This is a genomic window from Nonomuraea montanisoli (assembly GCF_013363975.1).
Lineage (GTDB): Bacteria > Actinomycetota > Actinomycetes > Streptosporangiales > Streptosporangiaceae > Nonomuraea > Nonomuraea montanisoli.
Map to the genome: position 1 here is coordinate 169515 of NZ_JABWGN010000001.1, position 54217 is coordinate 223731.

Annotated in this window: 56 protein-coding genes and 1 tRNA gene (1 of these 57 running past the window's edge); 28 read left to right on the forward strand and 29 right to left on the reverse strand. The window is 72.9% G+C overall.

The window, feature by feature from the left end; genetic code table 11:
* The 3 genes in view from HTZ77_RS00770 to HTZ77_RS00780 are tightly spaced (at most 33 nt apart) and all read left to right on the forward strand, a layout consistent with a single transcriptional unit that may run on beyond the window.
* Positions 1 to 590 carry the 3' portion of an alpha/beta hydrolase gene (locus HTZ77_RS00770; protein ID WP_175587459.1) on the forward strand. It extends 340 nt beyond the left edge of the window, so only the last 590 of its 930 coding nucleotides appear in the window; its start codon lies beyond the left edge, outside the window; it ends in the stop codon at positions 588 to 590.
* Positions 591 to 623: 33 nt separating this feature from the next.
* Complete coding sequence (locus tag HTZ77_RS00775) at positions 624 to 1079, forward strand: GbsR/MarR family transcriptional regulator (RefSeq protein ID WP_175587460.1); 456 nt, start codon at positions 624 to 626, stop codon at positions 1077 to 1079.
* 9 nt (positions 1080 to 1088) lie between these two features.
* On the forward strand, positions 1089 to 1901 hold the full coding sequence (locus HTZ77_RS00780; RefSeq protein ID WP_175587461.1) for a class I SAM-dependent methyltransferase: 813 nt from the start codon (positions 1089 to 1091) through the stop codon (positions 1899 to 1901).
* Positions 1902 to 2072: 171 nt separating this feature from the next.
* Here HTZ77_RS00780 and HTZ77_RS00785 read toward each other — a convergent pair whose 3' ends face one another.
* Positions 2073 to 2711, reverse strand: a complete 639-nt coding sequence (locus HTZ77_RS00785) for a TetR/AcrR family transcriptional regulator (protein ID WP_175587462.1) — start codon at positions 2709 to 2711, stop codon at positions 2073 to 2075.
* A 170-nt stretch (positions 2712 to 2881) separates the two neighbouring features.
* Here HTZ77_RS00785 and HTZ77_RS00790 point away from each other — a divergent pair, with 170 nt between their 5' ends.
* On the forward strand, positions 2882 to 3814 hold the full coding sequence (locus HTZ77_RS00790; RefSeq protein WP_175587463.1) for an NAD-dependent epimerase/dehydratase family protein: 933 nt from the start codon (positions 2882 to 2884) through the stop codon (positions 3812 to 3814).
* A gap of 504 nt (positions 3815 to 4318) precedes the next feature.
* On the forward strand, positions 4319 to 5083 hold the full coding sequence (locus tag HTZ77_RS00795; protein ID WP_205301944.1) for an SDR family oxidoreductase: 765 nt from the start codon (positions 4319 to 4321) through the stop codon (positions 5081 to 5083).
* A 544-nt stretch (positions 5084 to 5627) separates the two neighbouring features.
* On the opposite strand, the gene HTZ77_RS00800 is transcribed toward HTZ77_RS00795, so the two are convergent.
* Positions 5628 to 5699, reverse strand: a tRNA-Arg gene (locus tag HTZ77_RS00800).
* A 116-nt stretch (positions 5700 to 5815) separates the two neighbouring features.
* Here HTZ77_RS00800 and HTZ77_RS00805 point away from each other — a divergent pair.
* On the forward strand, positions 5816 to 6202 hold the full coding sequence (locus tag HTZ77_RS00805; protein WP_312888116.1) for a response regulator transcription factor: 387 nt from the start codon (positions 5816 to 5818) through the stop codon (positions 6200 to 6202).
* Positions 6203 to 6229: 27 nt separating this feature from the next.
* Here the strand turns inward: HTZ77_RS00805 and HTZ77_RS47975 are convergent, their stop codons facing one another.
* Positions 6230 to 8995, reverse strand: a complete 2766-nt coding sequence (locus HTZ77_RS47975; protein WP_175587464.1) for a helix-turn-helix transcriptional regulator — start codon at positions 8993 to 8995, stop codon at positions 6230 to 6232.
* Between the two features lie 103 nt (positions 8996 to 9098).
* On the opposite strand from HTZ77_RS47975, the gene HTZ77_RS00815 reads away from it, so the two are divergent.
* Together HTZ77_RS00815 and HTZ77_RS00820 are read left to right on the forward strand one after the other, a co-directional pair.
* The gene (locus HTZ77_RS00815; RefSeq protein WP_175587465.1) at positions 9099 to 9716 is read left to right on the forward strand and encodes a LysE family translocator; all 618 of its coding nucleotides are present in this window, start codon (positions 9099 to 9101) and stop codon (positions 9714 to 9716) included.
* 4 nt (positions 9717 to 9720) lie between these two features.
* A complete protein-coding gene (locus HTZ77_RS00820) occupies positions 9721 to 10284 on the forward strand; it encodes a TetR/AcrR family transcriptional regulator (protein WP_175587466.1) in 564 nt (187 codons plus the stop codon).
* A gap of 95 nt (positions 10285 to 10379) precedes the next feature.
* Here the strand turns inward: HTZ77_RS00820 and HTZ77_RS00825 are convergent, their stop codons facing one another.
* From HTZ77_RS00825 to HTZ77_RS00855, 7 genes are all read right to left on the reverse strand, one after another.
* Positions 10380 to 11576: a hypothetical protein gene (locus tag HTZ77_RS00825; protein WP_175587467.1), complete on the reverse strand. Its 1197-nt coding sequence runs from the start codon at positions 11574 to 11576 to the stop codon at positions 10380 to 10382.
* Positions 11577 to 11607: 31 nt separating this feature from the next.
* Entirely contained in the window at positions 11608 to 11988 is a 381-nt protein-coding gene (locus tag HTZ77_RS00830; RefSeq protein ID WP_175587468.1) for a RidA family protein, read from the reverse strand.
* Positions 11989 to 11997: 9 nt separating this feature from the next.
* Positions 11998 to 13074, reverse strand: coding sequence for an alanine racemase (locus HTZ77_RS00835; protein WP_328808352.1), 1077 nt, complete (start codon positions 13072 to 13074; stop codon positions 11998 to 12000).
* Between the two features lie 48 nt (positions 13075 to 13122).
* Positions 13123 to 14664 (reverse strand): N-acyl-D-amino-acid deacylase family protein, encoded by a 1542-nt coding sequence (locus tag HTZ77_RS00840; protein ID WP_175587470.1) that lies wholly within the window; start codon positions 14662 to 14664, stop codon positions 13123 to 13125.
* Between the two features lie 151 nt (positions 14665 to 14815).
* Positions 14816 to 15391 carry a DoxX family protein gene (locus HTZ77_RS00845; protein ID WP_175587471.1) on the reverse strand — a complete coding sequence of 192 codons (576 nt, stop codon included), beginning with the start codon at positions 15389 to 15391 and terminating at the stop codon, positions 14816 to 14818.
* A 172-nt stretch (positions 15392 to 15563) separates the two neighbouring features.
* Entirely contained in the window at positions 15564 to 18782 is a 3219-nt protein-coding gene (locus HTZ77_RS00850; RefSeq protein WP_175587472.1) for a DUF4153 domain-containing protein, read from the reverse strand.
* Complete coding sequence (locus HTZ77_RS00855) at positions 18779 to 19462, reverse strand: response regulator transcription factor (RefSeq protein WP_175587473.1); 684 nt, start codon at positions 19460 to 19462, stop codon at positions 18779 to 18781. The genes HTZ77_RS00850 and HTZ77_RS00855 overlap by 4 nt, the downstream gene beginning before the upstream one ends.
* A gap of 164 nt (positions 19463 to 19626) precedes the next feature.
* On the opposite strand from HTZ77_RS00855, the gene HTZ77_RS00860 reads away from it, so the two are divergent.
* Together HTZ77_RS00860 and HTZ77_RS00865 are read left to right on the forward strand one after the other, a co-directional pair.
* Positions 19627 to 20304 carry a serine/threonine-protein kinase gene (locus HTZ77_RS00860; RefSeq protein WP_175587474.1) on the forward strand — a complete coding sequence of 226 codons (678 nt, stop codon included), beginning with the start codon at positions 19627 to 19629 and terminating at the stop codon, positions 20302 to 20304.
* A 104-nt stretch (positions 20305 to 20408) separates the two neighbouring features.
* On the forward strand, positions 20409 to 20600 hold the full coding sequence (locus HTZ77_RS00865) for a hypothetical protein (RefSeq protein WP_175587475.1): 192 nt from the start codon (positions 20409 to 20411) through the stop codon (positions 20598 to 20600).
* A 30-nt stretch (positions 20601 to 20630) separates the two neighbouring features.
* Here the strand turns inward: HTZ77_RS00865 and HTZ77_RS00870 are convergent, their stop codons facing one another.
* Together HTZ77_RS00870 and HTZ77_RS00875 are read right to left on the reverse strand one after the other, a co-directional pair.
* Entirely contained in the window at positions 20631 to 20942 is a 312-nt protein-coding gene (locus HTZ77_RS00870; RefSeq protein WP_175587476.1) for a DUF3817 domain-containing protein, read from the reverse strand.
* 4 nt (positions 20943 to 20946) lie between these two features.
* Complete coding sequence (locus HTZ77_RS00875; protein WP_175587477.1) at positions 20947 to 21729, reverse strand: SURF1 family protein; 783 nt, start codon at positions 21727 to 21729, stop codon at positions 20947 to 20949.
* Between the two features lie 117 nt (positions 21730 to 21846).
* On the opposite strand from HTZ77_RS00875, the gene HTZ77_RS00880 reads away from it, so the two are divergent.
* Together HTZ77_RS00880 and HTZ77_RS00885 are read left to right on the forward strand one after the other, a co-directional pair.
* Positions 21847 to 22029, forward strand: coding sequence for a hypothetical protein (locus HTZ77_RS00880; protein WP_175587478.1), 183 nt, complete (start codon positions 21847 to 21849; stop codon positions 22027 to 22029).
* Between the two features lie 242 nt (positions 22030 to 22271).
* Entirely contained in the window at positions 22272 to 23249 is a 978-nt protein-coding gene (locus HTZ77_RS00885) for an RNA-guided endonuclease InsQ/TnpB family protein (protein WP_268959893.1), read from the forward strand.
* Between the two features lie 40 nt (positions 23250 to 23289).
* On the opposite strand, the gene HTZ77_RS00890 is transcribed toward HTZ77_RS00885, so the two are convergent.
* Positions 23290 to 25056 (reverse strand): gamma-glutamyltransferase family protein, encoded by a 1767-nt coding sequence (locus HTZ77_RS00890; RefSeq protein ID WP_175587479.1) that lies wholly within the window; start codon positions 25054 to 25056, stop codon positions 23290 to 23292.
* Between the two features lie 96 nt (positions 25057 to 25152).
* On the opposite strand from HTZ77_RS00890, the gene HTZ77_RS47980 reads away from it, so the two are divergent.
* From HTZ77_RS47980 to HTZ77_RS00905, 3 genes are read left to right on the forward strand one after another with little or no spacing between them, the layout of a single operon-like run.
* A complete protein-coding gene (locus tag HTZ77_RS47980) occupies positions 25153 to 26280 on the forward strand; it encodes a sensor histidine kinase (RefSeq protein ID WP_175587480.1) in 1128 nt (375 codons plus the stop codon).
* A complete protein-coding gene (locus HTZ77_RS00900; protein ID WP_175587481.1) occupies positions 26280 to 26927 on the forward strand; it encodes a response regulator in 648 nt (215 codons plus the stop codon). Before HTZ77_RS47980 ends, HTZ77_RS00900 begins: the two co-directional genes overlap by 1 nt.
* Before the next feature lie 55 nt (positions 26928 to 26982).
* Entirely contained in the window at positions 26983 to 27735 is a 753-nt protein-coding gene (locus HTZ77_RS00905) for a methyltransferase domain-containing protein (protein WP_175587482.1), read from the forward strand.
* On the opposite strand, the gene HTZ77_RS00910 is transcribed toward HTZ77_RS00905, so the two are convergent.
* Both HTZ77_RS00910 and HTZ77_RS00915 read right to left on the reverse strand, forming a co-directional pair.
* Entirely contained in the window at positions 27710 to 28948 is a 1239-nt protein-coding gene (locus HTZ77_RS00910) for a methyltransferase family protein (RefSeq protein WP_175587483.1), read from the reverse strand. The genes HTZ77_RS00905 and HTZ77_RS00910 overlap by 26 nt on opposite strands.
* Positions 28945 to 29856 (reverse strand): hypothetical protein, encoded by a 912-nt coding sequence (locus HTZ77_RS00915; RefSeq protein ID WP_175587484.1) that lies wholly within the window; start codon positions 29854 to 29856, stop codon positions 28945 to 28947. Before HTZ77_RS00915 ends, HTZ77_RS00910 begins: the two co-directional genes overlap by 4 nt.
* A gap of 81 nt (positions 29857 to 29937) precedes the next feature.
* Here HTZ77_RS00915 and HTZ77_RS00920 point away from each other — a divergent pair, with 81 nt between their 5' ends.
* Together HTZ77_RS00920 and HTZ77_RS00925 are read left to right on the forward strand one after the other, a co-directional pair.
* Positions 29938 to 30579, forward strand: a complete 642-nt coding sequence (locus tag HTZ77_RS00920) for a TetR/AcrR family transcriptional regulator (RefSeq protein ID WP_175587485.1) — start codon at positions 29938 to 29940, stop codon at positions 30577 to 30579.
* Between the two features lie 81 nt (positions 30580 to 30660).
* A complete protein-coding gene (locus HTZ77_RS00925; protein ID WP_175587486.1) occupies positions 30661 to 31695 on the forward strand; it encodes a sulfite exporter TauE/SafE family protein in 1035 nt (344 codons plus the stop codon).
* Here HTZ77_RS00925 and HTZ77_RS00930 read toward each other — a convergent pair.
* Entirely contained in the window at positions 31682 to 32575 is an 894-nt protein-coding gene (locus HTZ77_RS00930) for an alpha/beta fold hydrolase (protein ID WP_175587487.1), read from the reverse strand. The two genes, HTZ77_RS00925 and HTZ77_RS00930, sit on opposite strands and share 14 nt — an antisense overlap.
* A gap of 102 nt (positions 32576 to 32677) precedes the next feature.
* Between HTZ77_RS00930 and HTZ77_RS00935 the strand changes: the two genes are divergently transcribed.
* Both HTZ77_RS00935 and HTZ77_RS00940 read left to right on the forward strand, forming a co-directional pair.
* Positions 32678 to 33100 (forward strand): winged helix-turn-helix transcriptional regulator, encoded by a 423-nt coding sequence (locus tag HTZ77_RS00935; RefSeq protein ID WP_175587488.1) that lies wholly within the window; start codon positions 32678 to 32680, stop codon positions 33098 to 33100.
* 157 nt (positions 33101 to 33257) lie between these two features.
* Positions 33258 to 34646 carry an SEL1-like repeat protein gene (locus HTZ77_RS00940; protein WP_175587489.1) on the forward strand — a complete coding sequence of 463 codons (1389 nt, stop codon included), beginning with the start codon at positions 33258 to 33260 and terminating at the stop codon, positions 34644 to 34646.
* Between the two features lie 88 nt (positions 34647 to 34734).
* On the opposite strand, the gene ald is transcribed toward HTZ77_RS00940, so the two are convergent.
* Positions 34735 to 35850: an alanine dehydrogenase gene (gene ald, locus HTZ77_RS00945; protein WP_175587490.1), complete on the reverse strand. Its 1116-nt coding sequence runs from the start codon at positions 35848 to 35850 to the stop codon at positions 34735 to 34737.
* A gap of 58 nt (positions 35851 to 35908) precedes the next feature.
* A complete protein-coding gene (locus HTZ77_RS00950) occupies positions 35909 to 37291 on the reverse strand; it encodes an aspartate aminotransferase family protein (protein ID WP_175587491.1) in 1383 nt (460 codons plus the stop codon).
* Positions 37292 to 37522: 231 nt separating this feature from the next.
* Here HTZ77_RS00950 and HTZ77_RS00955 point away from each other — a divergent pair, with 231 nt between their 5' ends.
* Positions 37523 to 38878 carry a dipeptidase gene (locus tag HTZ77_RS00955; protein WP_175587492.1) on the forward strand — a complete coding sequence of 452 codons (1356 nt, stop codon included), beginning with the start codon at positions 37523 to 37525 and terminating at the stop codon, positions 38876 to 38878.
* Positions 38879 to 39183: 305 nt separating this feature from the next.
* Complete coding sequence (locus HTZ77_RS00960; protein WP_175587493.1) at positions 39184 to 39474, forward strand: hypothetical protein; 291 nt, start codon at positions 39184 to 39186, stop codon at positions 39472 to 39474.
* Between the two features lie 598 nt (positions 39475 to 40072).
* Here the strand turns inward: HTZ77_RS00960 and HTZ77_RS00965 are convergent.
* Positions 40073 to 40684 (reverse strand): TetR/AcrR family transcriptional regulator, encoded by a 612-nt coding sequence (locus HTZ77_RS00965; protein ID WP_175587494.1) that lies wholly within the window; start codon positions 40682 to 40684, stop codon positions 40073 to 40075.
* 145 nt (positions 40685 to 40829) lie between these two features.
* Here HTZ77_RS00965 and HTZ77_RS00970 point away from each other — a divergent pair, with 145 nt between their 5' ends.
* Positions 40830 to 42425, forward strand: coding sequence for a carboxylesterase/lipase family protein (locus tag HTZ77_RS00970; RefSeq protein WP_175587495.1), 1596 nt, complete (start codon positions 40830 to 40832; stop codon positions 42423 to 42425).
* A 744-nt stretch (positions 42426 to 43169) separates the two neighbouring features.
* Here the strand turns inward: HTZ77_RS00970 and HTZ77_RS00975 are convergent.
* Together HTZ77_RS00975 and HTZ77_RS00980 are read right to left on the reverse strand one after the other, a co-directional pair.
* On the reverse strand, positions 43170 to 43592 hold the full coding sequence (locus tag HTZ77_RS00975) for a PIN domain-containing protein (protein WP_175587496.1): 423 nt from the start codon (positions 43590 to 43592) through the stop codon (positions 43170 to 43172).
* Positions 43589 to 43867 carry a CopG family transcriptional regulator gene (locus tag HTZ77_RS00980; RefSeq protein WP_175587497.1) on the reverse strand — a complete coding sequence of 93 codons (279 nt, stop codon included), beginning with the start codon at positions 43865 to 43867 and terminating at the stop codon, positions 43589 to 43591. Before HTZ77_RS00980 ends, HTZ77_RS00975 begins: the two co-directional genes overlap by 4 nt.
* A 475-nt stretch (positions 43868 to 44342) precedes the next feature.
* Here HTZ77_RS00980 and HTZ77_RS00985 point away from each other — a divergent pair, with 475 nt between their 5' ends.
* Positions 44343 to 45587 (forward strand): FAD-dependent monooxygenase, encoded by a 1245-nt coding sequence (locus HTZ77_RS00985; protein WP_175587498.1) that lies wholly within the window; start codon positions 44343 to 44345, stop codon positions 45585 to 45587.
* Positions 45588 to 45590: 3 nt separating this feature from the next.
* Here the strand turns inward: HTZ77_RS00985 and HTZ77_RS00990 are convergent, their stop codons facing one another.
* From HTZ77_RS00990 to HTZ77_RS01000, 3 genes are all read right to left on the reverse strand, one after another.
* Complete coding sequence (locus tag HTZ77_RS00990; RefSeq protein ID WP_175587499.1) at positions 45591 to 45950, reverse strand: hypothetical protein; 360 nt, start codon at positions 45948 to 45950, stop codon at positions 45591 to 45593.
* An 11-nt stretch (positions 45951 to 45961) separates the two neighbouring features.
* Positions 45962 to 46564, reverse strand: a complete 603-nt coding sequence (locus HTZ77_RS00995) for a TetR/AcrR family transcriptional regulator (protein ID WP_175587500.1) — start codon at positions 46562 to 46564, stop codon at positions 45962 to 45964.
* A 63-nt stretch (positions 46565 to 46627) separates the two neighbouring features.
* Entirely contained in the window at positions 46628 to 47533 is a 906-nt protein-coding gene (locus HTZ77_RS01000; RefSeq protein WP_175587501.1) for a hypothetical protein, read from the reverse strand.
* A gap of 118 nt (positions 47534 to 47651) precedes the next feature.
* Here HTZ77_RS01000 and HTZ77_RS01005 point away from each other — a divergent pair, with 118 nt between their 5' ends.
* Positions 47652 to 48419 (forward strand): ankyrin repeat domain-containing protein, encoded by a 768-nt coding sequence (locus tag HTZ77_RS01005; protein ID WP_175587502.1) that lies wholly within the window; start codon positions 47652 to 47654, stop codon positions 48417 to 48419.
* A gap of 6 nt (positions 48420 to 48425) precedes the next feature.
* On the opposite strand, the gene HTZ77_RS48640 is transcribed toward HTZ77_RS01005, so the two are convergent.
* The 3 genes from HTZ77_RS48640 to HTZ77_RS01020 form a co-directional block, all read right to left on the reverse strand.
* Positions 48426 to 48611, reverse strand: coding sequence for a hypothetical protein (locus HTZ77_RS48640; RefSeq protein WP_175587503.1), 186 nt, complete (start codon positions 48609 to 48611; stop codon positions 48426 to 48428).
* A complete protein-coding gene (locus tag HTZ77_RS48645) occupies positions 48602 to 49090 on the reverse strand; it encodes a phosphotransferase (RefSeq protein ID WP_407940472.1) in 489 nt (162 codons plus the stop codon). The genes HTZ77_RS48640 and HTZ77_RS48645 overlap by 10 nt, the downstream gene beginning before the upstream one ends.
* A 148-nt stretch (positions 49091 to 49238) precedes the next feature.
* Positions 49239 to 50318 carry a tetratricopeptide repeat protein gene (locus HTZ77_RS01020; protein ID WP_175587505.1) on the reverse strand — a complete coding sequence of 360 codons (1080 nt, stop codon included), beginning with the start codon at positions 50316 to 50318 and terminating at the stop codon, positions 49239 to 49241.
* A 105-nt stretch (positions 50319 to 50423) separates the two neighbouring features.
* Here HTZ77_RS01020 and HTZ77_RS01025 point away from each other — a divergent pair, with 105 nt between their 5' ends.
* On the forward strand, positions 50424 to 50930 hold the full coding sequence (locus tag HTZ77_RS01025; RefSeq protein ID WP_175587506.1) for a DinB family protein: 507 nt from the start codon (positions 50424 to 50426) through the stop codon (positions 50928 to 50930).
* 73 nt (positions 50931 to 51003) lie between these two features.
* Complete coding sequence (locus HTZ77_RS01030) at positions 51004 to 51654, forward strand: alpha/beta fold hydrolase (protein ID WP_175587507.1); 651 nt, start codon at positions 51004 to 51006, stop codon at positions 51652 to 51654.
* 50 nt (positions 51655 to 51704) lie between these two features.
* Here the strand turns inward: HTZ77_RS01030 and HTZ77_RS01035 are convergent, their stop codons facing one another.
* Positions 51705 to 52247, reverse strand: a complete 543-nt coding sequence (locus HTZ77_RS01035; RefSeq protein ID WP_175587508.1) for a cysteine dioxygenase family protein — start codon at positions 52245 to 52247, stop codon at positions 51705 to 51707.
* Positions 52248 to 52357: 110 nt separating this feature from the next.
* Here HTZ77_RS01035 and HTZ77_RS01040 point away from each other — a divergent pair, with 110 nt between their 5' ends.
* Positions 52358 to 53218 carry a LysR family transcriptional regulator gene (locus HTZ77_RS01040; RefSeq protein WP_175587509.1) on the forward strand — a complete coding sequence of 287 codons (861 nt, stop codon included), beginning with the start codon at positions 52358 to 52360 and terminating at the stop codon, positions 53216 to 53218.
* Positions 53219 to 53220: 2 nt separating this feature from the next.
* On the opposite strand, the gene HTZ77_RS01045 is transcribed toward HTZ77_RS01040, so the two are convergent.
* A complete protein-coding gene (locus tag HTZ77_RS01045; RefSeq protein ID WP_175587510.1) occupies positions 53221 to 53502 on the reverse strand; it encodes a hypothetical protein in 282 nt (93 codons plus the stop codon).
* 62 nt (positions 53503 to 53564) lie between these two features.
* Here HTZ77_RS01045 and HTZ77_RS01050 point away from each other — a divergent pair, with 62 nt between their 5' ends.
* The gene (locus HTZ77_RS01050; protein ID WP_175587511.1) at positions 53565 to 54200 is read left to right on the forward strand and encodes a LysE family translocator; all 636 of its coding nucleotides are present in this window, start codon (positions 53565 to 53567) and stop codon (positions 54198 to 54200) included.
* The last annotated feature ends 17 nt before the right edge of the window (positions 54201 to 54217 follow it).

Here is a 54217-nt window from a genome sequence, read left to right on the forward strand (position 1 = left end):
CGGCCCAGGCCGCCGTGCTCGATCGGCGCATCAAGTGCGTCGTCGTGCAGAGCCCCAGCGTGTGGAACGGATGGCGATACCTGGAACGCCTCCTGGGCCGTGCCGGTGTCCACGCGCTGCGCGACCGGCTGCAGCAGGACTGGCAGCGGCGCAACGAAGGCGGGCAGAGCGCTCGCGTGCCGCACCTGACGCTGGAGGGCGACAGCGTGAAGGACACCCCGGACATGTCGACCCGCCTGTTCCCCACCTACCGCAACGAGAAGACCCTCGACTCGGCCGAGCACCTGCTCACCTTCGCGCCGGAGAACCTCATCCACCGGCTCGCGCCGACGCCCCTGCTGATGATCGCCAACGGCGGCTGGGACCCGTACCACATGCTTGAGGAGGCGCAAAGCGCCTTCGCCAAGGCGGGCGAGCCCAAGCGGCTCGCGGTGCTGCCCTACGACGTGCTCGGCCTCTACACCGGCTCCGGCCTGGAGGAGGCGACGGCGCTCGCGATCGACTGGTTCGACCTCCACCTGCGCAGGACCCGGCTCGCGGACATCACCCCGACACCCACCTACGAGTCGGTGGCCGCCATGACACAGTGAACCGGCACACGATCGACAAGGGAGGATGCGACGATGAGCACTGAGGAACAGCAGGACCGGCTGCTGCGCTGGGTGGAGCGGGTGGCCGCCTTCTGCGTCGAGGAGTGGGGGCTGCCGCCCATCACCGGACGCATCCTCGGCTGGCTCATGATCTGCGATCCGGCCGAGCAGTCCGCCGGCCAGATCGCGGACGTCATCCAGGCCAGCCGGGCCTCGCTCACCTCCAACATGCGCTTCCTCACGGTCATCGGCCTGGTCAAGAAGATCAGAAGGCCCGGCGATCGCGTCTCCTACTACCGCATCGAAGACGATGCCTGGCAGAAGGTCATCCAGCGCAAGCTCGAAAGCCTGAGCGCGTTCGGCGAGATCGCCGACGAAGGGTTCGACATCGCGGGCGGCGAGGGGCATCGCACCGAGCGCATCAGAGCCGCCCACGACTCCCTGACGTGGCTGCAGAACCTCGCGGCCCGCCATCCGCTACACCGTTAAGGAATCCCCATGCACCGCTGGCGACCCGAACTCGGGCTGATCCAGGAAACGCTGCTGCTCACTCTCCACGCCAGGGCCCTGGACGCCGGGCAGCCCAGCCCGATCCTCGGCGACACGCTCTCCGCCGACCTGGCCGGCACCGTCGACTACGACTTCGGCAAGCTGAAGGTCAAGCCCAGCCTCGTCCTCACCACGGCACTGCGCGCCAAGAAGCTCGACGACGTCGTCCGCGCCTACATCGCCGCTCACCCCGGATGCGTGGTGCTCGACCTGGGCTGTGGCCTGGACACCAGGGTGTTCCGCTGTGATCCCCCGCCCGGCGTCGACTGGTACGACATCGACTTCCCGGAAGTGGTGCAGCTGCGCGCCGAACGTCTGCCCGGCCGTTCCCGCCTGGTCGGAGCCGACCTCACCAGTTCCGACTGGCTCACCGCCATCCCCGGCGACCGGCCGGCGATGATCGTCGCCGAGGGGCTGCTCCCCTTCATGCCCGGCGACTCCTTCCAGGCGATGACCCGCGCGCTGACCGGCCATTTCCCCTCGGGCGAGCTCGCGCTCAACGGCTACACCCGCTTCGCCGCCTGGGCCATGAAGTACCACCCGACCATCAAGGCGCTCGGCATCACAGCCGCCCAGGGCTTCGACGACCCACGCGAACCGGAGTCCTGGGACGCCGGCCTCGAACTGATCGAGGAGCAGATCCTCACCCGCGCACCGGAGACAGCCCGGTTCCCGCAACCCCTGCGCGCGCTGACCCGTCTCACCGCCCGCAGCACGGCCTTGTCCCGGCAAGGGGCACGTATTCTCCGCTACCGTTTCTGAGCCCGTGCGGGCGGCGGTGGCGACGGCCGGGACGAGCGGGGTTGAGGTCGAGCCGGTCACCGGGTCCGCTCGGGTGGCGTCAGATCGAGGGCCCGGCTACCGCCACCGCCCGTCACCGGGGCGGCCGGATTCGGCCAGGCCGGGTGCGCGCCGCGGTGACGGTGAGCCCGGTCACTGTCGACGATCGTGCTCCCTGATCGCCGTCTCCACCAGGGCGCGGGCGGCCCAGGTCATGGCGTCCTGCTCGGCCTGGGGGTCGAGTCCGCGGACGTCACGCAGGGCTATCTGCGCCTCCCAGCCGATCACCATGGTCAACGCGGAGATGAGGCGCTGGTAGGACTGCTCGCTGAGAATGTCGCGCAGTGGTTCGCAGGCTTTGTCCAGCCATTCGATGCGGCGCTGGCTGCGGCGTGGGCCGACCGGCTCCGGGGCGCCGTTCGGGGGCGGGTCGACGGTCAATCGGATCATGCGGCGTCCCAGGGGTAGCGATTGCGGCGAGTGCTCCAGCAGCGTCCGGATGAGGGCGTCGACTCGGCCTGCCGGGTCGTCGGCGAGCGCGGGATCGGACAGCGCCGCCTCGACGGGTGGCTCGTTGAGCGCGCCGGCGGTCGCGTCGATGAGCAGTTGGTCCAGGGCCGGGAAGTACATGTAGATCGTGCGCCGCGACACGTCGGCGGCGGCCGCGATCTCGTCGACGGATGGCGTCGCCCCGCCGGCGCTGAGGCGTACCGCCGCATCCACGATCGCCTTGCGGGTGCGGCGCCGCTGCGCCTCCCGGCCGCCGCTGCGCGCTGGTGAGTCAGTCGTCATCAGGCTGCTGCCCCTCCTCGGGTCCGCTGGTCACCGCCGCGTTGACGGCGTTTCCTACACAAGTATATCGTTGTGCATCAGTTGCACAGCAGTGCAATAAATGCACATGGCGGCATTCATTGCACTGCTGTGGCGATGAAGGCATGAACACACCGGAAACAGGAGCTGACATGAGAGTGCTGGTGGCAGGAGCGACCGGAGCGATGGGCAAGCAGCTGGTGCCTCGCCTGGCCGGCGCGGGGCACGAGGTCTTTGCCATGACGCGGAACGAGTCGAACCAGGCGAGGCTGTCCGAGCAGGGCGCGGTGCCGATCGTCGCCGACGCGCTCGATCGCGGCCAGGTCGAGGCGGCCGTGCGCGAGGCGAAGCCGGATGCGATCGTTCATCAGCTGACCGCCATCGGACACATCGACACCCGCCACTTCGATCGCAGTTTCGCCGCCACCGACCGGCTGCGGATCGAGGGCACCGACAATCTCCTCGCGGCAGGGCGCGCGGCAGGGGTGCGGCGCTTCGTGGCGGCGAGCAACGGGGCGTTCACCTATGCCCGGGCAGGCGGGCCGGTCAAGACCGAACAGGACCGACTGGACCCGTCGCCGATCAGGCAGATGGCCCCGATGATCGCCGCGATCGGGCATCTGGAGAAGGCCGTGCTGGGTGCCGACTGGACCGAGGGGATCGTGCTGCGCTACGGCGCGTTCTACGGGCCGGGCACCTCCATGGAGCCGGGTTCCCAACAGCTCGAGGCGATCCGCAAGGGCAAGTTTCCGATCGTCGGCGAGGGCGGCGGGGTGTGGTCGTTCATCCACATCGCCGACGCGGCCGAGGCGACGGTCGCGGCGATCGAGAAGGGCGCCCGCGGTGTCTACAACATCGTCGACGACGACCCCGCCACGGTCGCCGAGTGGCTGCCGGAGCTGGCCCGCAAGCTGGGCGCCAAGAAGCCGATGCGCGTGCCGCGGTTCGTCGGGCGGCTGGCCGCCGGGGAGGCCGGCGTCGTGCTGATGACCGAGCTCCGCGGCGCGTCGAACGCCAAGGCCAAGCGCGAGCTGGGCTGGCGCCCGGCGCACCCGTCCTGGCGTCAGGGCCTCCAGGTGTCATGACTCCAGCCCGATCCCGACAGCGTTTCGTCCTCGAGGCCTGATGCCGAGGGTCCGTCGCTCGGGCTCGATCACGACCACGACGCGCTCCAGTCCTCCGGAGAATCGACCGGCCGATGGAACACCTGCAACGTGCCGTGGGTCTCGGTCGCGGGAACGACCCCTGCCGGCTCCACGTCCTCGGCCGCGTCGGGCGTGGTCGGCAACGGCTCGGTCAGTCCTGGCCGACGCAGGACTCCTCGCGTCGGCCAGTGCACGCAGCGAGGCGACGACCGGCGGGCCATGATCCGGACCCCTGGGCCCGCCATCCCGCACCGCGCGCCCAGATCGACGTCCGCTCACCGCGGCCACATCTTCCGCTGGACGTCATCGATGTCAGCGGCGAGCATCCCACGAGCGATGGTCACCAGCGGGTTGCCGGCATCTCCTGTGCGTCAGAACGACGCGTGAGCGACCCGTACAGCACACATTTCCACGACACCGACCCTCGCGTAGAGGAGCTTGATCATGAACGAATCCACACCCCAGAAGGTGGCGATGATCACCGGGGCGAACAAGGGCATCGGCCGCGCGACCGCCGAGCAGTTCGCCACTCTCGGCATGACGGTCCTGGTCGGTGCCAGGGACATGCGGCGCGGGGAGGAGACCGCTGCGGCGCTGCGCGCGGCGGGCGGCGACGCCCACGCGGTCACCCTGGACGTCACCGACCCGGCCACCGTCCGGGAAGCCGCGAGGTGGATCGAGGAGCGCTTCGGCCACCTCGACGTGCTGGTCAACAACGCCGGCATCACCGGCTCCGGGCAGGTCTCACCGGAAGACGCCTATGACCAGGTCCCGAGCGCGATCGACCTGGACCTGGTGCGGGGGGTGTTCGAGACCAACGTCTTCGGAGTGATCGTGGTGATCAACGCCATGCTGCCGCTGCTGCGGCGGTCACCGGCGCCACGCATCGTCAACGTCAGCAGTCACGCCGGATCGCTGACCCTCACCAGCGACCCGAACGGCCCCTTCGCAGCACTGCTGCCCTCGGCCGCGTACACGCCGTCCAAGACCGCCCTGAACGCGCTGACCGTGCAGTACGCCAACGAGCTGCGCAAGGACGGAATCCTCGTCAACGCCGCCGCTCCCGGCTACGTCGACACCGACAGCAACAACCACACCGGCCACCTCACCCCCGCGCAGGGCGCCGCGGTCGTGGTGCGCCTGGCGACGCTGGGCGTGGACGGCCCGACCGCCGGGTTCCTCAGCGAGGACGGCCCGCTGCCCTGGTAGCGGGCCGAGGGCGTGAACGGGCCCCGGTAGTGATGGCGCAGGATCCCACGCATATGCCGCTACTTGCGTCGCGAGTCGATGAGCAACTGTGCGATGAAGAGGACCACCGAAAGAGCGAACCCGCCGAGGAGACCGGCCCATCGACACGAGCAGGGCCGTCATGGGCTGCTCGCAGGTCAGCCAGCGAAGCCCTGGACCATCGGGTGGCGGGGCCGCGGCTTCCAGTCGATCCACCGGCCCCGGCGGCCCCAGGTCGACCAGGCAGCCGGCACCACTGACGCCGACTACCGACCCGGGGCTATGAGGCGAACCGCTGTCGAAGTCCTGGAGGGCGTCGGCGAAATGGTTTCAGGCATGGTGTCGCCGCCGGGCGGTACAGGGTCATCAGGCAGGGCGCTGTCGTGGAGGACGCCGACGAACTCCGCAAGCCGCTGCCTTGAGCGGCGGTGAGCCGCTGCGTCCGGTCGAAGCTGCCGAGCCCGTGCAGCCCGGTCCGTAACGCAGAAGAGCGGGGCCCTGACGGCCCCGCTCCCCCTGTTCTCTGTGCCCCCTGTAGGATTCGAACCTACGCACCCGGCTCCGGAGGCCGGTGCTCTATCCCCTGAGCTAAGGGGGCCGAACGTGTGACAAGGCTACCAGTATTCAGGCACCACTCCGCACCACGATAAACCTCCGATCACACATCGCTGGAAAACCGCACGTGACGGCGCCACTACGAGTAGCTTTGCCGCCGTGGGTGAGGTTCTTGGGAGAGTGCTGGTCGTCGACGATGACGAGGTCATCCGTCAGCTCATCGCGGTCAACTTGAGCCTGGAGGGGTTCGAGGTGTCGACCGCCACCGATGGGCAGGACTGCCTGGAGCGGGTGCACGACGTCATGCCCGACGTGATCACGCTGGACGTGATGATGCCGTATCTCGACGGGTGGGTGACGGCGGAGCGGTTGCGGGCGGACGAGGCGACCAGTCACATCAAGGTGGTGCTCATCACCGCGCGGGCGCAGGACGACGACAAGCGGCGTGGCATGAACATCGGGGTGGACGCCTACCTCACCAAGCCGTTCGACCCCGCCGAGCTGATCCAGGTGGTGCGCGACCTGGCAGCCCTGGCCCGGAGCTGAGCCGAACAGGCCGAGCAGCTGGGCCGGTCAGTCGAGCAGGCCGTGGGCGCGGGCCGTGGCGGCGGCCTGGGTGCGGGTCGAGACGTCGAGCTTGCCCAGGATGTTGGAGACGTGGACGCTCACCGTCTTCTGGGCGATGAACAGCCGCTCGGCGATCTCCCTGTTCGTGAGGCCCTCGGCGACGAGGGCGAGCACTTCCAGCTCGCGGGCCGTCAGCCCGCCGTTGGATGACTCCGGGGCCGCCGCACGGGCCCCGGTGACGGCGGTGAAGCGGGCTCTCTTGCCGAAGTCGGCCAGCGCCTGTTCGAGGGGGGCGGCGCGGAGCGTGGTGGCGGCCTCCTGGGCCAGCGCCCACTCCGTCTGCGCGGTGTCCCGGTCTCCGGCGGCGAGCAGCGCCTCGGCCAGGCGCCAGCGGGCGCGGGCCGTCTCGTACACGAAGCCGTAGTCGAACGCCTCGACCACCTGCCGCCACAGCTCCGGGTCGAGCCGGCCGTGCACGCGATGCCACTCGGCCTCGACGCGCAGCGCCCACGCGCGCCCCTCCAGGCCCATGGGGCCGCGCTGACCGACCGGGCCGGTGGTGACCGCGAAGCGCGCCTGCTCGACCATCTCGTCGGCGTCCTCGACGACGCCGAGGTCGCCGAGCGCCCACAGGCCGATGGCGGCGATGCGCAGGACGGCGGGGTCGCCGGGCTGCAGCATGTCGAGGAGGGCGCGTACGTGGGCGAGGGCGAGCTCGGGGTCGCCCTGCCAGAGCGCGTGCTCGGCGGCGAGCCCGCGCGCGATGTACGCGACGAGCCCGTCGGACCAGAACGGCCGCAGCCACCCGAGCCTGCTCTCCACGGCCGGCAGCCCGCGCGCCACCTCCAGGAACAGCGCGAACGACGACAGAGTCGCCTCCGGCGCGGTGCCCACCCGGGAGCCGAAGGAGGCGGCCACGGTCTCGGCCTGGTCCCACTCCCCCGCGACGTAGTGGATGAGGAAGCGCAGGAACCGCATGTCGGTGCCGTAGGTGCTCCAGGTGAGGCCCGTCTCGGACGCCACCCGGATGCCCTCGTCGGCGGCCGTGGCCGCGAAGGCGAGGTAGCCGGTCTCATAGTGGATGCGGGCGTGGTGGAAGCGGGCGCGCAGGTCCATGGCGAGGTCGCCGGTGCCCTCGGAGGAGGCGACGGAGACCAGGTCGTGGGCCTTGTCGGTGTCGCCGTGGAGCTCGGCGTGCAGGGCGAGCGTGAGCAGCGCGCTGACCTCGGCGTCGCGCGCCCCCGCAGCGCGGGCGACCTCCTGGGCGCGCAGCGCGAGCTCCTGGCTCTCGGCGTGGCGGGAGCTCCAGGTCAGCGTGCGGGCGTGGGTGGCCAGGGCGCGGGCCAGGCACGCGTCGTCGGTGGCCATGGCGACGGCCTGCTCGGCGGCGGCGATGGCGCCGTCCTGGTCGTCCATCTCGAACAAGTAGTAGGCCAGCCGCTCGCAGACCCCGGAGGTGGGCGGCAGGGCGCGGAGCTGGGTGACGGCCCGGTGGTTGTCGCCGCTGTCGGCGGCCATGAGGGCGCTGCGGAAGGCCAGCGAGACCCGGCTCTCGCCGGTCAGCGCCTCGGCGTCGGGCACCCGCTCCCAGAGGGACAGGGCCTGGTCGTAGTGCTGGTGCGCCTCGGCCGGCGCGCCGACCCGCTCGGCCAGCCGGCCGGCCTCGGCGGAGGCGGCCAGGGCTCCGGCCAGGTCGTGGCCGGCCAGGTGGTGGTGGGCCAGCTCGGCGGGCGAGGTGAGCAGCCGCGCGAACGCGGCGTGCAGCCGGGTGCGCTCGCCCGGCAGCAGGTCGGTGTAGACGGCCTCCTGGAGGAGGGCGTGGCGGAAGGCGTAGCCGTAGCCGTCGACGCGGAGCAGCCCGCGCGAGACGATCTCGCGCACGGCCTCCTCGAAGTCGGCGAGCGGCAGCCCGGAGACCTCGCGCAGCAGCTCGTCCTCGACCCGCCGCCCGGCCACGGCGGCGGCGCGCAGCACGCTCTGCCCCGGCTCGGACAGCACCTCGACCCGCGACATCAGCAGGCTGGCCAGGCCGTCGGGCAGGCTGTCGCCCTCGGACATGGCGGCGAAGAGCTCCTCGGCGTAGAACGGGTTGCCGTCGGCGCGGGTGACGATCACGCCGAGCTCCTGCGCGTCGACCTCGCCCATGGTGGCGACGTAGTCGGACATCGCGCCCGTGTCGAGCGGCCCCAGCTCGACCCCCGTCACCGTCGGCAGCCGCTTCAGCTCGGCCAGCACGGACCGCAGCGGGTGGCGCCGGTGGAGGTCGTCGGTGCGGTAGGTGCCGACCACGCAGACCTGCTCGGTCTGCACCATGCGGCTGAGGAACACCAGCAGGTCGCGGGTGGAGCGGTCGGCCCAGTGCAGGTCCTCGATGACGAACAGGACGGGCTGGATGCCCGCCAGCAGCCCCAGCAGCGACCCGAACAGCCGCTGCTGCGTCAGGCCGGCCGACGGGGCGCTCTCGACGCCGGGCAGCAACTGGCCGAGCAGGGGGTGGCCCGCGGCGGCCTCGCGCACCGCGGGCTCGGCGCCGCGCAGGGCGTCGGCGAGCGGGAGGTACGGCAGGGCGTCGCCGAGCTCGGCGCACTGCCCGGACAGCACGTGGAAGCCGCGCTCGCGCGCCTCGGCCACCAGCTCGGTCACCAGGCGCGTCTTGCCGATGCCCGCGTCACCGCCGACCAGCGCGACACCGGCGGTGCCGGTCGCGGCGGACTGCAGCACGCCGACGAGCCGCGCCAGCTCGGCGCCGCGACCCACCAGGAGACCCTTCACGTTGAGCAACTATGCCACGACCCGCCGACAATCCATTGGCCCATTCCTACCGCCCGCCATTGGCCTTCATAGCGGTAAAGACCCATCTCTACGCTGATATTTCGTGATCAGTTGGTCGACATATGTGTTCTTCGCCGGCGCCTGCCTGGCTCTCGTGGTCATCCCGGGCCCCAATCATCTCTACATCGCCGCCCGCGGCCTCGCGCAGGGCAGGGGCGCCGCCCTGGCCAGCGCGTTCGGCGTGGAGACGGGCACGCTCGTGCACATCGCCGCCGCGGCGGCCGGCCTGTCGTACCTGATCACCAGGTCGGCGGCCCTGTTCGGCATCGTCAAGTGGGCCGGCGTCGCCTACCTCCTCTACCTGGGCGTCCGCGCGCTCACCTCGAAGGAGGAGGCGGCCGGCCGGGCGCTGCGGCCGCAGCCGCTGCCCAAGGTGTTCCTCGAAGGGGTGGTGGTCAACGTGCTCAACCCCAAGGTCACACTGTTCTTCCTGGCGCTGCTGCCGCAGTTCGTGGACCAGCGCGCGGGCTCGCCGGCCCTGCAGATCGTGGTGCTCGGGGTGACGCTGCTCGTGTTCGGCCTGCTGTCGGACATCGTGTACGCGCTCACGGCCGGCGCGCTCGGCACCCGGCTGGCCCGCCGGGCCCGCACCCTGCGGTACGTCAGCGGCGTGGTCTACCTGGGGATGGGCGTGGTCACGGCGTTCACCGGGAGAAAATGACGGCATGGCGCCCAGGAAGCAGCAGGAGATCTTCGACGCGACGCTGCGGCTGGTCGCCGAGCGGGGCTACGACGGGCTGACGGTCGAGGGCGTGGCCGAGCGGTCCGGCGTGAACAAGACGACGATCTACCGCTGGTGGCCGTCGAAGGCGGCGCTCCTCGGGGCGGCGCTGGTGGAGGCGGACGTGCTGGGGTTCGAGCCGCCCGACACGGGCAGCCTGCGCGGCGACCTGGTGGCCCTGGTCGAGGCCATGGCCGGGCTGCTGACGCGGCCTCCGGCACGCGACATCGCGCTCGCCGCGCTGGGCGCCGCCGTACGGCATCCGGAGCTGGACGGGCGGCGCTTCTTCGCCGACCGGTTCGCGCGGGAGCGGCCGGTGTTCGAGCGGGCGGTACGGCGGGGCGAGCTCGGCGGGACGGCCGACCCGATGCTGATCGTGGACCTGCTGGCCGGGGCGGTGTGGGTGCGGGCGGTGTTCCGGGGGCAGCCGGTGACCGGCGGGTTCGCGGAGGAGGCGGTGTCGGCGGTCCTGGACGGCCTCGCGACCGCCCCGCGCAAGGCGGGATGACTCGCCCCGCGCAAGGCGGAATGACTCGCCCCGCGCAAGGCGGAATGACTCGCCCCGCGCAGAGCGGGCTACTCGCCCCGCGGAGAGCGGGATGACTACTGCGCCTCCGCCAGGGCGGCCGGGATGCGGTCGAGGACCGGGTGGGGCGCCAGCCCGTACGCGTAGAAGTCGACCGCCGCCGCCCCCGCCGCCTTGGCCCCGCGGGCCTTGGCCACCAGCCGGTCGGCCGAGTCGCTGTCGGGGTGGCCGGGCCGCAGCACCGCCCGCACCTCGCGGTCCTTGCCGACCGAGCGCAGGTAGGCGCCCACGTCGTCGGCCACCCGGGCCGCGTCGCGGGCGTAGGCGAGCACCCCGAAGGCCGGCACGAGGTCGCCGAGCGCGACCAGGTCGACGCCGAGCTGCCAGGCGTCGTGCGCGGCGAGGCCCGGGGTGGGCAGCCCGTCGGTGTACCCCTTGACCGCGCCGGTGGAGTCGATGAAGACGAGCCGCGCCCCCTCGGCGGCGACGGCCGAGGCGACCTCGGACACCAGCGTCGTCACGGTCTCGGACCGGGCCCGGGCGTAGGCCACGACCTCGGGGCCGGCGTAGGCGGTGAGCGCGGCCCTGGTGACCTCGCCCTGCGCGGGCGGCTCGCCGTCGAGGACGCGCCCCACGATGCCGGCGCACTCCTCGCGCGCCGCCTCGGCGTTGACGCCGAGGTCGGTGGCGCGGCGCATGCAGTAGTCGCAGAAGCAGAGCCCGAACAGGTACGTGTCCATCGGCCCGAGCGGCACGAACGAGCGTTCGGCCTGCTGCGGGTTGAAGTGCAGCGCCTCGGCCACCACGCTCTCCACGCCGAGCCGGGCGACGGAGCGGGCCAGCGCGACGGCGTAGTCGCGCACGTCGGGATGCGCCGGGCACAGGTCCGTGGGCGAGCCGCGGTCGCCGAAGCAGTCGCGCACGGTCACGTCCGGGTGGCGGACGCCGAGTGTCGCGTTGCGCAGGAACACCGTCCAGCCGTGCAGCTTCAGGCCGCGCCGCGCGCACGCCTCCGCCAGCCCGTCCAGGGCGCCGGCGTGGCCGGCGGGCGGCTTGAGCCGCAGCCCGGCGAACAGCTCGGGCGGCGGCGTGAAGTGGGCGGCGTCGTGGCGGACGGTCAGCCGGGACAGCCCGTGCGGGGTGACGTCGCGGCAGGCGTGGTGCACCGCGCCGACGGTGACGCCGGTGACGCCGTAGCCGCCGATCCTGTCGAGCACCCGCTCGACGCCTTCACCACGCAGATCCTCGACGAAGACGAACACCGAACTGTCCACGAGCCGACCTTACAGTTTCCGGCAGTTCCGCCTAGGCGCTCTTGTGCGCGACGAAGTCGATCTCCACGAGGATGTTCATCAGGTCGGAGCCGACGGTGGTCCGCACGGGGTACGGCTGGGTGAAGTAGGACTTGTAGACCTCGTTGAAGGCGGCGAAGTCGCGCTTGAGGTGCTGCAGGTGCACCGTCGCCTTGATCACGTCGTCGAACCCGAGCCCGTGGGCGGCCAGGATCGCGCCGAGGTTGCGCATCGTCTGGTGGGTCTGGGCCGCCACGTCGTCGCCGACGATCTCGCCGGTGTCCGGGTGCAGCGGGCCCGCGCCGGAGGTGTAGACGAAGTCACCGACGACCAGGCCCTGGGAGTAGGCGCCGACGGGCGCGGCACCCTCGGTGCTGCGCAGCTCCTTCTTCATGCGTGCTCCTCAGAAGAGAGTGGTGATCTCGCCGACGATACGGTAGTCGCGGTCGACGACCGGCAGCGCCCGCCACTTGTCGAACGCGGTGCACGGGTGCGAGATGCCGAACGCGAGCAGATCGCCGGGACGCAGCCCCTCGGCCTGGACCATGGTGTGCTGGTCCTGCATCCGCATCACCGTGACGCCGCCGCGCTTCGGTACGGGCAGGCCCTCGTCGTACGGGGCGTCGCGCTTGCCCATGCCCACGACGGCCAGGCCGGGCTCGGGGGTGGACAGCACGTGCGCCCACACCTCCAGCGCGGGCCGCAGCTCGCCCTCCACGCGGTTGAACGGCGTGCGCTCGCGGTAGTAGCCGTCGTCGTGGGTGACGTACGCGCCGCTGCGCAGCACCACGGTGGCCTTGGTGGCGGCGAGCTCGCGGCCGATCACGTCGAACCACTGGCTGCCGCCGACCGTCAGGATCGGCTGCCGGAGGCGCAGGTGCTCGCCGGCGTCCTGGAGGCGCCGCAGGTAGGCGCGGACCTCGTCGGCGCCGGACAGCCCGCCCTCGTAGCCGGCGATGCCGGCCAGTTCCACCCCCGGGCTCTCCTGGACGTACCGGACGACCTCCAGCAGCTCCTCCAGCGACCGGCAGCCGGCCCGCCCGCCGTGGTGGCCCAGCTCCACCAGCACCCGGAACGGCCGGGGACCGGCGTGCTTGGCCAGGATGTCCACGCCGGCGGCGGAGTCGGCGAAGCTCAGCAGGTCGAAGCCGGGGTCGCGGGCCAGCTCGGCGGCGGCCCAGGTCAGGCCAGCCGGGTCGACGAACTGGTTGGCCACGACGATCCGCGCGGCGCCGAACGAGCGCGCCGCCATGGCCTGCCGCGTCGTCGCCACGGTCAGCCCCCAGGCGCCCGCCTCCCGTTGCAGGGCGGCGATCTCGGGCGACATGTGGGTCTTGGCGTGCGGGGCGAGCTCCAGACCGTGGTCGCGGGCGAACGCGGCCATGGTGGCGATGTTGTGCTCCAGCGCCTCGCGGTGCACGACCATCATGGGGAACGGCAGGCCGCCGTCGAAGATCGAACGGCCGATGGCTTCCCGCACGACGTCTCCTCCTTCTTCCCGGTTCCTCATGCTCGTGTGGGGTGGGTGTCAGCGCGAGCGCAGCGCCCGGCCGGGGGTGGCCCCGGTCGGCTCGCCGCCCGCCAGGACCGGCACGCCGGACACCAGCACGTCGTCCACCCCTGTCGCGAGCGTACGGGGCGAGTCGTAGGTGGCGCGGTCGGCCACCGTGGCCGGGTCGAACACCACCACGTCCGCCGCGAACCCCGCCCGCAGCAGCCCCCGGTCGGCCAGCCCGAAGCGGCGCGCCGGATGCGCGGCCAGGTGGACGACGGCCTGCTCCCACGTCCAGTCGCGGAGCTCGCGCACGTGCGTGCCGAGGAAGCGGGCGAACGCCCCGAACCCGCGCGGGTGCGGATGGCCGCCCACGTGGATGCCGTCGGAGCCGCCGGTCTGCGCGGGGTGGCGCAGCATCCGCCGGACCGACTCCTCGCCCTCGGGGCCCTCGTCCGGCCGGGCCAGCACGCAGCCGGCCTCCAGCCGGGTCTCGACCAGCAGCCTGCGGCAGAACTCGGCCGGCTCCACGCCCTCCCGCTCGGCGGCCTCGACCATGCTGAGCCCTTCGGCCCATTCCAGGCCGGGCGCGTGCGAGACGGTCAGCCGCGGCCAGGTCTGCGCGAGCCCCGGCCACCAGGCGTCGAGCTCTCCGGAGGAGAGCGTCTCCAGGGCCCGGCCGGGCTCGGCGGCGGGCACGTCGGGGGGCAGCACCACCATGGCGAGGATCGTGCTGCCGCGCAGGTAGGGGTAGGTGTCGAAGGTCAGGTCGACGTCCGCGCCCAGCGCCTCCTCCACGAGCGGCAGCAGGACGTCGGCGGGCCCGTGCAGGTGGGAGACGTGGACGGCCGCGCCGGAGCGCTGGGCGATCTCCCTCACCTCGGACATCCCGACCCCGGCCCCGGCGCCGTAGGCGCGCATGTGAGTGACGTACGGCAGGCCGCCGAGCGGCGCGCACAGGGCGGCCAGTTCCTCGGCGGCGGCGTAGCGGCCGGGCAGGTATTCGAGGCCGGTGGACAGGCCGACGGCGCCCTCCGACAGGCCGCGCTCGACGCGGTCGAGCATCGCGGCCAGCTCCTCCCGCGACGGGGCCTGCGGCGAGGGGCCCATGACGTCGTAGCGGATGGTGCCGTGGGGCAGCAGGTACGCGGAGTTGAGCGCGGTGGCCCGGTCGTAGGCGCCGAGCAGCCTGTCGACGCTCAGCGGCCCGTCCCCCAGGACGGCGGGGAGGGGGCCGTTGACGGCGGCGAAGTAGCGGGTGGCGTAGGCGACGGTCGCGGCGGAGCCGGGGGCGTAGGAGAGGCCGTCCTGGCCGAGCACGAACGTGGTCACGCCCTGCCGCAGCGCCGCGAGCTGCACGGCCGGGTCGAGGACGGTGGCGTCGCCGTGGACGTGGCAGTCGACGAAGCCGGGCGAGACGAGCCGGCCGGTCGCGTCGATCACAGTGGCGGCGTCCGCGCCGTCCAGCCGTCCCAGGGCCGCGACCTTGTCGCCGGTGACGGCCACGTCGGCCCGGTACGGCGGGGCGCCGGTGCCGTCGAGCACCCGGCCGCCCGTGATGATCACATCGAATGCCACCCAAGGATTAAACCCGATCTCCCGTCCCCCCTGCTCGACCGACTTCCCGCCGGACCTGGTGGCGCACTTCTGGGGAAGGCGTGGGGGGATCCGGGAGGGCGGCGGGTCCGACTTCCCGCCGGACCTCTGCGGATGGGACCGGGCTGGGTGGTCAGAAGTGGACGTTGGTCATCGTGTACCACGTCGGAGCGAAGACCAGCAGGGCCAGCGCGCCGAGGACCGCGCACGACCTGAGCACGCCCGAGGTGGTGATGGTCGCGGGCGCGACGGGCCTGAGCCTCCACCGGCCGACCGCGACGACCGCCGAGACGCCTCCCAGCAGGACAGTCGCGGGCACCAGCTCGTATTCGCCGCGCACCACGTGGAAGCCGGCCGCGAGGATCATCGTCAGCGTCAGGCCGGCGGCGGCGAGCGGCGTCAGCCTCGGCTTGACGCCCGTCATCGCCGGCAGGACCAGGCCGACGCCGCCGAGGACCTCGACGACCCCGATGAAGACGATCAGGGGCTGCGGCACCGCGGCGTACCAGGCCACGGCCCGGGGCGCCGCCGCGTACAGAGCCCCGTCGTACAGCAGCACCTTGCCGAAGCCGCTGCCGGCGAAGAAGAAGCCGAACAGCACCTGGAGCGCCCAGAGGACGCCGTTGAGCGTGATCCGCATTCCGCGTCGCCCGGGCCGCCGCTCGATGTCCTCGACGCCGACCGGGTTCTCGCTGACGTGCTGGTTCATGTCCCGTCACTGCCTTTCTCATCGGGGTGGCCGTGCGGGACTCATACGACCACCGCGGCGAGGTCGCGCGCATCGTCCGTGGGACAGGGTGGGACACGCGAGAGACCGTCCACCTGCGGGAACAGGAATGTGTGCCGTGGCCGCGGGCTGGGACAGCTCTGCGGAGCGGGCGTCAGTCGAGCGTGCGGGACGCGGCCCGGGGACAGGAGGCGCCGGGACGGATCGGGTGCTCGGCGAGGACGGCGCGGGCCTGGGCGCGGGCGAGGTTCCAGCCGTTCCACGGGTCCGCGTCGCCGAGGTCGTTGGCCGCCACCACGTCCGCCAGCACGCAACTGCGCTGCGGCTCGGGCAGCCGGTCGAGCGCCGGCACCGCCTCGGCCCCCAGGTCGCCCAGGTAGTCGGAGTCCATCTTGGCGACCCCGCGCACCGCCACCTGCGTCTGCGCCACGCGCAGGTCCGGGTTGACGACGGCGAAGCCGACCAGGGCCACCCCGGTGACCAGCACGACCGTACGCGGCAGCCAGGCGGCGCCGCGCCCCGCCAGCCGTACCGCCCCGGCCAGCAGCACCAGCGCGAACACCGCGGCCAGCCACCACAACGTCGCCTGCACCGACAGCCGCAGCCGCGACAGCCCGTACGCGTCCGTGTAGAGGGAGAGCCGGTGCAGCGCGGAGGCGAGCACCACGAGGGTCAGCGCGCACAGCACCCCGAGCTGGCCGGCCAGCAGCCAGCGCTCGCGCCGCCCCACGCGCAGCACCCCGGCGGCCACCGCGACGATCCCGAGCACGAACACGCTCACCACGACGAGCTGGAAGAACCCCTCCCTGGCGTACTCCGCGTACGTGAGCCCGGCCGTCCGCAGCACCCAGGCGTTCCCGCCGAACAGCGCGGTGATCTGGACGGCGACGAACGCGGCGAACAGCAGGTTCACGGCCGTCAGCGGCAGCAGCCACACGCTGCGGCTCACGGTCAGCTTGACCTCGGGCCCGGCCGGGTCGTTGACGGGACGCAGCGCCACCAGCACCACGGCCGCCAGCAGCACGGCCACGACCGCGAACACGAAGACGCGCAGCGGAAGCGTCTCGGCCCATTCCGGGGTGGCGGTCAGGCGTCGCACGTACGAGGCGAACACGCGGTCGGCCGAGGCGAACAGCACCCCGAACACCGCCACCAGCACGGCCGTGATGCCGAGCCCGGCCAGCACCGGCAGGATCCGCCGCCGGGCGGTGAGCCGCTTCAGCGGCTCGGCCAGGAACCACGGCACGGGAGGCAGCGCCAGCAGCACCGACAGCACGCCCCTGATCGCGCCGATCCAGCCGAGCCCCGCCCCGGACACGGCGAGCGCCGCCAGCGCGGCGCCCGCCACGAGCAGCACGCCGACCAGCCAGTCGGCGTCGCGCAGGACCGCCATGGAGATCAGGACATACGCGACGAGGGCGTACGCGCACGTCCACGGCGTCAGGCGCCGCAGCACCGCGGGCAGGGCCGCCGCCCCGAGCACCAGCGCCACCAGCACCACGCCGAGGCCGGCCTGCGCGCCGGGCAGGGCGACCGCGCCGAACACGCCCGTCCCCGCGGCGGCGGGCAGCAGCCAGCGCGGCGTCCCCGGCAGCTCCGGGCGGGGGAAGAGGGGCGGGGGCACGTAGACGGGGGGCGGCACCTGGCCGCCCTCCTGGCCGCCTCCCTGGCCGGGCCCGGCGGGCCCGAAGGGCCGGGCGGGCGCGCGGCGCGGGGACGCGCCCTTGATCGCGCCCAGCGCCCCGGCCAGCAGCGTGCACAGCACCAGCGCGATCAGCCCGAATCCGTCCCCCAGGGCGAAGCTGACGAACACCGCCGCGACGACGCCGACCGCGAACCCGGCGACCAGGCCGAGGCCGGTGCCCACGATCAGCCGGAGCAACACGTCCCCCGGCCCGGGGACGGGCGGGGCCGCGTACGCGGCGGCGATGGCGGGCCTCGCGACGGAACCGGGCCCGGACGCGCCGGGGCCGGACGCGCCGGGCCCGGATACGCCCGAGTACGGGGCGTCGTGTCCGGACACGCCCGAATACGGGGCGCCGTGTCCGGACACGCCCGAGTACGGTGCGGCGGGCCCGGGCGCGGCCGCGTACGCGGGCGCGGGCACGGGCGCCTCTCCCGAAGGCCGCCCGGCGTGGACGGGCTCCGGCGCGCCGGTCCCGGCCCCCGCGGGCGGCACCGGCAGCGCCCCCTCTGACGCCGGACCCGGCTTCCCCTCCGGCACCGGCTCGACGGCCGTCTCCTCCGCCGGACCCGGGAGCGCGGCGGCCGGGCGCACACCGTCCCCCAGGGCCGGGCCCGTGGCCTCCGGCGCGATCGCGTCTCCCGAGGCCGGGCGCTCCTCCCGGTCCGGCGGCGGTGCGGCGCCCCGTCTGTCCCCCATGGCTGTCCTCCCTGGCAGGTCGATGATCATGCGGCAACCCGTGCCGTCCCCGATGCGGATGCCGCCCCCGTGCAGCTCGACGATCTCCTTGACGATGGCCAGCCCCAGCCCCGCGCCGCCGGCGTCGGCGGCGCGCGCCGCGTCCAGGCGCGAGAACCGCTCGAACACCCGCGAGCGGGCCGACGCCGGGATGCCCGGCCCCTGGTCGGCGACCGTGAGCCGCGCCCCGTCCCCCTCGGCGGCCCCCGCGACGGTCACCACGCCGCCGGGCGGGCTGTGCCGTACGGCGTTGTCGAGCAGGTTGGCCAGCACCTGGGCCAGCAGGTCGGGGTCGGCGCGCACCACGAGCCCACCGGGGGCCCGCGCGACGATCCGGACGTCCTCGCGGGCCAGCTCCGCCTCGCGCACGGCCTGTTCCAGCAGCGGCGCGAGCTCGACCGGCTCGGCCTCGATGAGGCGGACGCCGGAGTCCAGCCGCGACAGGTCGAGGAGCTGGGCCACGAGCCGCCCGAGCCGCTCGGTCTGCGCCAGCGCGGTGCTCATGGTGCCCGGGTCGGCCGCCGAGACGCCGTCCACGACGTTCTCCAGGACGGCGCGCAGGGCGGTGATGGGCGTGCGCAGCTCGTGGCTGACGTTGGCGACCAGCTCGCGGCGCTGCCGGTCCACCTCGCCGAGGTCGGCGGCCATGGCGTTGAAGGCCCTGGCCAGCTCGCCCACCTCGTCGCGGGAGGTCGCGCGCACGCGCAGGTCGTAGCGGCCCTTGGCGACGGTCTGGGCGGCGCGGGCCATCTCGCGCAGCGGCCTGGTCATGCCCATGGCCAGCACCTGCACCATGATGAGCGCGAGCGCCACGGCCACGGCGATGCGCAGCTCGCGCGACAGGCCGGAGTTGATGCCGACCTCGTTCACCACGAACGCGGTGCCGACGGCCAGCACGATCACGATGCCGAGCTTGACCTTGATCCGGCCGAGGGAGTCGAGCGGCCTCATCGGCGCACCAGCGCGTACCCGACGCCGTGGACGGTGCGCACCACGTCGGAGCCGAGCTTGCGGCGCAGCGCCCGCACGTGGCTGTCCACGGTCCGGGTGGCGGCGGCCTCGGAGAAGCCCCATACGTCCGACAGCAGCCGGTCGCGCTCGAAGACCTGCCCCGGCCGCTCGGCCAGCCGGCGCAACAGGTCGAACTCGGTCCTGGTGAGCTGCGCCTCGGTGCCGCGCACGAAGACCCGGCGCGCCGCCGTGTCGATCTCGACCTCGCCGACGCGGATGACCGTGTCCTCGGCCGCGAGCTGTCCGGCGCGCTCGACCCGGCGCAGCAGCGCGTGGATCCGGGCCACCAGCTCGCGCATGCTGAACGGCTTGGTGAGGTAGTCGTCGGCCCCCACGCCCAGCCCGACCAGCACGTCGGTCTCCTCGCCGAGCGCGGTCAGCATGAGCACCGGCACGGGGCGGGCCGCCTGCATCCGGCGGCACACCTCCAGCCCGTCGAGCCCCGGCAGCAGCCGGTCGAGGATCACCAGCTCGGGCTCGGCCCGGCCGTACTCGACCAGGGCCGCCTCGCCGTCCCCCGCCACGCGCACCTCGAAGCCCTCTGCCGCCAGGCGGTCGCGGACCGCCCGCGCGATCGTCTCGTCGTCCTCGACCAGGAGGACCCGTCGCCGCTCTGCCACGGACGAAAGCCTAGAAGTGCCCGGTGCAGACGGCACTCACCGAATCGTGCACATCCAGTGCAGACCGAACGGCCGTCGCACGGTGGTCATGCCCGGCTCACCGGGATGATGGCCGGGGCCGCCGCCGGGGAGCTATCGTCCACCTGGATGGGGGAGATCAGGGCATGGGAGAGACCACGAAGCTCGCGGGGCGCTACCGGCTGCTGAACCCCCTCGGAGGGGGCGCCGTCCGGCTGGCCTTCGACGAGCCGGCGCACCGCGACGTCGTCGTCCGGGAGCTGCGCCCGCCGGCGGAGCTGCTGGAGCGGGCCGCCGGTGACGCGCGCCGTCTCGCCGACCTGCGGCACGGCTCGCTGGTGCCGGTCGCCGACGTGGTGGCCGAGGACGGCGTCGTCTGGGTGGTCATGGAGTTCGTGTCGGGGGCGTCGCTGGAGCGCACCGTGGGGTTACGCGGTCCCCTGCCCGCGCCCCAGGCCGCCAGGGCCGGGGTGTGCGTGCTGGAGGCGCTGTCGGCGGCGCACGCGCTGGGGATCGTGCACGGCCGGGTCGATCCGGGCAACGTGCTGCTCACGCCGACGGGCCGGGCGCTGCTGACGGGGTTCGGGCTGCCGCAGCCGGAGCTGCGGCCCTCGGCCGACCTGTGGTCGCTGGCGGCCACGCTGCACTTCGCCGTCGAGGGCAGGCCGCCGGGCGCGTCCCCGGCTCCGGGCGCCGAGCCGCTGCGGTCGCTGATCCGCGCGATGCTCGACCCGGCCGGGCCGCCGCCGGTCGAGCTGGTGTCCGGGACGCTGCGGCGCCTGGCCCTGGACCGGTCCGCCGGGCCGGACGCGCCCGGCTTTTGAGATACATCGCGATTCGGAACCCCGGCGCGCCCCCACTCGTTGGACCGGCGACGCAGAATGTGGAAGAGGCGGGGCGCGCGCTCCGCGTTCGGAGGATGTTGAGGATGTCGCCAGTCCAGAAGTACGCCGTCGGCGCCGGCGCCGCCGTCCTGCTTTCGCTGATCTTCCTGCCCGGGTGGCTCACGTTGCTGGTCGTCCTCGGCGTCGTGGCCGCACCGGTGGTCGGCTACCTGATGCTCGACCCGTCGCAGCGGGAGCGGCTCAAGCGCGCCCGCAGGCGCGGCATCGGCCACTGATCCCGAGCGGGGCGCGCACGGCGGCGGGGGTCAGGCCCCTGCCGCCGCCGTCTGCGCGTGCACCCGCTGGGTGACGCGCCGCTCCACGAGGAACGACAGGAACGGCACGGTGCCGCCCAGCATGATCCCCAGCATGTACGGCCAGCTCCACCGGGCCTTCATGCCCAGGTTCATGACCGCCACCAGGTAGACCATGTAGAGGAAGCCGTGGACGGGCGCCACGAACTTCGAGATGCCCTCGATGCCGAAGCCGTACCTCAGCACCATGGCCGTGCACAGCACGAGCAGCATCACGCCGACGCAGTAGGCGAGCACCCGGAAGGGCTTCAGAGCCGATTCCACCGTTTCAACCTTCCAGAACCATCTCAGGGGACTGCTTGTGGTGTTCCCGGTCCGTGCGCACGGCGTCGCGGACGAAGTGGAACCACATGAACACGGCGAACCCGGCGAAGATCCACCAGTTGGCGGCGTAGGCGAGGTTGCGCCAGGTGAGGGTGCCGCCGACGACCGGCGGCGCGACCTTGACCTGGGTCAGCGCGCCCGACGGCGGCTGGGCGACGACGTAGCCGTCACGGATCCTGCCGCCGTTCCACAGGTTGACGAGCTGGCCGGTGGACACGGTCTGCACCTGGCCCTGGGGCAGCTCCTCGGGCCGGCGCTGGACGCTGTCGGTGCCCTGCTGCGGTCGCAGCCGGCCCGAGAGGGTGACCTCGCCGGACGGGACGGCCAGCGCGGAGGCGTCGGCCGTGGCCGTCCAGCCGCGGACGACCGGGAGCAGCGTGCCGTCGCCGAGGCGGAGCGGGGTGAGCACCCAGAAGCCCCGGTCGCGGTCGACCTTGCCGCCCGGCGCGTCCACGTCGGGCTGCCGGTCGACGACGAGGAGCTGGCGGGAGGCGTCGTAGACGCCGCTCGCGGTGACGCGCCGCCCGACCGACCTGCCGTCCATCTGGGCGCCCACCGGGGCGAGCGCGGTGACGGCGACGGGCGCGGGATCGGCGGCCGCGCGCGGCTTGCCGGAGTCCTGGAACACCCCGAGCTGCCAGCGGCCGAGCAGGATGAACGCCACGAGGACCACCACCGTCAAGAGGTGGAGCCCCAGCATGCGGGGCGAGAGCACGGTCCTCAGCATGCTTCAACGCTATCCGGCGACGGGACCGGTCCCGCACCCAGCCTGCCCGCCGATCGCATGAAGCCGATCGCGAAAAAGGCACAAAATGCCACAGGTGATCCCGCTAGGCTGCTGCCCATGTCTGAGCAGCACCAGCAGCCCATCGATCCGGCGGGCACCACGCAGCAGTTCCGCGCCTTCGCGCAGCGCTCCGACCAGGAGGCCGCCGCGGAGCCCAAGAAGTCTCCCCTCGTCCCGATCATCGCGGTGGTCGCGGCCGTCCTCGTCATCGGCATCGCCGCCTTCCTCGTCCTGCGCTAGGCCGGGCGGCCTCCCGCACGGCGCCGACGGCCGGCCGACGACGACGGCCATCGGCGCTTTTCGTGCGCCCGCGTGAATATTGTCCGGCCCATGCCATACCGACCAGTCGGTTTCGCTCGATTCACCGATGTTTCCTCCTTCGGCCTTCAGGCAGAACAGGAACTCGGACTCCCGCGCAGCATGGCCAGGAAAGCCGAATCGCCGCCGTGGCGATTCGGCGTCCGATTCGCAGTGACCGCATGATGCGGGAACACGGAGAAATCTGTCGGGGCTGCTGTGTAGGTGACTTCGCCCGCTCCCGGGCCAAGGCATTGAAGGACATCAAGGCGCGGCTGCCACTCAGGCGGCGGGCAGGGATGCCGCGGTTCAAGAAGAAGGACCTGGCCCGCCCGAGCTTGAACTACAGCCGACGTGGTTTTCGGCTCAAGGACGGCCGACTCCATCTGGCGTGCGGAATCGTGCTCACGGTGGTGTGGTCTCGGCAGTTGCCCGCCGCCCCGTCGTCGGTGCGCCTCTACCGCGACGCTCTCGGGCATTGGTACGCCTCGTTCGTCGTGCCGGCGCGGGTCGAGCCGTTACCCGCGACCGGCCGGGTGATCGGGATCGACTGGGGCGTGGCCCAGATCGCGACCACCACCAGCGACGAGCATGACCTCGCGCACGCCGGGTACGGCCGCAAGGCGGCCGAACGGCTCGCCCGATACCAGCGGATGATGGCCCGCCGCAAACCTCAGCCCGGTCAGTCGGCGTCCAAGGGCTACCGCGAGGCCAGACGGCAGGCCGCCAAGGCGCACCGGAAGGTGGCCCGGCAGCGGCAGGACGCGGCGCGTAAGTGGGCGAAGAAGGTCGTGCGCGACCATGACGTGCTGGCGGTGGAGGACTTCCGGCCGAAGTGCCTGGCCAAGACCACCATGGCGCGCAAGTCCGCCGACGCCGCCATCGGCACGATCAAGGCCGAGCTGATCGCCATGGCGCGCAAGCACCGCCGCGACCTGCGCCTGGTGCATCCGGCGCACACCACGATGGACTGCGCGCGGTGCGGAGCAAGAGCCAAGCACGCACTGCCGCTGTCCGAACGCACCTACACCTGCACCACGTGCGGAGCCGTGTCCCCCAGGGACAAGAACTCCGCCCGCGTGATGCTCATCCGGGCTGGTCTGGCCCCGGCTGGTGCTGACCGCGTAAGACCCGACCGTCCGCCGGACAGTCAGGCAGCGTGAGCCAGGAATCCTCCACCCTCAACTACAGGCGGAGGAGCAGTCAACCGGCGGGCTTGACGACCAGGGCGCTGCCGCCGCCCCGCCTGACCGGCTCGGCCACCGCCCGGACCCTGCCCGGGCCGGTGAACTCCAGCGCCGTGGCCGCGCCGATCTCCGCCACACTGGCGAAGCTGTGCCCGCGCGCCTCCAGCTCGGCCCGGTGGGCCTCCAGGAAGGCCGGCTCGGCCTGCGTCTGCGTGGCGTTGCGCTGCGAGGCGCGCGGAGCGGCCACGGCCTCCGGCAGGCCCATGCCCCACACGTACCGGTTGAGCAGGATCTGCAGCACCGTCGTGATGATCGTCGCGCCGCCGGGCGAGCCGACCGCCAGCACCGGCCTGCCGTTCTGGAAGACGATCGTGGGCGCCATGGACGAGCGCGGGCGCTTGCCCGGGCCCGGCAGGTTGGGGTCGCCCGGCGCGGGGCCGAAGGTGAAGTCGGTCAGCTCGTTGTTGAGCAGCACGCCGCGGCCCGGCACGACGATGCCGTTGCCGCCGGTGGACTCGATCGTCAGGTTGTAGGCGACGACGTTGCCCCAGCGGTCCGCCACGACCAGGTGCGTGGTCTCCGGCCCCTCGGCTGCGGTCGGCGTGGACGAGCCGCCCGGGTCGGCGCAGCCGCGGTAGTCGCCGTCCGGCTCGCCGGGCTTGGCCGGCTCGGTCATCGCGAGCGGGCCGACGAGGCAGGCGCGTTCCTTGGCGAAGCCGTCGGACAGCAGCTCCTTCAGCGGCACGCCGGGGATGTCGCCGACGTACGCGTTGCGGTCGGCGAAGGCCAGCCGGGACGCCTCCAGGTACTCGTGCAGGCCGGCCTGCGGCAGCGCCTCGACGATGTTGAGCGCCTCGCCCACGGTCGAGCCGCCGGAGGACGGGGGCGCCATGCCGTACACGCGCAGGCCCTTGAAGTCGACGCGCGTCGGCTCGCGCGTCAGCGCCCGGTAGGCGCGCAGGTCGGACAGCTCCATGAGGCCGGGCCGGACGTTGCGGGTGGCGCCCGGGGCGACGGGCGGCTGCTTGACGGTGGCGACGATCTCCTTGCCGAGCTGCCCGCCGTACAGCCAGCCGGGGCCCCGTCTGCCCAGCTCGCGGTAGGTGTCGGCGAGTTGCGGGTTCCGGAAGACGGAGCCGACGGGCGGCGGCGCGCCGTTCGGCAGGTAGAGGGCGGCGGTGGAGGTGATGTCCTTGAACCTGGCCACGTTCGCCTGGGTCTGGTCGAAGAACGTCTGGTCGACCACGAAGCCCTGCGACGCGACCTCGATCGCGGGCTGGAGCGCCTGCTTGAGCGAGATCGTGCCGAACCGGCGCAGCGCCAGGTCCCACTGGGCGACCGCCCCGGGCACGCCCGCCGACAGGCCGCTGGTGACGCCCTCCTCGAACGGGATGCCCTCGAACGTCGTGGAGGTCATGGCCCGGGGCGCGGTCTCGCGGCCGTCGATGGTGTGGACCCTGCGGTGCCTGGCGTCGTAGAAGACGATGAAGCCGCCTCCGGCCAGGCCGGCGGAGTACGGCTCGGTGACGCCCAGCACGGCGCCGGCCGCCACGGCGGCGTCGACGGCGTTGCCGCCCTGCCGGAGCACGGCGATGGCGGCGCGGCTCGCGTCGTGGTCGACGGTGGCCACGGCGCCGCCGTACCCCTCGGCGACGGGCACCTTGCGGGCGGCGGTGGACGTGACGGGGACGGGAGCGGTCGAGGGAGCGGCTGCGGCCGTCGCGGGCGAGGCGGTGGCCAGCGTGGCGAGGATTGCCGCTGCGGGAGCGATCACACGGCGCATGGCCTCCACGATGGCCCAGGTACGCCCGTCGTGGTAGGGCCCCCTCCCACATGGGACGGACGCGGCGTGCCGTCCGGTTGCCTTAGCGTGGGGGACGTGCGAAAGAAGTCCCGATACGCCCCCGTCCTCGGGCTCATCGTCGCCGTGGCCCAGGTGGTGACGTCGCAGGGAGCCGCGTACGGGCAGCTGCACATCAGGAAGCCGCTGGACGCGCTGTCCTACACGCTGCTGCTCGTGGGGCCGGCGGCGCTGGTGGTGCACCGCAGGTTCCCGGTCGGCTCGGCGGCCGTCGCGCTGCTCGTCACCTACGCGTACACGTGGCTCAACTACCCGCTCGGCCCCGTCTACATCGCCCCGACGATCACGCTGATCACCCTGGTCCTGGTCGGGCGGCGGGCGGTGGCCTGGAGCTTCGCCGGGGTCACGCTCGTGGTGTTCCTCGCCTACGGGCACTTCGGGACCGTCGGGCCGCCCGGGCTCTTCCACGACCTGGCGATCACCGCGTTCATCATGCTCGTGATGGTGGGCTCCGAGCTGTGGGCGATCGCCCGCGAGCGCCGGGCGCAGCAGCAGCGCACGGCCGAGGAGGAGGCCAGGCGGCAGGCCAGCGAGGAGCGGCTGACCATGGCGCAGGAGCTGCACGACGTGCTCGCGCACAACATCTCGCTCATCCACGTGCAGGCCGCGACCGCGCTGCACCTCATCGACGACAACCCCGACCAGGCCCGCACCGCGCTGGCCACCATCAAGACCGCCTCCAAGGAGGTGCTCGGCGAGATGCGCTCCGTGCTCAACGTGCTGCGCGAGGGCGCGCCGCGCTTCCCCACCGCCGGGCTCGACCGGCTCGACGACCTGATCGGGCGCTCCGGCCTGGACGTCACCCTGCGCCGCGAGGGGACGCGTCCGCTGCCGCCGCAGGTGGAGCGCGCCGCGTACCGGATCGTGCAGGAGTCGCTCACCAACGTCGCCCGGCACGCGCCCGGCGCGCGTGTGACGGTCCGGCTCGCGTACGGCGAGCGGGAGCTGGCCGTCACCGTCACCGACACCGGAGCGACCTCCTCCCCGGAACTGTCGGCGCACGGCACCGGCAACGGCATCCCGGGCATGCGCGAGCGCGCCTCCGCCCTGGGCGGCACCCTGGTGGCCGGCCCGTCGGGCACCGGCTTCCAGGTCTCCGCCCGCCTCCCCCTCCCCTCCGACCCGCTCTCCCCCGAGGACACGTGATGATCAGGCTGCTGCTGGCCGACGACCAGGCGCTGGTGCGCGCCGGCTTCCGCGCGCTGCTGGACGCCCAGCCCGACATGACCGTGGTGGCCGAGGCCGCCGACGGCGCGGAGGCCGTCCGGCTGTCGGCCGAGCACCGGCCCGACGTGGTGCTCATGGACATCCGCATGCCCGGCACCGACGGCCTGACGGCGACCCGCCGCATGCCGGAGGGGCCGCGCGTCATCATCCTGACGACGTTCGAGCTCGACGAGTACGTCTTCGAGGCGCTGCGCGGCGGCGCCAGCGGCTTCCTCGTCAAGGACACCGAACCGGCGGAGCTCATCCAGGCGGTCCGCGTGGTGGCTGCCGGCGAGGCCCTGCTCTCGCCCAGCGTGACGCGCCGCCTCATCGCGGAGTACGCCTCGCGCGCCAAGGAGCCGCTGGCGACCGAGACGCTGCGCCAGCTCACGGAGCGGGAGCGCGAGGTGCTGACGCTGGTGGGTGCGGGCATGACGAACGACGAGATCGCGGCCAAGCTGTTCATGTCGCCGGCCACGGCCAAGACCCACGTGAGCCGCGCCATGATGAAGCTCGGCGCCCGCGACCGCGCCCAGCTCGTCGTCATCGCGTACGAGTCCGGCCTGGTCAGACCTGGCTGGGTGTGACCGGCGGGGACAAATCCGGTTGAGGCGGGCGGCCGGGAGTTGGAAGTCTGGCCGAATGCGACGGACGTTCGAGGACCTGGTGGCGGAGGCCGCGGCGGCGCCGGTCGAGGGCTGGGACTTCTCCTGGCTCGACGGCCGCGCCGGCGAGGAGCGGCCCTCCTGGGGCTACGCGCGGCTGCTCGCCGAGCGCATGGCCGGGGCATCGGCGGCGCTCGACATCCAGACGGGCGGCGGTGAGGTGCTGGCCGGGCTGCCCGTGCTGCCGCCCGTGACCGTGGCCACCGAGTCGTGGCCGCCGAACATCCCGCTGGCCGCCGCCCGGCTGCGCGCGCGGGGCGCGGCGCTGGTGGCCGACGACGAGGAGCCGCGCCTGCCGTTCCGCTCGGGCGTCTTCGACCTGGTGACCAGCCGGCATCCGGTGCGGACGTGGTGGGCGGAGATCGCCCGGGTGCTGCGGCCCGGCGGCGCGTACCTGTCGCAGAAGGTGGGCCCGCGCAGCGTGTTCGAGCTGGCCGAGTTCTTCCTCGGCCCGCTGGAGGGCTCCGCCCGCGCCCCGGAGGCGGCCCGGGCCGAGGCCGAGGCGGCCGGGCTCACCGTGGTGGACCTGCGGACCGAGCGGCTGCGGATGGAGTTCCACGACGTCGGCGCGGTGATCTATTTCCTGCGCAAGGTGATCTGGATCGTGCCCGGCTTCACCGTCGAGCGCCACCTCGCGCGGCTGCGCGACCTGCACGACCGCATCGAGGCCGAGGGGCCGTTCGTGGCGCACTCCAGCCGGGTCCTCATCGAGGCGCGCCGTCCGGAGTGAGCGTGCGGGGGCCGCCGCCCAGGGCGTCCACGCAGAGCTGGGCGAACCAGGCGACCCCCGGCAGCATGACCAGCCAGCCGATCAGCGCCCAGCCGAGGTGGACGTGGGTGAGCGCCGCGGCCAGCGCCCGCACTCCCTCCGACGTGACGCCGTCGGCCCGCTCGTAGGTGATCCGGCGCAGCCCGCGCGGGTGATCCTCCGCGGCGGCCACCTCCAGCGCGACCGGGTCCCGGCGGGCGAGCCAGCGGCCGACCGGGGCGCACTGCCCGCACGTCCGGGACACGTGGATCACCGCCGGGGGCGGCGCGACCGGCCGCAGGCGGGGCAGCCAGGGCCGCACGGCCTTCCGGTACGCCTCCCACTGCGCGCCGTACCGGGTGGCGAGCTGCTCCCCCTCGTGCCAGGCGGCCAGGCCCGCGCCGTAGGCGAACGCGACCGCCGCCGCGCCGAGGAACACCACGTCGAGGGTGGACAGCAGGAGGTAGCCGCCGGTCATGGCGGCCTGCATGGGGTTGCGCACGTACGCGTACGGCCCGCCGGTCACCAGCCGCCGCGGCGGGTCGTACGGCAGCGGCGTCCCCCCGCCGGACACCGCGAACTCGCGCACCGCGGCCAGCCCGAGCAGCCCCGGCACCGCCATGGCCTGGGCCAGCAGGCCGAGCGCCCAGGCGGGCTGCCGCCACGCCCCCGTCACCAGCAGCGGCAGCCCCACCCCCAGCCCGGCCGCGAGCGCCACCTGGGCCGCGGCCCGCGCCCGCAACCGGCGGCCGGTCCACGTCCAGCGGGCGACCAGCAGCCCGGGCACCAGCGCGCAGGCGACGGCGACCGACTCGCCCAGCAGCCAGTCGGGCCCGAGCACCAGCACCGGCCGTCCCAGGGGCATCAGCGCCAGGTCCAGCCAGGCCAGCGCGGCGGCCGTGAGCGGCACGGGAGCGCCGGGAGCGGCGAGGGCGGGCACCGCGCCCCACAGCACCGCCCAGCCGAGCAGCAGGTCGACCGGCACGCCCAGCGCCACGGCCCCCTCCGCGTGGAAGCTCCACCAGCCCAGGTGGAGGGCGAGGGCGTTGACGCCGCTCAGCGCGAGCGCGTTCCAGCCGGTGGCGAGCAGGGCGGCGGCGATCCGCGGCTCCTCCGGCCGCCGCACGGCGACGACCGCCGCCACGGCGAGGACCGGGCCCAGCAGGGCCACCGCCCTGATCAGCGCGGCGCTCATGACGCGGACGTCGTGCCGGCTCGGGCGAACGTCTCGGCCAGGTAGCCGGCCGCCTCGCCCAGCCCGTACCGCTGGATGGGGCCGAAGTACCAGGCCGGGTCGAACGTGCGCCGGTAGCGCAGCGACACGGTCAGGTCCGAGCGCGTCCACGCGAACCGGGCCTGCTCCAGGTCCAGCCACCGCGCCAGCGTCGTGTCCGCCACCACGTCGAACACCACCACGCCCGGCCCGCGCTCCTTGACCCGCAGCGTCATCGAGCGCGGCTCCAGGGGAGCGCCGATGCCGAGCGAGCGGCGCGGCGTGAAGGTGATCCGCCGGGTCGCCCCCACCTGGAGTCCCTCGCCCTCGGCCGCGAGCGGTCGCGGGAAGCCGAGGCGCAGGAACGCCGACTCCACCGGCGGGAACCGCGGCGCGAGCGCCAGCGCCGCCTCGACGTCCGCGCCGCCGGTGTGGCGGGTGACGGTGACCATGTTCTCCCTGGGCAGCGAGGTGACCCCCGTGGCGCCCTCGCTGACCAGGGCGAACAGCAGCGGCGTCACCAGCAGACCGACCCCGGTCCCCTTCGTGCGGAAGAAGTCGATGCCCAGCCCCACGAAGAGCCCCACCAGGTAGAACAGCGGCGCCGCGAAGACCAGGCAGACGATCCCCTCCCCCAGCAGCGGCCCGGAGAGCGCCAGCCCGATGGTGATCACGGCCATGGTCGTGCCGAGCGCGCTCTTCGGCCGCGCGGCGAGCGCCACCGTGATCGCGATGACGGCGGGGATGCCCACGTAGAACGCCGCCGACTGCTCCAGGTGCCCCACGTGCAGCACCCGGTAGGCGAGCAACGCGGCGAACAACGCCGCCAGCGCACCGGCCAGCACCTGACGTGACCTGCGCTGATGCGCGCGATCCGGTTCCGCGGACATGACAGACTCCTTGAGCGATCGGTTTAATCAAGTGATTAAACCGTATGATGAGGCGCACCGAACCGGCAAGAGGGAAGATCGATGACGAAGCAGGCAGGGGCCGAGACCCGGGAGCGGCTCATCGAGGCCGCCGCGGAGACGCTGCGCACGGAGGGCTACGCCGGCACCAGCGCCCGCACCATCGCCAAGGCCGCCGACGTGAACTCGGCGCTGGTCTTCTACCACTTCGGCGGGGTCGACCCGCTGCTGCTCGCGGCGCTCGACCGCTCCTCCGAGCAGCGGATGGCCGCCTACGAGGCCGCCGTGGCCGGGGCCCGCACGCTGGAGGAGCTGGTCTCGGTCGCCACCGAGATCTACCGGGCCGACCTGGAGGGCGGCCACATCACGGTGTTCTCCGAGCTGGTCGGGGCCAGCATCGCCCGGCCCGAGCTGCGCGAGGAGATCGTGCGGCGGTCGGAGCCGTGGATCGCGTTCGTGGAGCGCAACCTCGACCGCGTCATCGGCGGGTCGCCGCTGGCCAAGCTGCTGCCGCCGCGCGACCTCGCGTACGCGGCGATCACCTTCTACCTGGGCGTCAACCTCTTCACCCACCTCGACGCCGACCGGTCGCGCACGGAGGCGCTGTTCGCGCTGGCCGAGCGGGTCGCGCCGCGCGCCAAGCTGCTCACCGTGCGCCTCCCCCGCCGCCGCGGGTCCAGGTCCGGCGACACGGGAGAGACATAACTCTCACTGGCCGCATCCGGGACACCACGTTAGGTTGCCGGTAGAGCGCCGTCAGGGCGCCGACGGGAGTGGAGGGCGAGGATGCAGGCGGCCGCTCTGCTCGTCTCCGGGCTCGCCGCCGGCCTTCTCGCCGGCACCGCGTCCTGCACGGCGGTCCAGGGCGGGCTCCTCGTGGGCCTGTCGGACCCCTCCTTGTCCGGGCCCTCAGCCGGGCCGGACAGGCCGGGCGGGACGGCTGTGGCGGCCCGGGTCGTCATCGGGTGGTTCCTGCTGGGCCGGTTCGCGGCCCACACCGTGCTCGGCGCGCTGCTCGGGTGGCTGGGCGCGGCCGTGCAGCCGCCGCCGCCCGTCCGCGCGGCCCTGCTCGTGGGCGCGGGGTGCGCGGTCGTCGTGTTCGCCGTACGGCTGCTGCGCGGCCCACGCCATGCCTGCGGCCCGCGCCACGCCTGCGCCCCGGACCACGCCTGTGCCCCGGACCACGCCTGCGCCCCGCACGACGGCGCGCGGCTCGCGCGGGCACGCGACCGGCTCGCCCGGGGGCATCCGCTCGCCCTGGCCGGGTCGCTCGGGGCGGCCACCGTGCTCGTCCCGTGCGGCGTGACGCTCGGCGTCGAGATGGTCGCGGTCACCAGCTCCTCGGCGCTCGGCGGGGCAGCGGTCATGGCGGGGTTCGTGGCGGGCAGCGCGCCCGCGTTCGCGTTGCTGGGGTACGTGTTGCGGCGCGTCTCGCGCACCCGCGTGGCCCGGCTGGCCGGCGTCGTGGCCCTGGCCGCCGGGCTGTGGACGGCGGGCTCGGGGCTCAACCTGGGCGGCTGGCTCCCCGGCGGCACTCCCCCCGCCGAGGCGGTCACCGGCGGGGACAGGCCCGCAGAGGGGCCGGTCACGGTGTGGGCGACCCGCGACGGCTACCGCCCCGGGCTGGTCAGGGCCCCGGCGGGCGTCCCGGTCGAGATCGTCTTCAGGCTCGCCGACCCCGGCGGCTGCACCCGTACCGTCACCATCGACGGCCGCGACGTGCCCTTACCCGCGACCGTGCGGCTTCCGCCCCAGCCGCGCGGAACGCTGCGCTACGTCTGCGCGATGGGCATGTACACAGGCTTCATCACCTTCTTTTGAGCCCTGGGGAGGAATCGCGGGACGGATCGCCGGGATCGGCGGAGAGGAAGGGAGCGAGGAGCGCGAACAACGCGTCGGGGCGGTCGAGGGGGATGATGTGGCCGCAGTCCTGGAGATGGTGTCCGACCAGGTCATCGGCGATGGGACGGAGCTGGCGCTCGAGCGCGGTGCCGACGGGGTGAGAGCCGACGGCCATGGTGGGCATGGTCAGCCGAGCCGTCGCGACGGCGTCCTGGATCTGCCGCGCGCTGGTGGGCAGGGCCCGGTAATAGGAGAACGCGCAGCGCAGGGCCTCGCTCCCGGTGTACGCGTGGACGAAGGCGGCGCGGATGTCGTCGGGTACTCCTCGCCCGAGCGTTCCCGAGTCGAGGAACCAGTCGATGTACGGGGCCTCGTTGCCGGCCAGGACGGTCTCGGCGAGGCCGGGGACGGCGTGGAAGCCGAACCACCACGGGGCGCCGCCCGCGACGACGTCCTCTGCCCCGGGCAGGCGGCCGAGCAGCGCTTCCATCACGACCAGGCGCCGGACGAGGCCGGGCCGGCGGAGCGCGAGCAGGACGGCGGGGGCGGTGCCCGCGTCGATGCCGACCACCGCCGCCGAGGGCTCGCCGAGTGCGTCGAGCAGCCCTTCGGCGTCGGCGGCGAGGGTGCCTGCGTCGTAACCCTCGACGGCACGTGCACTGGCGCCGAAGCCTCGCAGGTCCGGGGCGATGACCCGGTACCGCCCGGCCAGCCGGCCCATGAGGCCGCTCCAGAGTTGCCAGGTGTGCGGGAAGCCGTGCAGCAGGAGAACCGCAGGTCCGTCCCCGGCGATCGCGACGTTGAGTCGGACGCCGTTCGTCGTGATGCGACGCAGTCGGTGTGCGGTGGTGACGGGCATGACGGCTCCCCGGCTGGTGGTTACCATTGGTGACCACAAAACGATAGGTAACTTTCCGGCCGCTTCCTAGACGGCACTTTCAGGGAAGGTGGTGAGCCACAGGTGACCACCCGAGGAGCCCGGGCCGCCGGTCGTGGGGTACGTGGCGATCTCTTCGATCCCCACTGCCCGACGCGGCAGTTGCTGGACCGCATCGGCACGAAGTGGACGTCCATGGCCGTCAAGACGCTCGCCGACGCCGCACCGGACGAGGTGCGCTTCGCGGAGCTGAGACGCCGGATGCCCGGCGTCTCGCAGAAGATGCTGTCCGTGACGCTGCGAAGCCTGACCCGCGACGGGCTGGTGTCGCGCCGGGTCGAACCGACCGTGCCACCGCGGGTCTTCTACCGGCTCACCGGACTCGGGCTGTCCCTGGAAGCCGCGCTTGCGGGGCTGCGGACCTGGGCGGAGGAGCACATGGCCGAGATCGACCGCGCCAATGAGGCCAACGGCCAGGAGGTCGACGAGGGCCCTGACACCACGTAGGAGATGGAGGTGTCGTCGGCGCAGTGGCTGGTGACGAAGGCGAGACTCGAGGTCGCCCGCATTCACGCCCGGATCACCGACCGGCGGCGAGTACAACTTCTCCTAGCCTCCGGCGATTACGTTCCGCGTCGGCTCGGTCACATGTCACCCTGTGCGCATGGCGTGGTGGCAAGGTGAGGTGGCGGCACCGGCCGTTCCGGCCCCCCGGGTCGGCGACGAGCCGGAGCTGGTGCTGGCCGCGCAGGCGGGCGACCCACGGGCCGCGCACCGGCTCGGCAAGCTCTGCGCCCAGCGCGGCGACCGCTCGGCGGCCCGGCACTGGTGGGAACGCGCCGCTGCGGCCGGCAACGTCGACAGCGCCTACAACCTGGGCGTCTGGCACGAGAAGCACGGCACCCTGGAGGAGGCCGTCGCCTGGTACGAGCGGGCGGCCGGGCTCGGCGACGTCGAGGCCGCGGTCAACCTCGCCACCCTGCTGCTGGAGCAGCGCGGCGACCTCGCCTCCGCGCGCGCCTGGTTCGAGCGGGCGGCCCGCTCCGGCTCCCGGGCCGCGGCCCGCCGGCTGGCGCTGATCTGCGAGGACGCGGGCGAGCTGCCGGCCGCGCGGCAGTGGCACCGCAGGGCGGCCGGGGAGGGCGACCACGCCTCCGCCCACGACCTGGGCTTCCTCGCGTACGCGGCGGGCGACGAGGCCGAGGCCGCGCGCTGCTGGGAGCACGCCACCCGGGGCGGCCACGCCGACTCCGCCTACCACCTGGGGCTGCTCCTCCAGGCGCGCCGCGACCCCGAGGGCGCCGAGGCGTACTACCGGCTGGCCGCCACCAGCGAGCATCCGGGGGCGGCGTCCAAGCTCGGCGGCATCGCGCTGTCGCGGGGCGACGTGCGCACCGCGCGGGCCTGGTACGAGCGGGCCGCGAACGCCGGACGGCCCGACGACCAGCGGATGGCCGGGTACGTGTGCGTGGAGCTGGGCGACCCGGCGGGCGCCGGGCACTGGTTCGGCCGGGCGGCGGCCGCGGGCGACCCGGGATCGGCCTACGGCTTCGCGCTGCTGCTCATCGCCGAGTACGGCGACCTGGCCTCCGGCCGGCACTGGCTGCGGGTGGCGGCGCAGGCGGGGCACCACCACGCGGCCGTGGAGCTGGGCGGGCTGCTGTCGGCGGCCGGGGAGTACGCCGAGGCGCAGCGGTGGCTGTCCAGCCCGCCGCCGCCCGGCTGGGACCGGGTCACCGAGCCCGAGCTGGCCGCGCGGGCCGAGCTGGCCGCCGCCACGACCGGCCGCCGGGGCGGCGTGCCGCTGGCCGTGCACGAGCTGTCGGAGCTGCTCGGCACCTGGGACCTGGTGACCAGGCCGCTGCGCGACCACAGCGGCGTCGTGCGGTGGCTGGTGGAGCGCAGCGGCCTGCACGCGAGCGCGATCGAGCACTTCGCCTCGGTGCGCGGCACGCTGCTACGGCCCGGCAGCTCGCCCTGGCCGAGCCAGGGCGAGGTCGAGCACGTCCTGCAGACCGCCCGCGACCTGCGGCGCCGCCTCGGCGTCCACTGAGGCGGCGCCGTCCACTGAGACGGCGGCGTCCACTGAGGCGGCGGCGTCCGCTGAGGCGGTGTCGTCCGCTGAGGCGGCGTCGGACGGGTCAGGCGGCCAGGACGTCGGCCACCGGCGTGCAGAGCAGCCCCAGCGCCTCGGCGACCGGCGCGTTGGTGAGCTTCCCGTCATGCGTGTTGAGGCCGGCCGCCAGCGCCGGGTCCTTGGCCAGGGCGTCGCGCCAGCCGAGGTTGGCCAGCTTCACCGCGTACGGCAGCGTGGCGTTCGTCAGCGCGTAGGTGGAGGTGTTGGCCACCGAGCCCGGCATGTTGGCCACGCAGTAGAACACCGACTCGTGGACCTTGTAGGTCGGCTCGGCGTGCGTGGTCGGGCGGGAGTCCTCGAAGCAGCCGCCTTGGTCGATGGCGATGTCCACGAGCACCGAGCCCGGCTTCATGCGCGAGACCAGGTCGTTCGAGACGAGCGTCGGCGCCTTGGCGCCGGGGATGAGGACGGCGCCGATGACCAGGTCGGCCTGCAGCACCTCCTGCTCGATCGCGTACGAGGTGGACACCAGGGTCTTCAGACGGCCCTGGTAGATCGCGTCGATGAAGCGCAGGCGGTCGACGTTCGTGTCGAGCACGGTGACGTCGGCGCCCATGCCGACGGCGATCTGCGCGGCGTTCAGGCCGGAGACGCCGCCGCCGATGACGACCACCTTGGCGGGAGCCACGCCGGGCACGCCGCCCGGCAGGACGCCGCGGCCGCCGTTGAAGCGCATCAGGTTGTACGCGCCGACCTGCGGGGCCAGCCGTCCGGCGACCTCCGACATCGGCGCGAGCAGCGGCAGCGCGTTGCCGACCTGGACCGTCTCGTACGCGATGCCGGTCGTCCCCGCCGACAGCAGCGCGTCGGTGCACGGCCGCGACGCCGCCAGGTGCAGGTACGTGAACAGCACCAGCCCCTCGCGCAGCCGGTGGTACTCCTCGGCGATGGGCTCCTTGACCTTGAGCACCATGTCGGCCTGGGCCCACACGTCGTCGGCGCCGTCGATCATCTTCGCGCCCGCCGCGAGGTACTCCTCGTCCGGGATGTGCGAGCCGAGGCCCGCGCCGCGCTGGACCGTCACCTCGTGGCCGTGGCGCACCAGCTCGTGGACGCCCGCGGGCGTGGCGGCGACCCGGTATTCATGGTTCTTGACCTCGGCAGGCACGCCGATCTTCATCGCGGAATCCTTTCGGGACGTGCTCCGGCACGGCGCGCACCGTGCCGGAGGGGAGGTGTTACAGGCGGGACCATGCTTCGGTGAGGACGGACCGGAGGATCGACCCGATCTCGTCGAACTCGCGCGGCCCCGCGATGAGCGGGGGCGCGAGCTGGATGACCGGGTCGCCCCGGTCGTCGGCGCGGCAGTAGAGGCCCGCGTCGAACAGCGCCTTGGACAGGAAGCCGCGCAGCAGCCGCTCCGACTCGTCGGCCGTGAACGTCTCCTTCGTGGTCTTGTCCTTGACCAGTTCGATGCCCCAGAAGTAGCCGGAGCCGCGCACGTCGCCGACGATCGGCAGGTCGCGCAGGCCGTCGAGCGTCGCCTGGAACAGCGGCTCGTTGCGGGTGACGTGGCCGAGCAGGTCCTCGCGCTCGAAGATGTCGAGGTTGGCCAGCGCCACGGCCGCCGAGACGGGGTGACCGCCGAAGGTGTAGCCGTGGGCGAACATGTTGTCGCCGTCCTTGAACGGCTCGAACAGCCGGTCGTGGGCGATCATCGCGCCGATCGGCGAGTAGCCGGAGGTCATGCCCTTGGCGCAGGTGATGATGTCGGGCACGTAGTCGAACTTCTCGCCGCCGAACATCGTGCCGAGGCGGCCGAAGGCGCAGATGACCTCGTCGGAGACGAGCAGCACGTCGTACTCGTCGCAGATCTCGCGCAGGCGCTGCCAGTAGCCGGGCGGGGGCGGGAAGCAGCCGCCCGCGTTCTGCACCGGCTCGGCGAAGACGGCCGCGACCGTGTCGGGGCCCTCCATCTCGATGGCGCGGGCCACGCGGTCGGCCGCCCAGATGCCGTACTCCTCGGGCGTCATGCCCTTGACGCCGGTGATCTCGTCGGCGCGGTAGTGGTTGGTGTTCGGCACGCGGACGGAGCCGGGGACGAGCGGCTCGAACATCTGCTTGAACGCCGGGATGCCGGTGATCGACAGGGCGCCCTGCGGGGTGCCGTGGTAGGCGATCTGGCGGCTGATGACCTTGTGCTTGAGCGGCTTGCCGGTGAGCTTGAAGTACTGCTTGGCCAGCTTCCACGCGGTCTCGACGGCCTCGCCGCCGCCGGTGGTGAAGAAGACCCGGTTGAGGTCGCCGGGCGCCATGGCCGCCAGCCGCTCGGCCAGCTCGGCGGCCTTCGGGTGGGCGTAGGACCACAGCGGGAAGAAGGCCAGCTCCTGGGCCTGCTTGGCGGCGGCCTCGGCCAGCTCGCTGCGGCCGTGACCGGCCTGGACGACGAAGAGTCCCGCCAGCCCGTCGAGGTAGCGCTTGCCGTGGATGTCGTAGATGTACGAACCTTCGCCCCGGACGATCGTCGGGATCTCTGCCTGCTCATAGGCGCTATGCCTGGTGAAGTGCAGCCACAGGTTGTCGTGCGCGGCCTTGAGGATGTCGTTTTCCGGCTGCGTCATGGTTATCTTCCCTTGCGTCTGATCTCACCACAGTGTGCATGTTCACCTGCGGATTGCCAAGTGAAAGCGTCGCGACACTCTGCAAGAAAACCGAGATCCGCAGAACCGCTATGTAACCGCTACGAAATCCGCAGTAGATTTGCGCGCGGGTCCTGCTCGTTTCCCGCGTTGTGGGGGCGTCTGTGATCCAATGAGACGTTGACTATCGAAACAACCCCGGGGGATCGTCCCGTGACTCCTGACCAGATAGAGAAGGCCGTCGCCGCCGCCATGCCACAGGGCGTCGACGAGCTCAGGCGGCTCGCCGCCATCCCGTCCGTCGCCTTCCCCGGGCATCCCGAGGAACCCGTGTACGCGGCCGCCGCCCTGACCGAGGAGCTGCTGCGCTCGGTCGGGCTGCCGCACGTCCGGCAGATCCCCGTCGAGGGCAGCTTCCCCGCCGTGTACGGCGAGGCGCCCGCGCCCCCCGGCGCGCCCACGGTCCTGCTGTACGCGCACTACGACGTGCAGCCCGCCGGCGACCCCGCCGCCTGGCGCACCCCGCCGTTCGAGCCCACGCTGATCGACGGGCAGCTCTACGGCCGGGGCACCGCCGACGACAAGTCCGGCGTCATCTCGCACGTCCTCGCCCTGCGCGCCTTCCAGGGCCGCTTCCCCGTCGGTGTGAAGGTCATCGTGGAGGGCCAGGAGGAGTACGCGGGCGAGCGCCTCGAGGCGTTCGTGGACCGCAACCCCGACCTGCTGCGGGCCGACGCCATCGTCGTCGCCGACACCGGCAACCCGCGCGTCGGCGACCCCTCCGTCACGACGTCCCTGCGCGGCATGGCGGCGTTCACCATGGAGGTCCGCACGCTGCGCGAGTCCGTGCACAGCGGCCAGTTCGGCGGGGCCGCCCCCGACGCGCTCGCCGCGCTCATGCGCATGGTCACCTCGCTGCACGACGACAACGGCGACGTCCGCGTCCCCGGGCTGCCGCGCGGCACGTTCCTCGGGCAGGGGCCGTCGGAGGAGGAGTTCCGCCGGACCGCCGGGGTGGTCGACGGCGTCTCGCTCGTCGGCTCCGGCTCGCTGGCCGACCGGCTGTGGGCGTCGTACGCCATCACCGTGACCGGCCTCGACGTGCCCACGGTCTCCGGCGCCATCAACGCCGTCCAGCCGGCGGCCCGGGCCCGCGTCACCGTCCGCATCCCGCCGGCCGGCGACCCGAAGACCACGGTCAACGCCGTCGTCGAGTTCCTGCGCCAGGTGGCGCCGTGGGGCGCGCAGGTGGCGTTCGGCGACTTCACCGTGGGGTCCGGCTTCCAGGCCGACTCCGGCGGCAAGGCCCGCGCGGCCCTCAACCGCGCCATGGAGCGCGCCTTCGGCCGCCCGCCGCGCGACGTCGGCGCGGGCGGCTCCATCCCGCTGGTCAACACGCTGCTGCGGCAGTACCCGGCGGCGGAGATCCTGCTGTTCGGCGCGGAGGACGAGGAGGCGGCGGTGCACGCGCCGAACGAGCGGGTGGACCTGGAGGAGCTGCGCCGGGTCGCCACGGCGGAGGCCCTCTTCCTGGCGGAACTCGGCGCCCCGTCAGCGCTCGGGGTCTGACTTTTCTGGGGGGCTTCACCCCAAGGTCTTCACCTTCGGGGGTCGCTTCGCGACGTGGGGGCTCAGGCAGCGCCCGGTGGGGGGCTCGGCGCCCCCCACACCCCCACAAGGGCGCGGCAACCGCAGCCTGGCCTGCCATAACTGGTGGTTCGGCTCTGCCACAGCGAGCTCTCCTCTCGTGGCTCCGTGTGGGCATCGTGGCACGAGCACCCACCGGGGCGCCCACGGATCTGCCCCCCATCTGCCCCTTGACTGCCCCTCCATCTGGCGTTCCCAGGGATCATCGGACGGGCCAATGTGGGGCCATGCACGCCACCACGGACCGACGCCGGACCGGCCGCCGGGGAGTCGCTCCCTTGCCGGTGGGCACTGTGCAGCTCGACTGGTCACTCGATCAAGGACAGACGTGGTCGACGAGCGGCACCTTGCAGGCCCCGACGGACCAGCTCGACAAGGCCACGCGCATGCTGTTGCTGACCTGTATGACCATGACGGGAAGCACCGGCTATGCGCTGTGGCGAGTATCGGGCTGGCCCACCACGGAGCCCAACGGACCACCAACGGTGATTTTGCACAGCGACGGCAGAGTCCCGTGAACGCCCTGACCACCGGGCTCCGCCCGTACCCACCGAAGCACCTCCATGACCTTGGCTCAAGCCGGGGCGCGCTGCTCGCTTCCCACCTCTACCTGCCGCGATGGGCAGAAAGGCCCTCAGGAGTTCCAACCCGCCCCGGATCCCGCCGACGCGCCGACCAAGCCCCACAAAGGTCACTCTCAGCCGGAAAGAGTCGACGATGAGGACCGAGCCTGCTCCCTTTGAACCCGATCACCTGAGGTGGGAGCCGTTCCAGCGCCCAGACCAGCCATGCCGGATCAGGGACACCGCGTCCTGCTGCGCCTATGAATTGGTGTCGCAGGGTGGCCAGTACCTGATTCTGCGGTTGACCCGGGAGGGCTACGAAGAGACCGCGCGAGGCCCTCACCGGGTGGCCGTCGTCATGTGGGATCGGCTCATCACCGCCCACGGCCGGAGCCACCGCCGCCAGAACCCCGACTCGGGGGACGCCTGCGACCACCCACCCACCTCGCGAAGGCTCCGGCGGAGCTTCCTCTCACCACGGTGAGACGACAGCCACTCCCCTGCCTCCAGAGGATGACAGCCATGGCTGCGACCGACGGCGTCAGTCAGAGCATCAAGCGTCCCGCCTTGCCTCCTGCTCCCGGCGGGATCCCGGGGACCCGCCGCTGATCAGGGCGAGGGCGGTGGCCAGGTCGTGGCCGGTGGGGGCCCGTTCGGGGTCGATCAGGCACTGGGCCATGACGCCGGTCAACAGCGCCTGGTGGAAGCCGCCGACCGCCCAGGCGTCGGGATGGCCGGGGTCGAGGCCGGCGAGCACCTGGGCCAGGCCGAGACGGGCGTGCTCAAGGCCGGCGGCCAGGTGGGCGCGGGCCTGCTCGGCGTGCTGGACCTGCCCGATGACGTCGAAGGTGGCCGCCCACAGGGGCCGGTAGGTCTCGAAGGTCGTGAGGATCCGCGTCCAGGCCGCCTCGAAGCGCTGCAGCGGGCCGGCCTCGGGGTCGGCGGGAACGGCGGCCAGCGCCTGGGCGAGCTGCTCGCCCCATTCCTGCGAAGCCTGCGACAGGGCCTCGTTGAGCAGCGCCTCCTTGGAGCCGAAGTGGTAGCCGACGGCCGCCATGCTGACCCCGCCGGCGGCGGCGGTGATGTCGCGGATGCTGGTGCGCGCGTAGCCCTTGTCGTACAGGCAGCGTTTGGCCCCGGCGATCAGATCTTCGCGGTTCCCCATGGCTCGCACCCTATACCAAGAATCAGACGATCGACTTAGGCGATTGCCTAAGTCGATCGTCTTGCGCGATCGCCTAAGTCGGTTGTACGGTTCTCGCCGTACGGGAGATCCGTACGTGAGATCACTGATGCGAGGAGATGGACAGATGACCGACATGGGCAAGGTGGCGGCAGGACTGACGGCCCTGGGCGTCGCAGGGGCGATCCTGAGCCCCTCGGCGGCGGCCGCGGAAGGCGGCGCGCTGGTCCGCACCGACCGTGGGCCCGTGCGGGGCATGGTCGCCGACGACCATCGCTCGTTCCTGGGCATCCCGTACGCCGCCCCGCCGGTGGGCGAGCTGCGCTGGCGGGCGCCGCGTCCCGCCCCGGCCTGGACACAGCCGCTCCAGGCCACCACCCCGGGCCCGATGTGCGCGCAGACCGGCGACCACCTGGGCGGCGACAGCCTCAGCGAGGACTGCCTCTACCTGAACGTGACCACCCCTCGCGCCCGCTCCGGAGAGAAGCTGCCCGTCATGGTGTGGCTCCACGGCGGCAGCTTCAAGGACGGCGCCGGCCACCTCTACGACGCCCGCCGCCTGGCCGTCCAGGGCGAGGCCATCGTGGTGACCGTCAACTACCGGCTCGGCGCCTTCGGTTTCCTGGCCCACCCCGCCCTGCGCGACGCCGACGGCCTGTCCGGCAACTACGGGCTCGCCGACCAGCAGGCCGCCCTGCGCTGGGTCCGGCGCAACGCCGCCGCCTTCGGCGGCGACCCCGGCAACGTGACGCTGTTCGGCGAGTCCTCCGGCGCCGTGGCGGTCTGCGCCCACCTGGCCGCGCCCGGATCGGCCGGGCTGTTCCACCGCGCGATCCTGCAGAGCGCCCCCTGCACCGCCCCATGGGCGCCCTCCCTGGCCATGGCCAACAACCCGCGTCCCCGCGCCCAGGCCGAACGCGACGGCCAGGCTCTGGTCGAGCGGCTGGGAGTCGGCGAGTCGCCGACCGCCGAGCAACTGCGCGCCGTCCCGGCCGACAAGCTGCTGCAGGCCGCCTCCGACCCGGCCCAGCCCGGCTTCGGCCCGGTCACCGGCGGCGCGTTCCTCCCGCTCGACCCGGCCCGCGCGGTCGCCACCGGCCGCTCACAGCGGGTGCCGGTGCTGTACGGCATCAACCGCCACGAGCAGCGCATGCACGTCTGGGGCCTGGAGATGGCCAAGTACCGAGGCCCCATCCCCGCCGACCGCTACGACGACGAGATCCGCGCCGCCTTCGGCGCCGACGCCGACAAGGTCCTGGTCCGCTACCCCCTGTCCGCCTACGCCTCGCCCAGCCAGGCGCTGGCCACCGCCCTGACCGACGCCCAGTACGCCCGACCCGCCCTCGACACCGGCAAGGCGCTCTCCCGCCACGTCCCGACCTACGCCTTCGAGTTCGCCGACGCCGACGCGCCCTGGTTCGCCGCCTTCCCCAAGCCGTACGACATGGGCGCCTACCACGCCGCCGACCTGCCGTACCTGTTCGACGTCGGCTACACCCAGCCCCTCACCGGCCCGCAGCGCCGGCTCGCCGACCACATGATCGGCTACTGGACCCGGTTCGCCCGCACCGGCGACCCCAACGGCTCGGGCGCACCCACCTGGCAGCCCTTCACGACCGCCCGCCCGTACGTCCAGTCCCTGGCGCCCGGCGACGACGGCATCAAGCCCGCCGACTTCGCCCGCGACCACGACTACGACTTCTGGACCTCACTCCACGGCTGAGACGTTCGAGGACTTCTCCGGGTGGTTCTCAACCCAAGGTCTTCACCTTCGGGGGTCGCTTCGCGACGTGGGGGCTCAGGCAGCGCTCGGTGGGGGGCTCGGCGCCCTCCACACCCCCACAAGGGCGCGGCCCTCGCTCACGCTCGGACGTCCTGATCGGGGCTGCGCCCCGAACCCCGGGCGAGGGGGCTCCCGCCGCCTCGCGCTCCCCCACCTTGGCCATGACCACATCACGACAGGTCAGCATCACGTCAGGTCAGCCAGGCAGGTCAGCAGGCCACGACGCGAAGCACGGCAGTCGACACCCGCTGCGCTGAAGATCAAGGCGTCTTCTGGCGATCGGCAAGGCGCCGTTCTTCGCCTTGGTCGGTCGGCGCCAAGACAACTTGACAGGACCCGCACAAAGCGAAGGAATATCCATCCGCACATGCTTCCAAGCGCCTTGATCTGCCTGGACGGTGCAGGGCGAGTTCAGGGAACGCAGCATGGCATTATGCTAAAATTGCGAAACTCTCACAGGGGCGAAGCACCTTAGATGTAGCTCCAGAACCCTCAAACAGAGCTGTGCCCCGGGCTGCGTGCAAGCAGAGGCATTCCCGGGGCTTATGCATCGATGCTGACACGCCATCCCGGGCGAGAGAGGCGAGGCGGTGGACGAGCGCGAGGCCGAGCATCTGTGCGGGGTGCTGTCGTCGACCCTCGTCAGTCCGGGCGCTCCCGACGGGAGGCGACGGAAGCAGAGTGTCACACCTTCTTGACGACGATCGAGTCCGGGACCAGCTTCTCCAGGTCGTCCACGTCCGAGGTGAAGACGGTGACCTGACCTTTCTGCTGTCGCGCGACGACGGCGAGCACGGCGTCGATCGCGTACTTGTGGCCGTGCAGCCCGGCCTCCGTCAGGAGCCGGCGGGCCCGGCGGGCCTGGTCCTTTCCCAGGTCGGCGACGTTGAGCCGGGAGAGCACCCAGTCCCAGCGTTGCTCAGTGATCCTTCCGTCGCACGCCTCGACCACCGTCATGGGAGACGTCACCACGTCGGCCTGGCCGCGGGCGGCGAGGTCGAGCAACGCGATCATCTTCCTGTCGCCCCGCACGGCGAGGGACAGGGCCCCGCAGTCGAGTATGAAGATCCGTGGCGGCTGCCCGCACTCGCCGCTTCGCCTGCTCACGCCGCCTCTTCTGCCTTGCGCTTCCCGCCGGCGCGGCGGCGTTCGTGCTCGGCGTCGAGCTCGTCAAGTTCCTTGCCCGCCGCTGCACGTTCGTCCTCGGTGACCGGCCCGTACTCTTCCTCAAGCCAGTTCACCAGCCCCAGCAACCGGTCGCGGTCTCGCTTGACGCGCAGCGCCTCGGCGACATAGGCCGACAGGCCACGCTCTGCCGCCTCGGCGCGGATCTCATCGAGGAGTTCCTCGGGGATCGTCACCGTCACTTTCTTGGTTGCCATACTTGAGACCATACTCCTGGTATCGGTCTTCTTACCAGAATTCCGCGGGTCAGAGTTCGAAGTCCTGGCAGCCGTAAGTGGCGGCCTCCTCGAAGTGGCCGGGGAGCGGGTGCAGGTCGACCACGGCCACGGTGAGCGTGTGGATCCCTCCTCACTCTTGTCCGGAGGCGCGAACGGCTCTCCCGATGCGCTGACGACCTCGACACTATGGCCGCATGGCCATCTTGCATAAGATCAGTATTGCTATGACGTTATGCTCCTGGCGGGCATGACGGCGGGGCGTCGTCCACGGGCGGAGCTCGCGCGGGTCGCGTACGGCATGGCGGGGCCGTGCGCGCGGACGCGGCGGTGAGCTGCGCGGCCTCACATTCCGGGGTGCTGCGCTGTCGTACTCCACGGAAGGTCACGCCATCCACGAACCGGCACCCCGCCGTCACCGGCAGGAGTCGCCGGCAACCCGCTAAGGAGAAACCGCATGGACACGACGAACAACGGTGGCCGCCGGGCTCTGGTGGTCGGCCTGGGCGTCAGCGGGATCGCGACGGCGCTGCGGCTGCGGCAGATCGGCTGGACGCCGGTCATCGTCGAGCGGGCCGCCACCCGGCGGTCCGGTGGATACTTCATCGCGCTGTTCGGCGCGGGCCGTGCCGCGGCCCAGCGCCTGGGCATCCTGGACAACCTCACCGATCGGGGGCCGGAGGGCTCCGCCTACGACATCGACCGGGCCGGCAACCGCCGCCCCGGGCTGGGTTTCAAGGACTTTCCCGGCCGGCCGTGGATGATGATGCGGGCAGACGTGGAGGAGGCCGGTTTCGCCGCGCTGCCGCCCGATGTCGAGATCCGTCACTCCACGGTGCCGACGCGGATCGAGCAGGACCCCGACGGCGTGGACGTCACACTGGCCGACGCCGCCCGCGGGACCACGGTCACCGAACGCTTCGATCTCGTCGTCGGCGCGGACGGGCTGCGCTCCACGGTGCGGCGGCTGGCGTTCGGGCCGCACGAGGACTACCTGCGCCGGATGAACTACATGGTGGTCGCCTTCCAGCTCACCGACGCGCTCCCCGGCCACGACCGGACCGACTCCGTCATCCTGGCCGAACCGCAGCGGTCGCTGTGGATCTTCCCCTTCAAGGACCGCCCGCCGACCGCGATGCTGAGCTACCACACCGACGACGTGGACGCCGAGTTCACCCGCCCCATGATCGACCGGGTGCGCGAGGTGTTCGGCCCGGAGCCGACCGGCGCGGCGCTGGGGGCGGCGCTGGACACGCTGGAGTCGGCCGACGAGGTGCTGTTCGACTCGGTCGAGCAGGTGCGCATGGACCGCTGGCACCGCGGCCGGGTGGTGCTCGTCGGCGACGCGGCCTGGTGCGTGACCCTGTACGCGGGGATGGGCGCATCGAGCGGGATGGCCGGGGCCGACCTGCTGGGCACCATGCTGGCCCGCCACCCCGGCAGCGTGACCGGGGCGCTGGCCGCATGGGAGCGGCAGTTGCGGCCCTCCATCGGCTACCTCCAGGGGAACGGCTTGCAGATGCGCAGCCTGTTCGTCCCGGCCACCCGCTTCGAACTGGCGCGGCGCAAGGCGATGGTGCGGATGAGCAAGATGCCGATCACCTCCCCGCTGATCCTCCGCTGGAGGACCAAGGGCAAGGCGGCCCGGATGAAGGACATGGACTTCTCCCACCCCGGCCTGGCGCTCGCCGGGCCCCGCTGAGCCTCACCGGCTGGTGGTGGCCTGTTCGACGAGGGCCACGGTGGCCCGCGGGTCGGCGACCTCGACCACGAGGCGGGCGTAGCGCTCGTCGGCCAGCTCGATGACCACGGTCCTGGCCGCGTCGTGGACGTCCCAGAAGACCTTCTCCCCGTCGAGGCGGAAGGTGCCGGCCGTGATGACGCCGGGGATGTTGACGCCGGGAGCGCGCAGGCCCTTGAAGAAGCCGCTGACGATGCCGGGATCGGCGGTGGCGCCGCGGACGTTGGCCAGCGGGATCGCCAGCCGGCTCTTGAGCGCCCAGAGCTTGTCGAGCCCCTCGATCTCCACGACCAGGGTGTCGCCGTCGATGCTGATCTGTGCCATGTCGAAGCTCCTTACGGGTGGCGGGTGAGCCGGTGGGCCAGGGCGGCGCCGGCCTGGTCGACGTTCGTGCCGGAGGTGCCGGCTCTGGCCCGCAGCCGGAGCCCGAGGATCGTCGCGGTGAGCGCGAAGGCCACGTCGTCCTCGTCCTGCCGGGCGTTCTCGGCCGGGGAGTGCTGCTCGCCCGGGGGGTGCTGCCCGGCCGGGGAGTGCTGCCCGGCCGCCGTCCTGGCGGCCTGGTCGAAGGCGGCCAGGACGGGGGCGAGCTGGTCGGCGACCTCGCGGTCCACCGGTGCGCGTTCGACCACGGCCATCAGCAGCAGGTTCAGGCCGGCCTCCTCAGCGGGCTCGCCGACGGCCACGTGCAGCGCCTGGGCGAGGTCGCCGGCGCCGGCGACGCGGTCGATGAGGGGGGCGATGTGGTGCTCCAGGGACCAGCGCAGCGCGGCCTGGTACAGCCCCCGCTTGCTGCCGAAGGTCTTGTACAGGCTGTTGCGGTGCACGCCGAGGTGGGTCACCAGGTCGTCCATGGAGATGCCGTCGTAGGACCGGGTGGAGAACAGCTCGGCCGCCGACCGGATCACGGTCGCCTCGTCGAAGCCTCGGGGTCGTCCCATGGCTTGAGCATGGCAGTTTAGGAATGAACAGTCAAGAACGTTCGTTCCTGAACTCGGCGATCCCTATTCGATCATGGTTCCGCAGCGGTACCCCTCCACCCGCTCCGGGTCGAGCTGGAGGTGGGCGAGGTTGGTGGTCTCGATGGGGCGGCGGAAGGTCTCCTGCTTGTCGCAGTCGTACAGGACGTACGTGCCGTCGCTCTCGCCGAGGAGCATCATCCAGCGCCCGCCGTACAGCGGCTTGTCGTTCTCGGCGTTCTTCAGGACGGCCCACTGGTCCTGGAAGCCGACGTAGCCGAGCAGGTCGTCGGCCTGGCCGGTGTCGCGCACCTCGACGGCGGCCTCGATCATGCTCAGGATCAGCACGAAGCCGACCCCGAGGCCGGTGAGGGCGCACACGAGGATCTTCATGCCGGCGCGGCCGACCGGCCTGCGGCGCATGAGCCGGAACGGCACCACGAACGCCAGGACGCCCAGCCCGACGGCGACGACGACCATGAGCCCCACCGTCAGGTCGGCGACCAGGTTGACCAGGCCCCAGTACGTCGCGCCGCACCACAGCGCGGCGAGGACGGCCACCGTCCAGGGACGGGCGCGCACCGCGGCGAGCAGCCGGCCGGCCGCGCCACGGGTGATCCGGTCGATGAGCCAGCCGAGCCCGACGACGGCGCCCACGGCCGGGACGAGCGCGAGCACGAGCAGGATGAGCGTGCCCATGAGGCGTCCGAGCAGGACGGACTGGTCGATGCCGGCCTGCTGGGGGTTGATGCCGAACACCCAGTAGATCTGCTCGATGCCGAGGTACAGCACCGCGTACAGGCCGACGCCCACGGGCACGACGACGGAGCCGATGCGTTCGAGGATGGTGAGCACCCCGCCGCCGCCTTCGCCGTCGCCGTCGCCGTGGCCGTTCGAGGGGGCGGGAGAGGGCTGCTCGACCGGCTCTTGGCGCAGTGAGGGGGTGTTCATCCTGGGGGTCGCTCCTTGGTGCTGAGGGGAACGATGGTGGCACACGGCCCGGGACCCGGCCCTCCTCGGGTCGTTAACCGGTGGATCATCGCGGCGGCCTCGTACCAGACTGAGCTTCATGAGCGCAGAGGAGCTGGTTGCGGCGGCCGCGTACGGCGAGGCCGAGGAGGTGCGGCGGCTGCTCGCCGGCGGTGCGCGAGCGGACGAGCCCGACGAGTACGGCAGCACCGCCCTCTACCGGGCCGCCGTACAGGGCCGCGCGGAGATCGTCCGCATGCTGCTGGCCGCGGGCGCCGATCCCGACCACGAGAGCGGGGGCGACGGCGAGGGGCTGCCGCTGTGCGCGGCCGCGGTCTGCGGACACCTCGACGTGGTCGACGCCCTGCTCGACGGCGGCGCCGACCCCGATCGGCGGGAGGACGTCGCGATCACCGGGAGGACCGCGCTCCACTGGGCCGCCTCGACCGAGCACCTCGCGGTCGTGCGCGCCCTGCTCGCCGGGGGCGCCGCGCCCGACGTGGAGGACGCGATCGGCCGCACGGCGCTGTCCCACGCCGCCCAGCGCGGCGCCACCGCCGTGGTGCGGACGCTGCTCGACCACGGGGCCGACCCCGCGCACCGCGACCGCGGGGGCCGGAGCCCGGCGGATTTCGCTCGCCCGTACGTGGGCCGCGACATCGAGGCGGAGCTGCTCGCGGAGGTCACGGTCCCGCCGGGGGGAAGCGTCGCGGTCCGCCGCGAGCGGTCGGAGGGCGGCGATGAAGGGGTCGTGGTGGAGGTCCGCGGCGAGCGGGGCGACCTGCGCTCCGGGCGGACGCTGGGCACGGGCCACGCCGAGATCGTCCGCCTGCTGGAGAGCCTGGAGAGCCTGGAGAGCAGCGCCTAGCGGACGTCAGGCGCGGGCCGGCGGGTAGCGCGTGACGTCCACGGCGAGGAGGTCGGCCAGGAAGGCCGCCTGCCGCGGGTCGTCCCAGTCGCCGACCTCGTCCCCGTGGATGGCGGCCCACACGCCCCACTCCAGCAGCATGTACGTCAGAGCCGTCGGCCACAGGTCCCACTCCCGCGCCGTCAGCCCCACGTGACGCAGGTACGCGTCGCGGAAGACGGCCCACTCCCCCGCGTCGAACAGCCTCGGCGGTCCGTCCGGCAGGTCGTTGCCGAACAGCAGCACGGCCAGGGCCAGGTCGAGCAGCCTCGGCGCCCGTTCGCCGTTGTCGGGATCGACCAGGACGGGCCCGGCCGCGCCGTACACGAGGTTGACCCTGAGAACCTTGTCGCGACCCGCGACGTCGTCGTCGATCGAATCCTCGTCGTGGTCCGGCCACGCGAAACCGGGCAGTCCGGGCGAGTCCGCGGCGCCGCCGGCGGCGTGCAGGCGGCGTGCAGGCGGCCCAGCAGGTCGCCGGCGGCGCGGATGTCCGCCGGCGAGCCGTCGTAGCCGCGCCCGTCGATCCACGGATAGGCGACCCAGTCGTCCCCGGCGATCCTGTGCGGCCCGGCCAGCGGCGTCACCACGGGCAGGCTAAGGCCCGCGAGGTGCCGCACCCACCGGCCCATGGCCTCGGCCGCGCGGGTCCGCTTGACGGCTACGGCCGCTCCGCCGATCACGCCGCGGAACACCGGGGCGTAGGGGTAGACCGACTCCTGCGGCTCGATCCCGAACCGCGCGAACACCTCGGAGTAGTCGTTCGTCACGAGCCCCGACCTAAGGGACGCGCGGGAGGCCGTCGCGCTGGTCCTGGACCGGCCGGTCGAACGCGGCCCGCAGCTCCCGCAGCCCCTGCGACCGGTCCGCGTCCCTGCTGTCCGCGACGTGGTCGTGCAACGCCAGGAACAGCGCGCGTGCGCGGTCGTACCGCTCCTCGCTCCACCGCCGCAGCCGTTCCAGCGCGTGCCGCACCTCCGGGAAGTCCGCGGGGAAGAGCGACAGCCCGATCTCGGCGAGTGCCGGGCGGCTCACGTCGGTGAAGTAAAAGGCGCCCTCGAAGGCCTCCCGCACCCAGTACGACTCGCTCATGCCGTTGTGCGCCATGAGCTCCTCGACGACCGACAGGTGGGGCGCGCCCGCCAGCAGCTCGCCGTACCGCACGCAGACCCAGGGATACAGCCCCTCGGCCCCGGCCCTGCGGGGATGGGACACGAGGTGCGCGGCCTGCAGCACTCTGCCCGCCCGCTCCAGGTCGCCCTGGCCGATGAGCAGATGGCCCAGCAGGTGCCCGGCATAACCGGCGTAGAGCTCGTGGTCCGACTTCAGCGCCCTCGTCAGCGGCTCCTCGGCCGCCGCGGGGTCCGCGCCGGTCTGCAGCAGCAGGTTGCCGTGGAGCGCGGCGGCGAGGTCACGCGTCCACGGGTCGGCGTCGCCGAGATCGGCCGCCCGGATGAAGCCCTCCTCGGCGGCCTCCGGGTCTGCGGTCAGCTGGGCGATCACGCCGCGCACCAGCGGATGGTCGGCGGGCCGCCGGCCGGCGTCGAGGGACTCGAACGCCGCGTACAGCCCCGCCGACGGCAGCACCGCCGCCATGGGGCCCAGCCAGGGGTCCTCGCCCGCCGCCACCCGCCTCAGCAGCTTCCACCCGGGTTCGTCGAGGTCGTCCTCGCCCAGCTCGATCCCCGCCAGCGCCGCCGCCGCGAAGCCCGAGACCGACGTGCGTCCCGACCCGGCCACGGCCCGCAGCGCCGACCGCGCCTCCGCGACGTCGCCCGCCCGGTACGCCTCCAGCCCCGGCCGCGCCTCGTCCGGCACCGCCGTGGTGATCGGGTCGGGAGGAATGGGGTTCGCGGGCATCTCGGCCTCTTTCGGTGGGGGATCGTCTGCCCGGAGAGTCTCGCACCGGGCTCCGACAAGATCCCCCGATTCGCGTGGTGCGTGGCGGCGGGTACCGTGCGACGCATGAGCGACGACCGTATCGATCCCCCGCTGGCCGCCGACGAACGCGACACCCTGGCCGGCTTCCTCGACTGGCAACGTGACACTCTGGAGCTGAAGTGCGCCGGGCTGACCGGTGAGCAGCTGCGGCTGCGCGCCGTGTCGCCGTCCGGCATGTCGCTGCTCGGGCTGGTGCGGCACCTGGCGCACGTGGAGCGGGCGTGGTTCCGGCAGGTGCTGTGCGACGAGGACGTGCCGTGGCTGTGGGGCAAGGAGACGAACCGCGACGCCGACTTCGACGACGTGGACGAGGCCTCTCCCGAGGAGGCGTTCGCGGTCTGGCGGGGCGAGGTGGAGCACGCGCGCACGGTGTCGGCGGGCCTTCCCCTCGACGCCCTGGGCAAGCGGCTGCGCCACGGCGAGGCGTACTCCCACCGCTGGATCCTCGTCCACATGATCGAGGAGTACGCCCGTCACAACGGCCACGCCGACCTGCTGCGCGAGCGCATCGACGGGGCCACCGGAGAGTGACCGCCGGTACCGCGATGAGTTCTCCCGCCCTCGCAGGTCCGCATGACCGGGCCCGTCCTGGAGGAGGAGAGACATGGCGACGTTCGCGCTGATCCACGGTGGGGGCGGGAGCGCCCGCGACTGGCGGCTGGTCGTGCCGGAGCTGCGCCGCCGGGGCCACGACGCGGTGGCGGTGGACCTCCCGATCGACGACGAGTCCGCCGGGCTCGGCGACTGCGCCGACACGGTCGTCAAGGCGGTCGGCGACCGGTCCGGCGTGGTCGTCGTCGGCCACTCCTGGGGCGGGTTCGTGGCGCCCCTGGTCTGCGAGCGCGTACGGGCCGAGCTGCTGGTGCTGGTGACGGCGATGATCCCGGCCCCGGGCGAGCGGCCGGCCGACTGGTGGGACAACACCGGCTGGCGTTCGCCGGGCGACGGCGACGAGGTGGACGTCTTCCTGCACGACGTGCCGCCCGACCTGGCGGCCGACCTGATGGCCCACACCCGCCGCCACTCGGGCACGGCCGACGGCGAGCCGTGGCCGCTGCGGAGGTGGCCCGACGTGCCGACGCGGTTCCTGCTCTGCCGGGACGACCGGTTCTTCACCCCCGCGTTCATGCGGGAGGTCGTCCGCCGGCGGCTCGGCATCACGCCGGACGAGATCCCCGGCGGCCACTGCCCCATGCTGGCCCGTCCGGCCGAGCTGGCGGAGCGGCTGGTCGGCTACCTCGGCCAGCTCGGCTAGCTGGGCCGGCTCGGCTAGCTGGGCCGGCTCGGCTAGCTGGGCCGGCTCGGCTAGCTCGGCCGGCTGATCCGGATCGGCAGGTCGTAGGTGCGGCGGATGCTGCTGCCGAGCTTGCTGATGTCGGCCCCGTACACGTGCAGCGACACGCCCACCTCGCCGCTGGTGTTGCGGACGCGGTGGATGTCGCCGGGCGGCGCGAAGCCGCTGACGTCGCCGGGGCGGTTGGCGGCGCGGCCGATCTCGACGAGGTGGTCGCCCATGTCGCGGTAGATCGTCTCGTGCTCGATGCCGCTGATGACGCCGAACGCGCACCAGGACACGTGGTCGTGGACGACGGTCTCGGCGGCGGGCTGCCAGACCACGGCCGAGATGGAGAAGTCGGCCTGGGCGTGCAGCAGGTGGGAGACGTAGCCGCCGGGCGCGCCGGCGCGCTCCTCGGGCGTCAGGATGCCGACGCCGGGCAGGTTGTCGCGCAGCAGCGCCGCGACCTCGCGGGCGGTGGGGCGCGGGCCGAGCCCCAGCGCGGTGATGCGTCCGATGCCGGTGACCAGGCCGCTCAGGCCCGGCCGTGCGGTGATGGTCGTCATTTCCATGGTATCCCCCTCGGGAATGCAGATAACCTGCCTTCCCCTTCCACGGTGCTACACCGACACCGATAGGTCCAACAGAAGTCTTCTGAGTGACCCATAGATATGATTGATGGATGCTGGACGTCGTACGGCTACGCGTCCTCGACGCCGTGGCCCGCACGGGATCCGTGACGGCCGCGGCCCGGGACCTGCACTACTCCCAGCCCTCGGTCAGCCACCACCTCGCCCGCCTGGAGGCGGAGACGGGGGCCCGGCTCGTGCAGCGCGTGGGCCGGGGCATCCGGCTGACCGAGACGGGCCGGCTGCTGGCCGCCCGGGCGGCCGACATCCTCGCCCGGATCGACGCCACGGCCGACGAGCTGGCCGCGCACGTCGGCCTGCGCTCCGGCCGGGTGCGGCTGGCGGCGTTCCCGTCGGCGCTCGGCACGTTCGTCCCGGCGGCCGTGACCCGGCTGGCCCGCGACCATCCGGGCCTCGAACTGCGCCTGACGGAGACCGAGCCGCCCGAGGCGCTCAGGCTGCTGCGCGCGGGCCGCGCCGACGTGGCGGTCGTCTTCCGCTACGACGACACCGCGCCCGAGGACGACGGCATCACCATGATCCACCTCCTCGACGACCCGAGCATGCTGGTCGCCACCGGCGAGGCGGGCGACCTGACCGCGTACGCGGACGCCGACTGGATCGCCGGCTGCGACCGGTGCCGCAGCCACCTGCTCGACCTGTGCGCCAAGGCCGGGTTCGAGCCGCGCCTGTCGTTCACCAGCGACGACATCGTGGCCGTCCAGGCGCTCGTGGCGGCGGGGATGGGCGTGACCGTGCTGCCCGGCCTCGCGCTGCGCGCGCACCGCCACCCGGACGTCGCGGTGGCCGAGATCCCCGGCTCCACCAGGCACGTCTACGCCGCCGTGTACGGCGAGCCACCCCACCCACCCGGCACCGAGGCCCTGCTCCAGGCTCTCCGGTCGAGCCTCTGACCTCAGAACTCGAAGCAGCGGTCGAACGAGGCGAAGAACGCCAGGACCGCGCCGAGGAAGGTCAGCGCGGCGACGACGAGGAGGATCAGCACCGAGAAGCCCACCGCGGGCCGGTAGCGGAGGATGAGGGCACCTCCGACGAGGCCCGCACCCACCACGTACGCGACCGCCTCGAACAGGAAGAGCCCGAAGCTGGTGTCGCATCGGCTGACATAGAGGCCCAGCCCCAGGACGGCCAGGCCGAGACCGAGCAGGCCCATGAGCATGGGCGTCCTTCGTCCCACGGGCACCCCCTTTCCCCACGCTTCGACGGAAAAGGCGTTGACCTGGTTCCTACGATGGTCTTATGCCCGATATCGCGACCCTCGCCGTGTTCTGCGCCGCGACGCTGGCCCTGCTCCTGGTGCCGGGTCCGGCGGTCCTGTTCATCGTCACGCGCAGCGTGTCGCAGGGCCGGTCCGCCGGGCTGGTGTCGGTCCTCGGCGTGCACGCCGGGTCGCTGGTGCACGTGGCCGCCGCGGCGCTCGGCATCAGCGCGCTGCTGGCCGCCTCCGCCACGGCGTTCACCGTGGTCAAGTACGCGGGCGTCGCCTATCTGGTCTGGCTCGGCCTGCGCAAGCTGCTGCACCGCAAGCCCGGCGAGGAGGACGAGGACGCCCTCGCGATCCCCCGGCACAGCCGGCGGCGCATGTTCTGGGAGGGGTTCGTGGTCAACGTGCTGAACCCCAAGACCGCGATCTTCTTCCTGGCGTTCCTGCCGCAGTTCACCGACCGCCACGCGGGGCCGATCGGGCCGCAGATCCTCCTGCTGGGCGCGCTGTGGATCGCGCTGGGCCTGCTCAGCGACGGCGCGTACGCGCTGGCGTCGTCCGCGCTGGCCGGCCGGATCCGGGGCTCGGCGCGCGCCCGGCGCCGGCTCGACGTCGGCACCGGCGTCGTCTACCTCGGCCTGGCCGCCGTCCTCACGGGCGAGAAGGCGTAGCTCACCGAAAGGCGCAG

What these genes read in the sequence shown, in the direction of transcription:
- HTZ77_RS00900 (WP_175587481.1), top strand. Translation starts at nt 26,280, where the DNA reads ATGATCAGGCTGCTGCTGGCCGACGACCAGGCGCTGGTGCGCGCCGGC.
- HTZ77_RS00940 (WP_175587489.1), top strand. Translation starts at nt 33,258, where the DNA reads ATGGCGTGGTGGCAAGGTGAGGTGGCGGCACCGGCCGTTCCGGCCCCC.
- HTZ77_RS01030 (WP_175587507.1), top strand. Translation starts at nt 51,004, where the DNA reads ATGGCGACGTTCGCGCTGATCCACGGTGGGGGCGGGAGCGCCCGCGAC.
- HTZ77_RS01035 (WP_175587508.1), bottom strand. Translation starts at nt 52,247, where the DNA reads ATGGAAATGACGACCATCACCGCACGGCCGGGCCTGAGCGGCCTGGTC.
- HTZ77_RS01020 (WP_175587505.1), bottom strand. Translation starts at nt 50,318, where the DNA reads ATGCCCGCGAACCCCATTCCTCCCGACCCGATCACCACGGCGGTGCCG.
- HTZ77_RS01040 (WP_175587509.1), top strand. Translation starts at nt 52,358, where the DNA reads ATGCTGGACGTCGTACGGCTACGCGTCCTCGACGCCGTGGCCCGCACG.
- HTZ77_RS00965 (WP_175587494.1), bottom strand. Translation starts at nt 40,684, where the DNA reads ATGGGGAACCGCGAAGATCTGATCGCCGGGGCCAAACGCTGCCTGTAC.
- HTZ77_RS00785 (WP_175587462.1), bottom strand. Translation starts at nt 2,711, where the DNA reads ATGACGACTGACTCACCAGCGCGCAGCGGCGGCCGGGAGGCGCAGCGG.
- HTZ77_RS01000 (WP_175587501.1), bottom strand. Translation starts at nt 47,533, where the DNA reads ATGAACACCCCCTCACTGCGCCAAGAGCCGGTCGAGCAGCCCTCTCCC.
- HTZ77_RS00780 (WP_175587461.1), top strand. Translation starts at nt 1,089, where the DNA reads ATGCACCGCTGGCGACCCGAACTCGGGCTGATCCAGGAAACGCTGCTG.
- HTZ77_RS00865 (WP_175587475.1), top strand. Translation starts at nt 20,409, where the DNA reads ATGTCGCCAGTCCAGAAGTACGCCGTCGGCGCCGGCGCCGCCGTCCTG.
- HTZ77_RS00950 (WP_175587491.1), bottom strand. Translation starts at nt 37,291, where the DNA reads ATGACGCAGCCGGAAAACGACATCCTCAAGGCCGCGCACGACAACCTG.
- HTZ77_RS00885 (WP_268959893.1), top strand. Translation starts at nt 22,272, where the DNA reads ATGCGGGAACACGGAGAAATCTGTCGGGGCTGCTGTGTAGGTGACTTC.
- HTZ77_RS00980 (WP_175587497.1), bottom strand. Translation starts at nt 43,867, where the DNA reads ATGGCAACCAAGAAAGTGACGGTGACGATCCCCGAGGAACTCCTCGAT.
- HTZ77_RS01005 (WP_175587502.1), top strand. Translation starts at nt 47,652, where the DNA reads ATGAGCGCAGAGGAGCTGGTTGCGGCGGCCGCGTACGGCGAGGCCGAG.
- HTZ77_RS00990 (WP_175587499.1), bottom strand. Translation starts at nt 45,950, where the DNA reads ATGGCACAGATCAGCATCGACGGCGACACCCTGGTCGTGGAGATCGAG.
- HTZ77_RS00820 (WP_175587466.1), top strand. Translation starts at nt 9,721, where the DNA reads ATGGCGCCCAGGAAGCAGCAGGAGATCTTCGACGCGACGCTGCGGCTG.
- HTZ77_RS00845 (WP_175587471.1), bottom strand. Translation starts at nt 15,391, where the DNA reads ATGAACCAGCACGTCAGCGAGAACCCGGTCGGCGTCGAGGACATCGAG.
- HTZ77_RS00920 (WP_175587485.1), top strand. Translation starts at nt 29,938, where the DNA reads ATGACGAAGCAGGCAGGGGCCGAGACCCGGGAGCGGCTCATCGAGGCC.
- HTZ77_RS00795 (WP_205301944.1), top strand. Translation starts at nt 4,319, where the DNA reads ATGAACGAATCCACACCCCAGAAGGTGGCGATGATCACCGGGGCGAAC.
- ald (WP_175587490.1), bottom strand. Translation starts at nt 35,850, where the DNA reads ATGAAGATCGGCGTGCCTGCCGAGGTCAAGAACCATGAATACCGGGTC.
- HTZ77_RS00860 (WP_175587474.1), top strand. Translation starts at nt 19,627, where the DNA reads ATGGGAGAGACCACGAAGCTCGCGGGGCGCTACCGGCTGCTGAACCCC.
- HTZ77_RS00910 (WP_175587483.1), bottom strand. Translation starts at nt 28,948, where the DNA reads ATGAGCGCCGCGCTGATCAGGGCGGTGGCCCTGCTGGGCCCGGTCCTC.
- HTZ77_RS00995 (WP_175587500.1), bottom strand. Translation starts at nt 46,564, where the DNA reads ATGGGACGACCCCGAGGCTTCGACGAGGCGACCGTGATCCGGTCGGCG.
- HTZ77_RS00970 (WP_175587495.1), top strand. Translation starts at nt 40,830, where the DNA reads ATGACCGACATGGGCAAGGTGGCGGCAGGACTGACGGCCCTGGGCGTC.
- HTZ77_RS00985 (WP_175587498.1), top strand. Translation starts at nt 44,343, where the DNA reads ATGGACACGACGAACAACGGTGGCCGCCGGGCTCTGGTGGTCGGCCTG.
- HTZ77_RS01025 (WP_175587506.1), top strand. Translation starts at nt 50,424, where the DNA reads ATGAGCGACGACCGTATCGATCCCCCGCTGGCCGCCGACGAACGCGAC.
- HTZ77_RS00960 (WP_175587493.1), top strand. Translation starts at nt 39,184, where the DNA reads ATGCACGCCACCACGGACCGACGCCGGACCGGCCGCCGGGGAGTCGCT.
- HTZ77_RS00915 (WP_175587484.1), bottom strand. Translation starts at nt 29,856, where the DNA reads ATGTCCGCGGAACCGGATCGCGCGCATCAGCGCAGGTCACGTCAGGTG.
- HTZ77_RS00890 (WP_175587479.1), bottom strand. Translation starts at nt 25,056, where the DNA reads ATGCGCCGTGTGATCGCTCCCGCAGCGGCAATCCTCGCCACGCTGGCC.
- HTZ77_RS00930 (WP_175587487.1), bottom strand. Translation starts at nt 32,575, where the DNA reads ATGCCCGTCACCACCGCACACCGACTGCGTCGCATCACGACGAACGGC.
- HTZ77_RS00880 (WP_175587478.1), top strand. Translation starts at nt 21,847, where the DNA reads ATGTCTGAGCAGCACCAGCAGCCCATCGATCCGGCGGGCACCACGCAG.
- HTZ77_RS01050 (WP_175587511.1), top strand. Translation starts at nt 53,565, where the DNA reads ATGCCCGATATCGCGACCCTCGCCGTGTTCTGCGCCGCGACGCTGGCC.
- HTZ77_RS00875 (WP_175587477.1), bottom strand. Translation starts at nt 21,729, where the DNA reads ATGCTGAGGACCGTGCTCTCGCCCCGCATGCTGGGGCTCCACCTCTTG.
- HTZ77_RS00905 (WP_175587482.1), top strand. Translation starts at nt 26,983, where the DNA reads ATGCGACGGACGTTCGAGGACCTGGTGGCGGAGGCCGCGGCGGCGCCG.
- HTZ77_RS00850 (WP_175587472.1), bottom strand. Translation starts at nt 18,782, where the DNA reads ATGAGGCCGCTCGACTCCCTCGGCCGGATCAAGGTCAAGCTCGGCATC.
- HTZ77_RS00775 (WP_175587460.1), top strand. Translation starts at nt 624, where the DNA reads ATGAGCACTGAGGAACAGCAGGACCGGCTGCTGCGCTGGGTGGAGCGG.
- HTZ77_RS48645 (WP_407940472.1), bottom strand. Translation starts at nt 49,090, where the DNA reads ATGGGCCGGTGGGTGCGGCACCTCGCGGGCCTTAGCCTGCCCGTGGTG.
- HTZ77_RS00830 (WP_175587468.1), bottom strand. Translation starts at nt 11,988, where the DNA reads ATGAAGAAGGAGCTGCGCAGCACCGAGGGTGCCGCGCCCGTCGGCGCC.
- HTZ77_RS00925 (WP_175587486.1), top strand. Translation starts at nt 30,661, where the DNA reads ATGCAGGCGGCCGCTCTGCTCGTCTCCGGGCTCGCCGCCGGCCTTCTC.
- HTZ77_RS00790 (WP_175587463.1), top strand. Translation starts at nt 2,882, where the DNA reads ATGAGAGTGCTGGTGGCAGGAGCGACCGGAGCGATGGGCAAGCAGCTG.